This window comes from Streptomyces sp. NPDC028331 (assembly GCF_055565775.1).
In genome coordinates this window covers 159687-215983 of record NZ_JBVHTR010000002.1, presented here as the reverse complement: position 1 = coordinate 215983, position 56297 = coordinate 159687, and the positions used below count along the sequence as shown (strand labels likewise).

At 71.0% G+C, this 56297-nt stretch carries 50 protein-coding genes, 1 tRNA gene and 2 pseudogenes; 27 read left to right on the top strand and 26 right to left on the bottom strand.

What is annotated here, in order from left to right:
* Positions 1-22: 22 nt before the first annotated feature.
* The 5 genes from ACZ4SW_RS03120 (at position 23) to mscL (ending at position 4292) form a co-directional block, all read left to right on the top strand.
* A complete protein-coding gene (locus ACZ4SW_RS03120) occupies positions 23-1294 on the top strand; it encodes an MFS transporter (protein ID WP_468237154.1) in 1272 nt (423 codons plus the stop codon).
* Positions 1295-1362: 68 nt separating this feature from the next.
* Positions 1363-1671, top strand: a complete 309-nt coding sequence (locus ACZ4SW_RS03115; protein ID WP_468237152.1) for an FmdB family zinc ribbon protein — start codon at positions 1363-1365, stop codon at positions 1669-1671.
* 282 nt (positions 1672-1953) lie between these two features.
* On the top strand, positions 1954-2787 hold the full coding sequence (locus tag ACZ4SW_RS03110) for an S-methyl-5'-thioadenosine phosphorylase (protein ID WP_468237149.1): 834 nt from the start codon (positions 1954-1956) through the stop codon (positions 2785-2787).
* A gap of 443 nt (positions 2788-3230) precedes the next feature.
* Complete coding sequence (locus tag ACZ4SW_RS03105) at positions 3231-3698, top strand: hypothetical protein (protein WP_468237146.1); 468 nt, start codon at positions 3231-3233, stop codon at positions 3696-3698.
* Between the two features lie 123 nt (positions 3699-3821).
* Positions 3822-4292 (top strand): large conductance mechanosensitive channel protein MscL, encoded by a 471-nt coding sequence (gene mscL, locus ACZ4SW_RS03100; protein ID WP_468237143.1) that lies wholly within the window; start codon positions 3822-3824, stop codon positions 4290-4292.
* 158 nt (positions 4293-4450) lie between these two features.
* Here the strand turns inward: mscL and ACZ4SW_RS03095 are convergent, their stop codons facing one another.
* Positions 4451-4657, bottom strand: coding sequence for a hypothetical protein (locus ACZ4SW_RS03095; RefSeq protein WP_468237141.1), 207 nt, complete (start codon positions 4655-4657; stop codon positions 4451-4453).
* A 145-nt stretch (positions 4658-4802) separates the two neighbouring features.
* On the opposite strand from ACZ4SW_RS03095, the gene ACZ4SW_RS03090 reads away from it, so the two are divergent.
* From ACZ4SW_RS03090 to ACZ4SW_RS03080, 3 genes are all read left to right on the top strand, one after another.
* A complete protein-coding gene (locus ACZ4SW_RS03090; RefSeq protein ID WP_468237139.1) occupies positions 4803-5840 on the top strand; it encodes a P1 family peptidase in 1038 nt (345 codons plus the stop codon).
* Positions 5841-6039: 199 nt separating this feature from the next.
* Complete coding sequence (locus ACZ4SW_RS03085; protein WP_468237137.1) at positions 6040-7248, top strand: L,D-transpeptidase; 1209 nt, start codon at positions 6040-6042, stop codon at positions 7246-7248.
* Positions 7249-7480: 232 nt separating this feature from the next.
* Positions 7481-8248 carry a DUF6227 family protein gene (locus ACZ4SW_RS03080; RefSeq protein ID WP_468237135.1) on the top strand — a complete coding sequence of 256 codons (768 nt, stop codon included), beginning with the start codon at positions 7481-7483 and terminating at the stop codon, positions 8246-8248.
* A 13-nt stretch (positions 8249-8261) separates the two neighbouring features.
* Here the strand turns inward: ACZ4SW_RS03080 and ACZ4SW_RS03075 are convergent, their stop codons facing one another.
* The 5 genes from ACZ4SW_RS03075 to ACZ4SW_RS03055 all read right to left on the bottom strand — a co-directional run bounded on the left by ACZ4SW_RS03075 (position 8262) and on the right by ACZ4SW_RS03055 (position 14342).
* Entirely contained in the window at positions 8262-8543 is a 282-nt protein-coding gene (locus ACZ4SW_RS03075; RefSeq protein ID WP_468237132.1) for a hypothetical protein, read from the bottom strand.
* Positions 8544-8743: 200 nt separating this feature from the next.
* The gene (locus ACZ4SW_RS03070; protein WP_468237130.1) at positions 8744-10771 is read right to left on the bottom strand and encodes a PTS fructose transporter subunit IIABC; all 2028 of its coding nucleotides are present in this window, start codon (positions 10769-10771) and stop codon (positions 8744-8746) included.
* A gap of 160 nt (positions 10772-10931) precedes the next feature.
* On the bottom strand, positions 10932-11885 hold the full coding sequence (gene pfkB / locus ACZ4SW_RS03065) for a 1-phosphofructokinase (RefSeq protein ID WP_468237128.1): 954 nt from the start codon (positions 11883-11885) through the stop codon (positions 10932-10934).
* The gene (locus ACZ4SW_RS03060; RefSeq protein ID WP_468237125.1) at positions 11882-12643 is read right to left on the bottom strand and encodes a DeoR/GlpR family DNA-binding transcription regulator; all 762 of its coding nucleotides are present in this window, start codon (positions 12641-12643) and stop codon (positions 11882-11884) included. Before ACZ4SW_RS03060 ends, pfkB begins: the two co-directional genes overlap by 4 nt.
* 139 nt (positions 12644-12782) lie before the next feature.
* Positions 12783-14342, bottom strand: coding sequence for an MFS transporter (locus ACZ4SW_RS03055; protein ID WP_468237123.1), 1560 nt, complete (start codon positions 14340-14342; stop codon positions 12783-12785).
* A 61-nt stretch (positions 14343-14403) separates the two neighbouring features.
* Here ACZ4SW_RS03055 and ACZ4SW_RS03050 point away from each other — a divergent pair, with 61 nt between their 5' ends.
* Positions 14404-15369, top strand: coding sequence for a helix-turn-helix transcriptional regulator (locus tag ACZ4SW_RS03050; protein ID WP_468237121.1), 966 nt, complete (start codon positions 14404-14406; stop codon positions 15367-15369).
* A 345-nt stretch (positions 15370-15714) separates the two neighbouring features.
* Here the strand turns inward: ACZ4SW_RS03050 and ACZ4SW_RS03045 are convergent, their stop codons facing one another.
* Positions 15715-16713 (bottom strand): sigma-70 family RNA polymerase sigma factor, encoded by a 999-nt coding sequence (locus ACZ4SW_RS03045; RefSeq protein WP_468237119.1) that lies wholly within the window; start codon positions 16711-16713, stop codon positions 15715-15717.
* 174 nt (positions 16714-16887) lie between these two features.
* On the opposite strand from ACZ4SW_RS03045, the gene ACZ4SW_RS03040 reads away from it, so the two are divergent.
* On the top strand, positions 16888-17463 hold the full coding sequence (locus ACZ4SW_RS03040) for a GNAT family N-acetyltransferase (RefSeq protein WP_468237116.1): 576 nt from the start codon (positions 16888-16890) through the stop codon (positions 17461-17463).
* Between the two features lie 54 nt (positions 17464-17517).
* Here the strand turns inward: ACZ4SW_RS03040 and ACZ4SW_RS03035 are convergent, their stop codons facing one another.
* On the bottom strand, positions 17518-18324 hold the full coding sequence (locus ACZ4SW_RS03035; RefSeq protein ID WP_468237113.1) for a dioxygenase family protein: 807 nt from the start codon (positions 18322-18324) through the stop codon (positions 17518-17520).
* A 128-nt stretch (positions 18325-18452) separates the two neighbouring features.
* Between ACZ4SW_RS03035 and ACZ4SW_RS03030 the strand changes: the two genes are divergently transcribed.
* A complete protein-coding gene (locus ACZ4SW_RS03030) occupies positions 18453-18956 on the top strand; it encodes a MarR family winged helix-turn-helix transcriptional regulator (RefSeq protein WP_468237111.1) in 504 nt (167 codons plus the stop codon).
* 204 nt (positions 18957-19160) lie between these two features.
* Here the strand turns inward: ACZ4SW_RS03030 and ACZ4SW_RS03025 are convergent, their stop codons facing one another.
* Entirely contained in the window at positions 19161-20687 is a 1527-nt protein-coding gene (locus ACZ4SW_RS03025; RefSeq protein WP_468237109.1) for an MFS transporter, read from the bottom strand.
* Between the two features lie 355 nt (positions 20688-21042).
* On the bottom strand, positions 21043-21687 hold the full coding sequence (locus ACZ4SW_RS03020; protein WP_468237107.1) for a TetR/AcrR family transcriptional regulator: 645 nt from the start codon (positions 21685-21687) through the stop codon (positions 21043-21045).
* 428 nt (positions 21688-22115) lie between these two features.
* Here ACZ4SW_RS03020 and ACZ4SW_RS03015 point away from each other — a divergent pair, with 428 nt between their 5' ends.
* Together ACZ4SW_RS03015 and ACZ4SW_RS03010 are read left to right on the top strand one after the other, a co-directional pair.
* A complete protein-coding gene (locus ACZ4SW_RS03015) occupies positions 22116-23390 on the top strand; it encodes a M6 family metalloprotease domain-containing protein (RefSeq protein ID WP_468237104.1) in 1275 nt (424 codons plus the stop codon).
* A gap of 122 nt (positions 23391-23512) precedes the next feature.
* Entirely contained in the window at positions 23513-25180 is a 1668-nt protein-coding gene (locus ACZ4SW_RS03010; RefSeq protein WP_468237102.1) for an IclR family transcriptional regulator domain-containing protein, read from the top strand.
* Between the two features lie 11 nt (positions 25181-25191).
* On the opposite strand, the gene ACZ4SW_RS03005 is transcribed toward ACZ4SW_RS03010, so the two are convergent.
* The 3 genes from ACZ4SW_RS03005 to ACZ4SW_RS02995 form a co-directional block, all read right to left on the bottom strand.
* A complete protein-coding gene (locus tag ACZ4SW_RS03005) occupies positions 25192-25824 on the bottom strand; it encodes a ScbR family autoregulator-binding transcription factor (RefSeq protein ID WP_468237100.1) in 633 nt (210 codons plus the stop codon).
* 77 nt (positions 25825-25901) lie between these two features.
* Positions 25902-27212 carry a cytochrome P450 family protein gene (locus tag ACZ4SW_RS03000; RefSeq protein WP_468237098.1) on the bottom strand — a complete coding sequence of 437 codons (1311 nt, stop codon included), beginning with the start codon at positions 27210-27212 and terminating at the stop codon, positions 25902-25904.
* A gap of 40 nt (positions 27213-27252) precedes the next feature.
* Entirely contained in the window at positions 27253-27963 is a 711-nt protein-coding gene (locus ACZ4SW_RS02995; RefSeq protein WP_468237096.1) for a ScbR family autoregulator-binding transcription factor, read from the bottom strand.
* 225 nt (positions 27964-28188) lie between these two features.
* On the opposite strand from ACZ4SW_RS02995, the gene ACZ4SW_RS02990 reads away from it, so the two are divergent.
* Both ACZ4SW_RS02990 and ACZ4SW_RS02985 read left to right on the top strand, forming a co-directional pair.
* On the top strand, positions 28189-30069 hold the full coding sequence (locus tag ACZ4SW_RS02990; protein WP_468237093.1) for an acyl-CoA dehydrogenase family protein: 1881 nt from the start codon (positions 28189-28191) through the stop codon (positions 30067-30069).
* A 262-nt stretch (positions 30070-30331) separates the two neighbouring features.
* Positions 30332-30407: transfer RNA gene (locus tag ACZ4SW_RS02985), tRNA-Arg, on the top strand.
* Positions 30408-30475: 68 nt separating this feature from the next.
* On the opposite strand, the pseudogene ACZ4SW_RS02980 reads toward ACZ4SW_RS02985, so the two are convergent.
* Positions 30476-31101: pseudogene (locus ACZ4SW_RS02980) on the bottom strand (tyrosine-type recombinase/integrase); the annotation flags it as partial.
* A 148-nt stretch (positions 31102-31249) separates the two neighbouring features.
* Here ACZ4SW_RS02980 and ACZ4SW_RS02975 point away from each other — a divergent pair.
* From ACZ4SW_RS02975 to ACZ4SW_RS02960, 4 genes are all read left to right on the top strand, one after another.
* Entirely contained in the window at positions 31250-31693 is a 444-nt protein-coding gene (locus ACZ4SW_RS02975) for a hypothetical protein (protein ID WP_468237091.1), read from the top strand.
* Between the two features lie 931 nt (positions 31694-32624).
* Entirely contained in the window at positions 32625-32882 is a 258-nt protein-coding gene (locus ACZ4SW_RS02970; protein WP_468237089.1) for a hypothetical protein, read from the top strand.
* A 350-nt stretch (positions 32883-33232) separates the two neighbouring features.
* Positions 33233-33550: a S1 domain-containing protein gene (locus ACZ4SW_RS02965; RefSeq protein ID WP_468237087.1), complete on the top strand. Its 318-nt coding sequence runs from the start codon at positions 33233-33235 to the stop codon at positions 33548-33550.
* 819 nt (positions 33551-34369) lie between these two features.
* On the top strand, positions 34370-34759 hold the full coding sequence (locus ACZ4SW_RS02960; protein ID WP_468237084.1) for a hypothetical protein: 390 nt from the start codon (positions 34370-34372) through the stop codon (positions 34757-34759).
* A gap of 623 nt (positions 34760-35382) precedes the next feature.
* On the opposite strand, the gene ACZ4SW_RS02955 is transcribed toward ACZ4SW_RS02960, so the two are convergent.
* Both ACZ4SW_RS02955 and ACZ4SW_RS02950 read right to left on the bottom strand, forming a co-directional pair.
* A complete protein-coding gene (locus ACZ4SW_RS02955; RefSeq protein ID WP_468237082.1) occupies positions 35383-35736 on the bottom strand; it encodes a hypothetical protein in 354 nt (117 codons plus the stop codon).
* A gap of 215 nt (positions 35737-35951) precedes the next feature.
* Positions 35952-37472 (bottom strand): helix-turn-helix domain-containing protein, encoded by a 1521-nt coding sequence (locus tag ACZ4SW_RS02950; protein WP_468237080.1) that lies wholly within the window; start codon positions 37470-37472, stop codon positions 35952-35954.
* Between the two features lie 497 nt (positions 37473-37969).
* Between ACZ4SW_RS02950 and ACZ4SW_RS02945 the strand changes: the two genes are divergently transcribed.
* The gene (locus ACZ4SW_RS02945) at positions 37970-38494 is read left to right on the top strand and encodes a hypothetical protein (protein ID WP_468237078.1); all 525 of its coding nucleotides are present in this window, start codon (positions 37970-37972) and stop codon (positions 38492-38494) included.
* A gap of 80 nt (positions 38495-38574) precedes the next feature.
* Here ACZ4SW_RS02945 and ACZ4SW_RS02940 read toward each other — a convergent pair whose 3' ends face one another.
* The gene (locus ACZ4SW_RS02940) at positions 38575-38799 is read right to left on the bottom strand and encodes a hypothetical protein (protein WP_468237076.1); all 225 of its coding nucleotides are present in this window, start codon (positions 38797-38799) and stop codon (positions 38575-38577) included.
* An 84-nt stretch (positions 38800-38883) separates the two neighbouring features.
* The gene (locus ACZ4SW_RS02935; protein ID WP_468237073.1) at positions 38884-39690 is read right to left on the bottom strand and encodes an SDR family oxidoreductase; all 807 of its coding nucleotides are present in this window, start codon (positions 39688-39690) and stop codon (positions 38884-38886) included.
* 63 nt (positions 39691-39753) lie between these two features.
* On the opposite strand from ACZ4SW_RS02935, the gene ACZ4SW_RS02930 reads away from it, so the two are divergent.
* Positions 39754-40539 (top strand): helix-turn-helix domain-containing protein, encoded by a 786-nt coding sequence (locus ACZ4SW_RS02930; protein ID WP_468237071.1) that lies wholly within the window; start codon positions 39754-39756, stop codon positions 40537-40539.
* Positions 40540-41160: 621 nt separating this feature from the next.
* A complete protein-coding gene (locus tag ACZ4SW_RS02925; RefSeq protein WP_468237069.1) occupies positions 41161-41721 on the top strand; it encodes a cysteine hydrolase family protein in 561 nt (186 codons plus the stop codon).
* 151 nt (positions 41722-41872) lie between these two features.
* Here ACZ4SW_RS02925 and ACZ4SW_RS02920 read toward each other — a convergent pair whose 3' ends face one another.
* Entirely contained in the window at positions 41873-42748 is an 876-nt protein-coding gene (locus ACZ4SW_RS02920; RefSeq protein WP_468237068.1) for a helix-turn-helix transcriptional regulator, read from the bottom strand.
* Positions 42749-42954: 206 nt separating this feature from the next.
* On the opposite strand from ACZ4SW_RS02920, the gene ACZ4SW_RS02915 reads away from it, so the two are divergent.
* Positions 42955-43806, top strand: coding sequence for an oxidoreductase (locus ACZ4SW_RS02915; RefSeq protein ID WP_468237066.1), 852 nt, complete (start codon positions 42955-42957; stop codon positions 43804-43806).
* Positions 43807-43979: 173 nt separating this feature from the next.
* On the opposite strand, the gene ACZ4SW_RS02910 is transcribed toward ACZ4SW_RS02915, so the two are convergent.
* Positions 43980-44633, bottom strand: coding sequence for a class I SAM-dependent methyltransferase (locus ACZ4SW_RS02910; RefSeq protein WP_468237064.1), 654 nt, complete (start codon positions 44631-44633; stop codon positions 43980-43982).
* A gap of 81 nt (positions 44634-44714) precedes the next feature.
* Between ACZ4SW_RS02910 and ACZ4SW_RS02905 the strand changes: the two are divergent.
* A pseudogene (locus ACZ4SW_RS02905) lies at positions 44715-44933 on the top strand (hypothetical protein); the annotation flags it as partial.
* A 234-nt stretch (positions 44934-45167) separates the two neighbouring features.
* On the opposite strand, the gene ACZ4SW_RS02900 reads toward ACZ4SW_RS02905, so the two are convergent.
* Both ACZ4SW_RS02900 and ACZ4SW_RS02895 read right to left on the bottom strand, forming a co-directional pair.
* Positions 45168-45716, bottom strand: a complete 549-nt coding sequence (locus ACZ4SW_RS02900) for a hypothetical protein (protein WP_468237062.1) — start codon at positions 45714-45716, stop codon at positions 45168-45170.
* Positions 45717-45884: 168 nt separating this feature from the next.
* Complete coding sequence (locus tag ACZ4SW_RS02895; protein ID WP_468237060.1) at positions 45885-46907, bottom strand: COG4705 family protein; 1023 nt, start codon at positions 46905-46907, stop codon at positions 45885-45887.
* 130 nt (positions 46908-47037) lie between these two features.
* Between ACZ4SW_RS02895 and ACZ4SW_RS02890 the strand changes: the two genes are divergently transcribed.
* Positions 47038-47526 carry a DUF6650 family protein gene (locus ACZ4SW_RS02890; protein WP_468237058.1) on the top strand — a complete coding sequence of 163 codons (489 nt, stop codon included), beginning with the start codon at positions 47038-47040 and terminating at the stop codon, positions 47524-47526.
* A 317-nt stretch (positions 47527-47843) separates the two neighbouring features.
* The gene (locus ACZ4SW_RS02885; RefSeq protein WP_468237055.1) at positions 47844-48272 is read left to right on the top strand and encodes an acetyl-CoA synthetase; all 429 of its coding nucleotides are present in this window, start codon (positions 47844-47846) and stop codon (positions 48270-48272) included.
* A 40-nt stretch (positions 48273-48312) separates the two neighbouring features.
* Here ACZ4SW_RS02885 and ACZ4SW_RS02880 read toward each other — a convergent pair whose 3' ends face one another.
* From ACZ4SW_RS02880 to ACZ4SW_RS02865, 4 genes are all read right to left on the bottom strand, one after another.
* The gene (locus ACZ4SW_RS02880) at positions 48313-50955 is read right to left on the bottom strand and encodes a WD40/YVTN/BNR-like repeat-containing protein (protein WP_468237053.1); all 2643 of its coding nucleotides are present in this window, start codon (positions 50953-50955) and stop codon (positions 48313-48315) included.
* Positions 50956-51260: 305 nt separating this feature from the next.
* Entirely contained in the window at positions 51261-52412 is a 1152-nt protein-coding gene (locus ACZ4SW_RS02875; protein ID WP_468237050.1) for an MFS transporter, read from the bottom strand.
* A gap of 361 nt (positions 52413-52773) precedes the next feature.
* Positions 52774-53844, bottom strand: coding sequence for a carbohydrate kinase family protein (locus tag ACZ4SW_RS02870; protein WP_468237047.1), 1071 nt, complete (start codon positions 53842-53844; stop codon positions 52774-52776).
* Positions 53837-54895: a LacI family DNA-binding transcriptional regulator gene (locus tag ACZ4SW_RS02865; RefSeq protein ID WP_468237045.1), complete on the bottom strand. Its 1059-nt coding sequence runs from the start codon at positions 54893-54895 to the stop codon at positions 53837-53839. Before ACZ4SW_RS02865 ends, ACZ4SW_RS02870 begins: the two co-directional genes overlap by 8 nt.
* A gap of 148 nt (positions 54896-55043) precedes the next feature.
* On the opposite strand from ACZ4SW_RS02865, the gene ACZ4SW_RS02860 reads away from it, so the two are divergent.
* Positions 55044-56174 (top strand): substrate-binding domain-containing protein, encoded by a 1131-nt coding sequence (locus tag ACZ4SW_RS02860; protein ID WP_468237043.1) that lies wholly within the window; start codon positions 55044-55046, stop codon positions 56172-56174.
* The last annotated feature ends 123 nt before the right edge of the window (positions 56175-56297 follow it).

The window sequence follows — 56297 nt, the reverse complement described above, 5'->3', positions numbered from 1 at the left end:
AGGCAGCGGAAAGGCACGGGCCGTGGCATCCACGGTCACCTCGAAGGCGTCCCGTCCGGGCTACGGACAGCTCTTGCGCACCCGTGGCGCCTGGACGTTCCTTCTCCCCGGCTTCGCGGCGCGTCAGCCGTTCGCGATGCTCACCCTCTCCATCGTGCTGCTGGTACGGCACACCACCGGCTCCTACGGGGCCGCGGGCGCCGTCGCAGCGGTCACCGGCGTGTCCATGGCCCTGTTCGCCCCGTACAGCGGCCGTCTCGCCGACCGCCACGGCCAGCGGGCGGTGCTTCTGCCCGGCGTCCTGGCGCACGCCCTGGCCGGCGCCTCGCTGACCGCACTGGCGCTGGCCCACGCCCCGCTGTGGGCCCTGTTCGCGGCGGCCGTCCCGACCGGCGCCTCGGTGCCGCAGATCGGCCCCATGGTGCGCGCCCGCTGGGGCGTGAAGCTGAAGGACTCGCCCCTGATGTCCACGGCGGCGGCCTTCGAGTCCGTCACCGACGAGCTGACCTTCGTGCTCGGCCCGCTGCTGGCGACGGCCCTGTGCACGGCCGTCGCCCCGGCCGCGGGCCTGCTCACGGAGGCGGCCCTGACGCTGGTGGGCGGTGTGCTGTTCGCGGCGCAGAAGCGTACGCAGCCCGCCGTCGCCGCCGTGACGCACGCGCGCGTGGAGCACGTGTCCGCCCTGCACGTCCCCGGGGTGCGGGTCCTGATCGTGACCTTCCTGGGCATCGGTTCCGTCTTCGGCGGCATGCAGGTCTCGCTCTCCGCGTTCAGCCAGTCGATCGGCGAGCCCGGTCTGAACGGCGTCCTGTACGGCGTCTTCGCCGCCGGCAACATGCTCTCCGGCATCGTGTGCGGCGCGATCGCCTGGAAGGCCGCCCCGCGGCGCCGCCTGGTCATCGGCTACACGGCCCTCGCCCTGGCGGCCTCCGCCCTGTGGACCGCGCACTCCGTGGGCCTGCTGGCCGCGCTCGGCCTCCTGGTGGGCATGTGCATCGCGCCCTCCCTGATCACCGGCTACACCCTGGTCGAGTCCCTGGTCCCGGACGGCGCCCGCACCGAGGCGTTCACCTGGCTGACCGGCGCGGTCGCGCTCGGCCAGGCGGCGGCGGTCACGGTCGCCGGGCAGCTCGAGGACCGGCTGTGGACCGGCGCCGGCTTCCTCGTCCCGATGGCCGGTACGGTGCTGGCGCTGCTGACCCTGCTGTCCTTGCGGTCGCGGCTGGTCACGCGGCCCCACGGCCGTACCGTGGCACGTGGCGTCGGTCACCGCGCACCGGTGACGGTGGACTGATCCCGCGGAATAGGTCACTATGGATCGTCGTTAGCACTCATTGAGTGAGAGTGCCAGGAGGAAGACAAGTGCCGACCTACCAGTACCAGTGCACCGAGTGCGGCGAGGGCCTCGAGGCGGTGCAGAAGTTCACCGACGACGCCCTGACCGAGTGCCCCAACTGCGGCGGGCGCCTGAAGAAGGTGTTCTCCGCGGTCGGCATCGTCTTCAAGGGCTCCGGCTTCTACCGCAACGACAGCCGCGGCTCGTCCTCGAGCAGCAGCCCCGCGTCGTCGAAGTCGTCGAGTTCCGGCTCGTCGTCCGACTCCGGCTCGGCGTCGTCCTCGTCCTCCTCGGCGTCGTCCTCGTCGTCGAGCACCTCCTCCTCCGCCGCATAGGTCCGTGCCGCGGGACCCCGCCGTCGCAGGACGGCGGGGTCTTCGGGGTTTCCGGCGCCTGGGGAGCGGGGCCTTCGAGTCTCCGGAGGGCGACGGCGGGGGCTTCGGGCTTCCCGGCGCTTCGAGGACGGGGTCTTCGGGCTTCCCGGCGTTTCTAGGACGGGGGCTTCGAGTCTCCGGAGGGTGACGGCGGGGTCTTCGGGTTCCGGGGAGTCGAGTGCGGGGCCGCGGAGTTTCCTTCAGGCTGCTCGCACGCCCGTCCGGGCGACTACTGTGCTGGTCATGACCAACGCGGAGATCGGTGTCATCGGCGGCTCTGGCTTCTACTCCTTCCTCGACCAGGTGACCGAGGTCCGGGTCGACACCCCTTACGGAGCCCCCAGCGACTCCCTCTTCTTCGGCGAGATCGCCGGCCGGCGGGTGGCGTTCCTCCCCCGCCACGGACGTGGCCACCATCTGCCACCGCATCGGATCAACTACCGCGCCAACCTGTGGGCGCTGCGCTCCGTCGGGGTCCGACAGGTCCTCGGCCCGTGCGCGGTGGGCGGGCTGCGCCCGGAGTACGGGCCGGGCACGCTGCTGGTCCCCGACCAGTTCGTGGACCGCACGAAGAGCAGGGCGCAGACGTACTTCGACGGGCTGCCGCTGCCCGACGGCACCGTGCCGAACGTGGTGCACGTGTCCCTCGCCGACCCCTACTGCCCGGCCGGACGGGCGGTCGCGCTGAAGGCCGCGCGGGGGCGGGACTGGGAGCCCGTGGACGGCGGCACGCTGGTCGTGGTGGAGGGGCCGCGGTTCTCCACCCGGGCGGAATCGTTGTGGCACCGGGCGCAGGGCTGGTCCGTGGTGGGCATGACCGGCCATCCCGAGGCCGCGCTCGCCCGTGAACTGGAACTCTGCTACACCTCGTTGACCCTGGTCACGGATCTGGACGCCGGGGCGGAGACGGGGGAGGGCGTCTCGCACGACGAGGTGCTGAAGGTGTTCGCGGCGAACGTGGACCGCTTGCGCGGCGTGCTGTTCGACGCGGTCGCCGCGCTGCCCGCCACCGAGGAGCGGGACTGCCTGTGCGCGAACGCGCTCGGCGGGATGAACCCGGGGTTCGAACTGCCGTGACGGGGCGGGGCAGGCCATAGCGGCGGCACATGGCGGGGCGGGTCCGGCCTGCGGGGCGGGTCCGGCCTGCGGGGCCGGCCCGACATGGCAGGGGCAGGGCCCGACATGGCAGGGGCAGGGCCCAGCATGGCGGGGGCAGGGCCCGACATGGCGGGGGCGGGGCCCAGCATGGCGGGGGCGGGGCCGGACCGGTGTTGGGGTCGGCCGTGCGGAACGTCCCGTTCGGGTGATGGAGTTTTCCACAACCGCGAGGTGACCCACAGGCGTCCGCAGCCTCCGCCGTGAAGCGTCATCGTGGATCGCGACCCGATCCCACGACGCAGGTGGTGACCAGCATGCCCCGCTTCTCCCCTTCCGCTCCTCGGCCCTGCGCGGCGGCTCCGGCGCGGACGCTTCCGCCCGCCGGCCTCTCCCCGCGTTCCGACACGCCTCCCACCTGTGCCGTGCCCCACTTCGCTCCCGTACGGGTGCGGGGAGGACGGCAGCGGTTACGGCGGATGCTGCGGTGCCGCAGGCGGGCCGTGGCCGCGGGACTGGCCGTCACCGCCGCCGCGCTCGTGGCGGCCGGGCCCGGTGACTCCGAGGGCGCCCGCGGGCATCCGGACGCCGACACCCGCCCGACCGCCGCGGCCGTACGGGAGCCGCACCCGGTGGAGACGGTGACGGCCCCCGTGCGGATCGCGGACGCGGCGACCGTGCGACTGCTGAAGCCCGGCGACCGCGTCGACGTGATCGCGGCCGACGGCGGCGGCCAGGCCAGGGTCGTCGCGGCCGGGGCCCGGGTGACGCGGGTGCCCGACGTCGAGCCGACGGAGAACGGCGCGCTGCTGGTGCTCTCCGTGCCGCGCCCCACGGCCGCGCGCCTCGCCGGCGCAGGAACCACCTCGCGGCTGGCGGTGACGCTGTGCTGAGCCCGGCCGCGGCCGCCACGGCCCCCTTCCTCACGGCATGCGGCTGGACAGCCGTGGTACGCCCTGCCGTAGGTTGCGGAGCTGTTCGTTCCGCAGTGTGTGCAGTCGAGAAGGGTTCCAGCGGTGAGCGAGATCAAGATGCCGGGCGTCCTGCAGGGCTTCAAGGCCTTCCTGATGCGTGGAAACGTCGTCGACCTGGCGGTCGCGGTAGTCATCGGCGCCGCCTTCACCAACATCGTGAACGCCGTGGTGAAGGGGGTCATCAGCCCGGTCGTGGGGGCGCTCGGCACCAAGAGCCTGGACGGCTACAGCTCCTGCATCAAGGAACCCTGCACGGGCACCGGCGCCAACGCGACGGGCATCCGCATACTCTGGGGCTCGGTCCTCGGCGCCACGCTCAACTTCGTGATCACCGCAGCCGTCGTCTACTTCCTGATGGTCCTGCCCATGTCCAGGTTCCTGGCCCGGCAGGAGGCCCGCCGCAGGGCGAAGCACGGCAGCGAGGACGTGCCCCAGGTCACCGAACTGGAGGTGCTGGAGGAGATCCGCGACGCCCTCGTCGCGCAGCGCAGCCCGAACCGGACCGAGGCCTGACCCACGCGGAGACGCACCGCGGAACGCAGGACCGGACCTGCAACAGGCTCTGTGACGACTCTCACAGGTACCCGGTCACAAGTGCTGTGTCACAAGTGCTGTGTCGCAAGTCCTGCTCACACGTCCTGCGTCACAAGTGCTGCGTCACAGGCGGTGTGTCACAGATGGTGCGGCGGCTTCTCGTCCAGGAACCGCGCCAGATCGGCGGCGCTGTCGCCGGTCGGGCGGGGCCGCTCGCCCCACCCCAGGTCCGTGTCGTCCGACGACTGCGCGCTCAGCGGGTCGTCGAAGACCAGGGCGTCCTTGGGCTCGGGCTTCGAGTCCCGCGGTTCGCGGCCGGGGGTGGACGTCGGGGTGGTGCTCATGACCCCAGCGTACGTCCGCGGCGCCGGGCGCGGCGTCGCGGTCTCGGGAGGGGCCGCTCTCCGCGGGAGCGACGAGGGTGAAACCGACCGCGTGGATTCTCCGGCACGGGCTCACGACCGGGGTACCGCGAAGGATCATGGGTCCATGACACGTGACGCTCTGACAGATGTCGCCGGTCTGCGCGTGGGCCACGCCACACGGGTCGGGGGCGGTTGGCTGACCGGTACCACGGTCGTCCTCGCCCCGGAGGGCGGCGCGGTGGCGGCGGTGGACGTGCGCGGGGGCGGGCCCGGCACGAAGGAGACCGACGCGCTCGATCCGCGCAACCTGGTGCAGAAGGTCGAGGCGGTCGTCCTGACCGGGGGCAGCGCCTACGGGCTCGACGCGGCGTCCGGTGTCATGGCCTGGCTGGAGGAGCACGGCCGCGGGGTCCGGGTGGGCCCCGATCCGTCACACGTGGTGCCGGTCGTGCCCGCCGCCTGCGTCTTCGACCTGGGCCGCGGCGGCGACTTCCGGGCCCGTCCGGACGCGGCCATGGGCCGGGCCGCGGTCGAGGCGGCCGCCGCGAGCGAGCCGGGAGCGCCGGTGGCACAGGGGTGCGTGGGCGCCGGCACCGGCGCGACGGTCGGACCGCTCAAGGGCGGCGTCGGCACCGCCGGCACCGTGCTGGAGTCGGGGATCACGGTGGGCGCCCTGGTGGTGTGCAACGCGGTGGGCTCGCCGGTGGACCCGGAGACGGGCGCGCTGTACGGGGAGTTGGCCCGGGGCCGGGTGGACCGTCCGGCGCGGGAGGTGCACGAGGCGGCGCGGAGACGGCTCGCCGAGACCGCCGCGCAGGTCCCGCGCCCGCCGTTGAACACGACCCTCGCCGTGGTGGCGACCGACGCCGACCTGACCAAGGCGCAGGCGCAGAAGCTCGCGGGCGTCGCGCACGACGGTCTGGCGCGTGCCGTGCGGCCGGCGCACCTGCTGCACGACGGGGACACCGTGTTCGCGCTGGCGACGGGCGCCCGTCCGCTCGCCTCCGGGGACCCGCTGGCGCTCAACGAGGTGCTGGCGGCGGGCGCGGACCTCGTGACCCGCGCGATCGTACGGGCGGTGCGCGCCGCCGAGCCGGTGGACGGGCCGGGCGGGGCGTGGCCGTCGTACGAGGAGTTGTACGGCCCGCCAGGGACGCCGTAGGGGCGCTGCGACAGCAGGGGGCGAGGGGCGAACGGCCCCTGGACGGCAGGCGATTGTCCCGGTTCTGTCACGCAAGGGCGTGCGGCGTGGCGGACGGGAACCTTTCCGCGCGGCGTTCGCTCTCTCTCCACGTATTCGAGCGGATCACGCAACCGAACGCCCACCCGACGACCTGGAGAAACTTGTGACAACGCCGGACATGCGAGCGCGGCGCGCACTGGGGGCCTGTGCCGCCCTGGTGGTCGGCGCCCTGACCCTCACCGCCTGCGGCGGCAGCGCCAAGGCCGACAACGACAAGGGCGGCAAGGACTCCCAGCAGTCCGCCAAGGTGTCCACCGCCAGGATCACCATTTCCGCGAAGGACGGTTCGACCGGCGCGTCGATCAACACCACCGGGGTGAAGGTCGGCGGCGGGAAGCTGACCGAGGTGAAGATGACGGTGGCGGGGACCGGGACGGTCGTGCCGGGTGAGATCTCCGCGGACGGGACGGCCTGGAAGCCGAAGGAGCAGTTGGACCGCGGGACGAAGTACCAGATCTCGGCCACCGCGAAGGACGCCGCGGGCCGGGTCGCCGCCGCCAACTCCATCTTCACCACGGTCACTCCGGCGGGCAGCTTCATCGGCACGTACACCCCCGACAACGGCACGACGGTCGGTGTCGGCATGCCGGTGTCCTTCACGTTCGACAAGGCGATCACCGACAGGAACGCCGTGCAGTCGCACATCACGGTGACGTCCAGCAGCGGCCAGAAGGTGGTGGGGCACTGGTTCGGCGCACAGCGTCTGGACTTCCGGCCCGAGGACTACTGGAAGGCCGGATCCAAGGTCACGATGAAGATCGACCTGGACGGTGTGGAGGGCGCGAACGGCGTCCGCGGCGTGCAGGAGAAGACCGTCACGTTCACCATCGGCCGCTCCCAGGTCTCCACGGTCGACGCGAAGACCCAGATGATGACGGTCGTGCGGGACGGCAGGACCGTCAGGACGATTCCGGTCTCGACCGGCAGCCCGCAGCACACCACGTACAACGGGCAGATGGTGATCTCGGAGAAGTTCACGCAGACGCGCATGAACAGCCAGACCGTCGGCCTCGGCGGCGAGTACGACATCCCGGACGTGCCGCACGCGATGCGGCTGACGACCTCGGGGACCTTCATCCACGGCAACTACTGGTACAACCGGGGCAATCCGCCCTTCGGCCGTGAGGGCACCAGCCACGGCTGCGTCGGCATGGAGGATGTGCAGGGCGCCCAGGGCGACACGATCGCCAAGTGGTTCTTCGACAACTCGCTGATCGGCGACGTCGTGATCGTCAAGAACTCCCCCGACACCACGGTCGCGCCGGACAACGGCCTCAACGGCTGGAACATGCCGTGGACCGAGTGGACCGCCACAAGCTCCGGCTGACCGCCGCAAGCTCCGGCTGACCGCCACGGGTGCCGGGCGACCGGCCGGGCGACAACCCCTGCCACCTGCCGTCTCGTCAGGGGCATATGACAATGGCTCAGGCCGCGCGGGAATCTTCCGCGCGGCCCGTCCGTTTTCCCGTTGTGCGTTTCCCGGTTCGCAGAGACGATGTCCGAGTGAGGGGCTACGGTATGCACCCACAAGGTGACATGCAGCAACGCCGGGAGAAACCTTGAGCGTTCCGTACGAGACGACGGCGTACGAGCCAGCCGAGTCGCCCGAGTCTCCCGAGGAGCACCTCGCGCGGCTCCTCGGCCGTGCCCTGAACTCCTTCGAGCTGCCCGACGAGACGATCGGGGGCCTCGACAGCGCGCTGGCGCACGACAGTTCGCTGCACTCGGCGCACCACAGCGCGGGTCTGCACCGGGAGACGTACCGGCACACATGGCTGCTCGCGGACGGCTCGGCGGTCACCCTGTGGGAGCTCGTGCACAACACGGCGCCCGGCGGCCACGTCGAGCACGAGGTGTACGTGGACCAGGAGGAGCTGCGCACCGCCACGGCCCGGCTTCCGCTGCCGCCGGACACGCCCGACTTCGAGCTGCCGGTGCTGGTGCAGCTCTCCCCCGTCCCCGAGCCCGGTCACGCGTACGCGTCCGACGACTCGGCGGACCATGCCCGCCGGCTGCTGCGCCGGGCGGAGAACCCGGACCGGCCGGGCGCGGACCTGGCCGCGTTACTGCTGGGCTCCGCGTTCGCGCACGAGATCAGGCAGGTGTTCGGACGGCCGTCCCGGGCGGGTCAGGCGGGGCTGTGCTTCTCGCTGTACGAGCACGCGTTCCTGCTGCGGGACGGCAGGGAGCTGTCCCTGTGGGAGGTCGAGCACACGGCGACCCCGGACGGCCGCCACATGTGCGAGGTCTACGCGACCGAGGAGGCGGCCCGGGAGGCCATGGAGCGCCGCGCGGCGACGCTGGGCCAGCCGGCCGACACCGTCTAGTGCCGCTGCGGGGCTAGTTCCCGGAAAGTCCCCGGTCGTGGGGGTAGCCGTCGCGGAGGCGCCGCACGAGGTGTGCGAAGGCGTCGCGTTCGGCCGCGGTGAGTTCGACGGAGTCCCAGTGGGGAGCCGTCCGCCGCTGCCGGGGCAGGGCCCGCAGCGTTCCGCGACGCCGCCGGACCGCGTTCTCCCCGCGGTGGCGGCGCACCAACTGGACCAGGCCGACCACCCAGAGGCCGGTCGCCAGGGCTGCGACGGCCACGGTGACCAGCAGAAGGATCGACTCGTGCGCGGGCATGCCTCCAGTAGACACCACCAACCGGGCTTCCAGCCCCTGACCGTGACCAATCTCGCAGGTGCGACGAGCGTGATGAGCGCGACGAGTTCGGCGAGTCGCGGCGAAGACGGGCAAAGGACCAGGTAACGGCGCCGCGAACGCGGTGGGGCCGCACCCCTGTTGAGAGGTGCGGCCCCAACTGTGCTGTCGGTACGGCCGGATCAGGCGGCGACGGGCTGCTTGGAGTCCCGGGTCTGTATGGACGCTCCCCCGGCCTCCTTCGCGGAGCCCTCGGGGCTCTGCTTGCGCATGCCCTTCAGGACCACCACCAGGGCCGTGGTCACGCACACGCCGGCGACGAGGGCGACCAGGTAGAGGAACGGGTTGCCGATCAGCGGGACCACGAAGATGCCGCCGTGCGGGGCGCGCAGCGTGGCGCCGAAGGCCATCGACAGGGCGCCGGTGATCGCGCCGCCGACCATCGACGAGGGGATGACGCGCAGCGGGTCGGCCGCGGCGAACGGGATCGCGCCCTCGGAGATGAAGGAGGCGCCGAGCACCCAGGCGGCCTTGCCGTTCTCACGCTCGGCCGGCGTGAAGAGCTTGCCGCGCACGGTGGTGGCCAGGGCCATCGCCAGCGGCGGGACCATACCGGCGGCCATCACCGCCGCCATGATCTTCATCGCCGAGTCGCTCGGGTTGGACACCGCGATACCGGCGGTGGCGAAGGTGTACGCGACCTTGTTGACCGGGCCGCCGAGGTCGAAGCACATCATCAGGCCGAGCAGCGCGCCGAGCAGGAGGGCGTTGGTGCCGGACAGGCTGTTCAGCCAGTCGGTCATGCCCTTCTGCGCGGAGGCGATGGGCTTGCCGATCACGACGAACATCAGGAACCCGACGATCGCCGAGGAGATCAGCGGGATCACCACCACCGGCATGATGCCGCGCAGCGCCGGCGGGATCCTGACCTTCTGGATGGCCATCACCACCCCGCCGGCGATCAGACCGGCCGCGAGGCCGCCCAGGAAGCCCGCGTTGATCGTGGACGCGATCATGCCGCCCACGAAACCGGGGACCAGACCGGGCCTGTCCGCCATGCCGTAGGCGATGTAGCCCGCCAGGACCGGGACGAGGAAGCCGAAGGCCACGGCGCCGATCTGGAACAGCAGCGCCGCCCAGCTGTCCGTCTGCGTCCACACGAAGTGGTCCATGACAGACGGCGCCGACTTGATCTTGTAGCCGCCGATCGCGAAGCCGAGGGCGATGAGCAGGCCGCCCGCGGCGACGAACGGGACCATGTAGCTCACGCCGGACATCAGCCACTTGCGCAGCTTGGTGCCGTAGCCCTCGGTGGAGTCACCGGCCCGCTCCACCGGCGTGGGCGCGGAACCGGACGTCACCTCGCCGCGTTCGGCCTTCCCGCGCACCTCGGCGATCAGCTCGGCGGGCCGGTTTATGCCCGCCTTCACACCGACGTCCACGGTCGGCTTGCCGGCGAAGCGGTCCTTGTCCCGTACGGGGACGTCATGGGCGAAGATCACGGCGTCCGCCGCCGCGATGACGGCCGGGTCGAGCCGGGTGAAGCCGGCCGATCCCTGCGGCTCGACGACGAGTTCGACACCCGCATCGCGGCCCGCGTTCTCCAGGGCCTCGGCGGCCATGTAGGTGTGGGCGATACCGGTCGGGCAGGAGGTGACGGCGACGATGCGGAACGGGCGCTCGGTGGCGTCCGTGGCGTCCGCGGTGGCGCCGGAGGAGGCCGCCTCGGAGGGCGCCACCGCGGAGTCTGCGGAGTCCGCCGCCGGGGCCTCGTCCCCGCGGATGAGCGCCGCTGCCGCCGCCGCGTTGTCCACGGACCGCAGCGCGGAGGTGAACTCGGTGTTCATGAGCTGGCGGGCCAGCGAGGACAGGATCGTCAGGTGCGCGTCGTCGGCGCCCGCCGGGGCGGCGATCAGGAAGATCAGGTCGGCCGGGCCGTCCGCGGCGCCGAAGTCGATGCCCCGGGCGCTGCGCCCGAAGGCGAGGGTCGGCTCGGTGACGTGCTCGCTGCGGCAGTGCGGAATGCCGATGCCGCCGTCGAGGCCGGTCGGCATCTGGGCCTCGCGGGCGGCCACGTCGGCCAGGAAGCCCTCCAGGTCGGTCACGCGGCCCTGGGCCACCATCCGCTCCGCGAGGGCACGGGCCGCCGCTTCCTTGGTGTCGGCGGACAGGTCGAGGTCGACCAGGTCCGCGGTGATCATCTCGCTCATCGCGGGCTCCTTCGCACGCGTATCGCCCGGGGGTTGGGGTGGGCGGTGGTGGGGACGGGGGTGAGGTGGGGGGCTACGGAGAGGGAGAGGGTGGCGGGGCCGGGGAAACCCCGCCTGTCGGTGGATGCGGCGGGCCTCGTCCGCCGCACCGGGGGCCCGCTCATGAGACGGGCTCCGTCAGCACACGGTCCACGGGCACCTCCGACGTGACGGTCACGGCGGAGAGGTCGAGGTCGGCGGGGGTCGGCATCACGCTGCCGGGCAGTTGGACCGCCGCGGCGCCGTGGGCGACGGCCGAGGCCAGGGCCTGAGGACCGCTGCCGCCCGCGATGAGGAAACCGGCGAGGGAGGAGTCGCCGGCGCCGACGTTCGAGCGTATGACACCGACGCGGGCGCAGCCGAACCATGTACCGGCGGCGTCGACGAGCAACTGCCCGTCCGCGCCGAGGCTCGCCAGCACCGCTCGCGCGCCCATGCCGCGCAGTTCCTCGGCGGCCTTGGCCGCATCGCCCACTGTGGCGAGGGGCCGCCCGACGGCCTCCGCGAGCTCCGCGGCGTTCGGCTTCACCACGTCGGGGCGCTCGCGCAGCGCCTCCAGGAGCGCGGGGCCGGAGGTGTCGAGGGCGATCCGGGCGCCCGCGGAGTGCGCCCGGGCCACCAGGTCGGCGTACCAGGACGGGGCGAGGCCGCGCGGGAGGCTGCCGCAGCAGGTGATCCAGGTGGTGTCCGCCGCGCGGCACTGCTCGCGGACCGCTTCCAGCAGGAGTTCGGCCTCGTCGGGGGAGAGTTCGGGACCGGGTGCGTTGATCTTGGTGAGGGTGCCGTCGGGTTCGGCGACCGCGATGTTGGAGCGCGTGGCTCCGGTGATCGGGACCGGAGCGACGTCGATGCCCTGGGAGTGCAGCAGGTTGGCGACGAGCGCGCCCGGCGCACCGCCGAGGGGGAGGACGGCGACCGTGCGCTGCCCGGCCGCGGCGACCGCGCGTGAGACGTTCACACCCTTGCCGCCCGGGTCCACTCGTTCGCCGGTGGCCCGGATGACCTCGCCGCGGTCGAGGGAGGGGACCTCGTAGGTGCGGTCGAGGGAGGGGTTGGGGGTGACGGTGAGAATCATGCGCGTACTACTTCCGTGCCGCCGCGCTCGATCGCGGTGGCGTCCTCGGGGCTCAACCCGCTGTCGGTGATCAGCAGGTCCACATCGTCGAGGCCGCCGAAACGGGCGAAGTGCTCCTGGCCGTGCTTGGAGGAGTCGGCGAGCAGCACCACCCGGCGCGCGGCGCGCATCGCGGCCCGCTTGACGGCGGCCTCGGCGAGGTCGGGCGTGGTCAGTCCGTGGCCGGCGGAGAAGCCGTTGGCGGCGACGAAAAGGACGTCGGCGCGGATCTCGCCGTACGCGCGCAGCGCCCAGGCGTCCACGGCGGCGCGCGTACGGTGCCGGACGCGCCCGCCGACCAGGTGGAGCTGGATGCCGGGGTGGTCCGCGAGGCGGGCCGCGGTGGGCAGGCTGTGCGTGACCACGGTGAGCCGCGCGTCCAGCGGGATCGCCCCCGCGAGCCGGGCGACCGTCGAACCGGCGTCGAGGATCATCGTGCCTTCGCCCGGCACCTCCGCGAGGGCCGCCTTGGCGATCCGGTCCTTCTCGTCGGCCGCCGTGGACTCCCGTTCGGCGAGGTCCGGCTCGAAGTCCAGGCGCCCGGCGGGGATGGCGCCGCCGTGCACCCGGCGCAGCAGCCCGGCGCGGTCGAGGGCCTTCAGGTCGCGACGGATCGTCTCGGCCGTGACCTGGAACTCCTCGGCCAGTGAGACGACATCGACCCGGCCGCCGTCACGGGCGAGCCGCAGGATCTCCTGCTGTCGCTCCGCTGCGTACATGCCCGTTCACCTCCGACTGATGCCCGAACGTGTGGTTTCAGTCGGAGGCTACGTCCGAATTTCCGGAAAGTAAACAGCTTGGAGCTACGGGACGGACACGAACGGGCATCGACGGGGCCGAGTGATTCCTCCGGTTCGGCTACCGGGTTGCCCCGACCGGTCGTGCGTCGTGCGCGGGAAGCACCTGGTCGCGGGCGCCGTTCCCCGTGCCCCTCTCGGGCTGTTCCGCGCCCTCCACGTGCTGCGCCGGCCGCTTCGGCAGGGCGAACATCAGCAGGAAGATCACGACCATCACCGCCACCACCCAGCCGAGGGCGTGCTGGAAGGCGTGCACGAAGGCCGGACCCACCTGGGCGGGGGTCAGCCGGTCGTCGATCTCGCCGAAGAAGACCACCGACACGAGCCCGAGTCCCAGCGCGTTGCCCATCTGCTGCACCGTGTTGATCAGGCCGGACGCCGAGCCGGAGTGCTCACGGGGCACCTCGGAGAGGATCGCGTCCGTCAGCGGGGCGACGATCAGGCCCATGCCCGCCCCCATGACCACCAGCGGCAGCGCCATCTGCCAGGAGGCGATCGACTGGCCGTACCGGTGGGCCTCCGCCATGTAGAGGAGGACGCCGGCCGCCATCACCAGCGCGCCCGCCTGCAGCACCTTGCGGCCGAAGCGCGGGACCAGCTTCTGCACCGACATCCCGGCCGCCGTGGAGACCGCGATCGAGAACGGCACGCCCGTCAGCCCCGCCCGCAGCGCGCTCCAGCCGAGGCCGACCTGCATGTACAGGGTCCAGACCAGGAAGAAGATGCCGAGGCCGACCCCGAACACCGTCTGCACCGCGATGCCCGCCGCGAAGCTCTTCACCCGGAACAGGGACAGCTCGACCAGCGGGGAACCGTCGCGGGCGGACTTCCGCCTCTCGTACGCCACCAGCGCCCCGAAGACGACGAGCGCGCCCGCCATCGACGCGTACCCCCACAGCGGCCAGCCCAGCTCCCGGCCGCGGGTGAGCGGGTAGAGCAGCATCAGCAGGCCCAGCGTGACGAGGGCGACGCCGACGAGGTCGAGGCGCAGGGCCTTCGGAGCCCTCGACTCGGTGATGAAGCGCCGTCCCAGGAGGTACGCGGCGACACCGACCGGCAGGTTGATCAGGAAGATGGGCCGCCACTGCAGCCCGAACAGGTTCCACTCGGTCAGCAGCGCGCCGAGGAGCGGCCCGGAGACGGCACCCAGCCCGACGATCGCGCCGAACAGGCCGAAGACCTTGCCCCGCTCGTGCGCCGGGAAGGTGGCGTGCACGATCGACAGCACCTGCGGCACCATCATGGCGGCCATCGCGCCCTGGAGGATCCGCGAGGCGACCAGCATCTCCGGGTTCGCGGCGAAGCCGCACAGCGCCGAGGCGAGCGTGAAGCCGCCGATGCCGATCAGGAAGAGGCGTTTGCGGCCGTGGATGTCGCCGAGCCGGCCGCCGGTGACGAGTCCCGCGGCGAAGGCGAGCGCGTAACCGGCGGTGATCCACTGGATCTGGCTGAACGACGCGCCCGCGTCCCGCTGGATCGACGGGATGGCGATGTTGACGATCGTGACGTCGACGAGGTCCATGAAGGCCGCGGTCATCACGATGGCGAGCGCGAACCAGCGACGCCGGTCGCCGCCCGCGCCCGGCGCGGCACTGCTGAGGGTGTTGTCCGTGGAGGTCATGCCCCGACGCTAGGGACGCATTAGGCCAGATCCCGTCCTACTTCTCCGGCATCCTCGTTCCATGACGACAGACACCCCGGCCCGGCTCCTGCAGCTCCTCTCCCTGCTCCAGACGCCGCGCGAGTGGCCCGGCGGTGAACTGGCCGAGCGGCTCGGGGTGTCGCGGCGCACCGTCCGGCGGGACATCGACCGCCTGCGCGAGCTGGGCTACCCGGTGCAGGCGACCAAGGGTGCCGACGGCGGCTACCGGCTGGTCGCGGGGAAGGCCATGCCGCCGCTGGTGCTCGACGACGAGGAGGCCGTGGCCATCGCGGTGGGGCTGCGGGCGGGTGCCGGGCACGCGGTCGAGGGCGTGGAGGAGGCGTCCGTGCGGGCGCTGGCCAAGCTCGAACAGGTGCTGCCGAGTCGGCTGCGCCACCGTGTCACCACTCTCCAGGCCGCCACCACGTCGCTGACCAGCGGGGACGGGGCGAGCATCGCGCCGGAGACGCTGACCGTGATGGCCTCGGCGATCGCGGGCCGGGAGCGGCTGCGGTTCGCGTACCGCTCCGGGGACGGCACGTCGTCGCGGCGCCTGGCGGAGCCGTACCGGCTGGTGTCGACGGGGCGCCGCTGGTACCTGGTCGCCTACGACCTGCAGCGCGAGGACTGGCGGACGTTCCGGGTCGACCGGGTCGCCGAGCCGTTCGCGACGGGCGCCCGGTTCGCACCGCGGGAGCTGCCCACCGGCAGCGCGGCGGAGTATCTGCGGCAGTCGGTGTACCGGCGGCAGGAGACCTACGAGTTCGAGGCGACCTTCGCCGCCCCCGCCGACTTCGTCGCGGCGCGCATGCCCCGGTGGGTGGGCACTCCCGAGCCGCTCGACGAGCACCGCTGCCGGCTGCGGGGTGTGTCGAGCGACTCGGTGGAGTGGCTGGCGGTACGGCTCGCGCTGGTCGACTGCGAGTTCACGGTGCACCGCCCGGCCGACCTCGTCGCCTCGGTACGGGACCTGGGGGCGCGGCTGAGCCGGGCGGCGGCGGGGTGAGGCGGGCGGGGCGGCACGGACCGACTCGGTCCACCGGCGGGCGCCCGCCGCGAGGAGCGTCCGCCTCGTGCCGCTGTGGCACAATCTGCCACCGGGCCGCCCCGGGGTTCAGGTCCGGGGCGACCTATTGACATGCCCCTGCCGCAGTCGCGTAACCCGGCACGAGAAGAGCCGGGCCCCGGCGCCAGGGGGGAATGGCGCCGGGGCCCGGCCCGGGGTGAGTCCCGGCGCCGGGGGGAGTGCGTCGGGACTCGGCTCTGTGGACGGCGGGACCGTGCGGTTGCGGGGACCCGGAGGTCTTGTGCCCCGGACCCGCCGGTTCGATGCGGTGCGACCCCACGGCCGTTACGCCGCCGCGTCGAAGCCGGTCTGGCGGGCCAGCTTCTTCAGCTCCAGCAGGGCGTGCTTCTCGATCTGACGGATGCGCTCACGCGTCAGGCCGTGCTCCTTGCCGACCTCCGTCAGCGTGCGCTCCCGGCCGTCCTCGATGCCGTACCGCATCTTGATGATCGAGGCCGTGCGGTCGTCGAGCCGGCCGATCAGGTCGTCCAGCTCCTCGCTGCGCAGCAGCGTGAGCACCGACTGCTCCGGCGACACCGCGGAGGTGTCCTCGAGCAGGTCGCCGAACTGGGTCTCGCCCTCGTCGTCCACCGACATGTTCAGCGACACGGGGTCGCGGGCCCAGTCGAGGACGTCGCTGATGCGCTCCGCCGACGAGTCCAGCTCCGCCGCGATCTCGGCGGGCTCGGGGTCCCGGCCGTTCTCACGGTTGAACTCGCGCTGGACGCGGCGGATGCGGCCCAGCTCCTCGACCAGGTGGACGGGCAGCCGGATGGTGCGCGACTGGTCGGCTATCGACCGCGTGATCGCCTGACGGATCCACCAGGTGGCGTAGGTGGAGAACTTGAAGCCCTTGCGGTAGTCGAACTTCTCGACGGCGCGCACCAGGCCCGCGTTCCCCTCCTGGATCAGGTCGAGCAGCGGGAGACCGCTGCGCGGGTAGCGGCGCGCCACGGCGACGACCAGCCGGAGGTTGGAGCGGATGAAGATGTCCTTGGCCCGCTCCCCCTCGGCGACCAGGGCCTCCAGTTCCTCACGGGTGGCATCCGCCTTGGCCTCCTCCTCGCCGTCGAGGATCTGCCGTGCGAACACGCCCGCCTCGATGATCTGAGAGAGCTCGACCTCCTTGGCGGCGTCGAGCAGAGGCGTACGGGCGATCTCGTCGAGGTACATGCCGACCAGGTCGCGGTCGGCTATGTCGCCCTGGGCGCGAACACTGCTTGCCGCGGCGTCGATGGTTTCGCCCTCGGCGGCCTGGCGACGGGCGACGGCACGGGTTGCCATGCGTGCTCCCTTGCGATGGTGGGCTAGCGGATGGTCCTGTAACGATTCGGCCACCCTTCCGGGTGCCCGGCATCCGAAGGAAACAACGACTGGAATCCGGACAGAATTCCCAACCCGCCCCTCATTTTTTCTGATCATGCAGTACCCTGTTCCGCCACACTGGGAGGCGGGTCGATGGCGGAACGTAGCGACGTGCAGGTGAGGCCGGGAGCCGAGGGCGACCTCGAGGCTCTCACGGACATCTACAACCACTACGTGCGTGAGACCCCCATCACATTCGACACCAGAGCCTTCACGGCGGAGGAGCGCCGCCCCTGGCTGTTCTCCCACCCTGAAGACGGCCCGCACCGGCTGATGGTTGCCGCGGACGCCGGGTCACAGGAGATCCTGGGGTACGCCACGTCCAGCGCCTTCCGCCCGAAGCCGGCGTACGCGACCTCGGTCGAGACGACGATCTACCTCGCCCCGCACGCGACCGGCCGCGGCATCGGCGGGCACCTCTACACGGCCCTCTTCGAGGCCCTGGCGGACGAGGACCTGCACCGTGCCTACGCGGGCATCGCCCAGCCGAACGAAGCGTCCGTGCGCCTGCACGAACGCCTCGGATTCCGCCACGTCGGCACCTACCGGGAGGTGGGCCGCAAGTTCGGGCGCTACTGGGACGTGGCCTGGTACGAGAAGGACCTCCACCAGGACCTCCACCAGGACCTGCGGCGGGACCTCCAGCAGGGCTCCCGGCGGGACGCCTAGCCCCCTTCCTCGCCGCCGCCCGGACCGAGGTCCGGATCGAGTTCCCGGCCACCGTCACCCGAACTGCACGGACCGCTTCGCCATTCCCATCCAGAAGCCGTCGATCACGGACCTCTGGGCGTCGAGCTCACCGCCGGCCTCCGCCGCGCCCATGGTCACGAACAGCGGGGCGAAGTGCTCGGTGCGCGGGTGGGCGTAGCGGCCGGCCGGGGCCTTGTTCAGGAAGTCCAGCAGGGCGTCCCAGTCGCGCGCCTCCAGGGCTCGGCGGCCCCAGTCGTCGAACTCCGAGGACCAGGTCGGCACTCCCCCGCCCGCGTGGCGCAGGGCCGCGAGGTTGTGGGTGAAGAAGCCGGAGCCGACGATCAGGACGCCCTCGTCGCGCAGCGGGGCCAGCTTGCGGCCGATCTCCATCAGCTTCACCGGGTCCAGGGTCGGCATGGAGATCTGCAGGACCGGGATGTCGGCCTCGGGGAACATCTCGACGAGCGGGACGTACGCGCCGTGGTCCAGGCCCCGGTCCGGGATGTCCTGGACGGGGATGCCGGGGGCACGCAGCAGCTTGCGGACGGCGTCGGCGAGCTGCGGGGCGCCCGGGGCCTCGTACCGCACCGTGTAGTAGTGCTCGGGGAAGCCCCAGAAGTCGTAGACCAGCGGGACGGTGCTCGTCGCGCCGAGGGCGAGCGGGGCCTCCTCCCAGTGGGCGGAGACCATCAGGATCGCCTTGGGGCGCGGCAGGCCGGCCGACCAGGCGGCGAGCTGGCCGGGCCAGACCGGGTCGTCGGCCAGCGGGGGCGCACCATGGCTCAGGTAGAGGGCGGGCATGCGCTGGGGCGCGGTGCGCTCCTCGGTCGCGGCGGACATGGCGGCGGCTCCCTTCGGGCGGCCGCGGCACGGCGGCCGACAGTTACTTGAAGACTAAAGGTTCTTCACGGGTGAGCATAGCGCCCATTTGTTTAAGTTTCAAGAAGACGCCTCGTACAGTGGTGTACATGAAGACGGCACCCGCTGATGACACCCGCTGGCTCACCGACGAGGAGCAGCGCACCTGGCGTGCGTACATGCACGCCGTCACCCTTCTCGAGGACCACCTCGACCGCCAGTTGCAGCGCGACGCGGGCATGCCGCACGTCTACTACGGGCTGCTCGTCCAGCTCGCAGAGGCCCCGCGGCGGCGGCTGCGGATGACCGAGCTGGCCATGCAGGCGAAGATCACCCGGTCCCGGCTCTCGCACGCCATCGCCCGCCTGGAGAAGAACGGCTGGGTACGGCGCGAGGAGTGTCCCTCCGACAAGCGGGGACAGCTCGCGGTCCTCACGGACGAGGGGTACGAGGTGCTGGCGCGGACCGCTCCCGGGCACGTGGCCGCCGTGCGCCAGGCCCTGTTCGACCGGCTCACCCCCGAGCAGCAGAAGTCCCTGGGCGACATCATGTCGATCATCGCGGAGGGACTGCAGCCCAAGGAGGCGGGGGCGGACCTGCCCTGGCTGCGCTGAGCCGCCGGACGGACGCTCGCAGACGGGTCCAGCCCGCCCGCACCGGACACCGGTCCGCCCCGGCTCACACCGGACACGGGTCCGCCCCGGCCCCACCGGATCGGTGGGGCCGGGGCGGACCCCTTCAGACGTACGGACGAGACGTCCCCTTCCTCGTCCGTACCTACGGACTCGGTTCTCTACGGGTACCCCTGCGCAGGCGCCTCAGTGGGCGACCACCGGGACGGCCACCTCGTCCTCGACGCCCTCACCGGAGGCGACCGGACCGGAGCCCGGGCGGCCGGCGTTGACGAAGGTGACGACGATGACGGCGGCGAGCACCAGCATGCCGACGGCGAACCAGATCGCGTTGGTGTAGCCGTGCACCATGCCCTCCATCTGGACCAGCTGCTGCTGCGGCTTGGAAGTGGCCGTGGCGATGTGGTCCTTGATGTACGAGGTCGTCGCAGAGGCGGCGATCGTGTTCAGCAGGGCGGTGCCGATCGCGCCGCCCACCTGCTGCGAGGTGTTGACCATCGCGGAGGCGACACCGGCGTCCCGGGGCTCGACGCCCAGGGTGGCCAGGGACATGGCCGGCATGAACGCCGTGCCCATGCCGAGGCCGAGCAGCAGCATCGACGGCAGGACGGTCGAGGCGTACGACGAGCCGATCTCGAGCTGCGTCAGCAGCAGCATGCCGGACGCGGCGACCAGGAACCCGGGCCCCATCAGCAGCCGGGCCGGGACACGGGTCATCAGGCGCGTGCCGATCTGGGTCGAGCCGACCATCATGCCCGCGATCATCGGCAGGAAGGCGAAGCCCGTCTTGATCGGCGAGTAGCCCTTGATGACCTGCAGGTAGTAGGTCAGGAAGAGGAACGTGCCGAACATCGCGATGATCGCGATGCCGAGGGAGAGGTAGATGCCGCCGCGGTTGCGGTCGGTGACCACGCGCAGAGGCAGCAGCGGGGCCTTGACCTTGGCCTCGGTGAAGACGAAAGCCAGCAGGAAGACGGCCGACGCGACGAACAGGGAGACGGTCGTCGAGTCGCCCCAGCCGTCGGACTCGGCGCGGGTGAAGCCGTAGACCAGCGAAACCAGACCCAGGGTGGACAGGACGACGCCGGGGATGTCGAGCGGGGAGCGGTTGCGGCCGCCCTCGGGCTCACGGATGACGAAGTACGCGCCCAGCGCGGCGACCACGGCGAACGGAATGTTGACGAAGAACGTCCAGCGCCAGTCCAGGTACTCGGTCAGCACGCCGCCGAGGATGAAGCCGACGGCGCCGCCGCCGCCGGCGATCGCGCCGTAGATGCCGAACGCCTTGGCGCGCTCCTTGGCGTCCGTGAACATCACGGCGAGCAGGGAGAGCGCGGCCGGGGCGAGCATGGCGCCGAAGGCGCCCTGGAGGGCGCGGGCGCCGAACATCATCGCGCCCGTGGTCGCCGCGCCGCCGAGCGCGGAGGCGGCGGCGAAGCCGGTCAGGCCTATGACGAAGGCCCGCTTGCGGCCCCACAGGTCGGCGATCCGGCCGCCGAAGAGGAGGAGGCCGCCGAAGGCGAGGGCGTAGGCGGTGACCACCCACTGCCGGTTGCCGTCGGATATGCCCAGGTCCTGCTGGGCGGACGGAAGCGCGATGTTCACGATGGTGGCGTCGAGGACGACCATCAGCTGGGCGAGCGCGATGAAGACGAGCGCCCTCCAGCGGTTGGCGTCGGGGACGCCGGGGGCCGTTGAGGCGGTTTGAGACATGGAGGTACCCACTCCGGGACGTCGTAGAAGAAAAAGGTGACGGAAGGTGACGTGAGTGACGGGCGAACGGCTCGTCGTCGTTGACGGCCGGAAGCCCTGCTGTGAGAGATGACTTGCGCGGGACTCGGAACTAATCGGAACGCGGAACTGATCGCTGCTGTTCGTCGCTACTGATCGTCGCTACTGATCGGCCGATCGCCCGATACGGACCGCTATCGGGAACGTCGAGGCTCCCGCATCGGACCCCTCGCATCGGAACAACCCGTTCAGAACGACTTGCATCGGAACGACTCGTGTCGGAACTACTTGAGCCGGAACTACTCGTGTCGAACTACTCGTACAGAGGGCTACTCGCTCAGGACCGGCGCAGCTCCTCCATGGTCACGGCCGTGCCCGGCAGCGTCGAACGGGCGGGAGCCCGCAGACCGTCCAGGAGCAGCTGAAGATGGCGGTGGACGAAACGGTCGGCACTGAGGCACGCGGTACCGGCCGGGGGCCGGCTGAGCTGGGCCACGGTGAGCATCAGGTCGCCGACGCCCACGTCGGGGCGGAGCGTGCCGACCGCCTTGGCGCGGTCCATGAGCTCTTCGACGAGCCGCTCGACGCGCCGCCGGGCCGCTTCCAGGTCCGGGTGGTGCTTGTCGAACGTGCCGGAGAGCATCGGACACAGCGCGCTGATCCGCTCGTCGGCGGCGGCGTGCGCGAAGCGTTCCAGCGCCTCGAAGGGGTCGACGTCCTCGGCCAGCGCCTGTTCCGCGACCTCGGAGGTGCGGTCCATGACCGAGCAGACGACCTCGCGGACGAGGGCGTCGCGGTCGGGGAAGTTGCGGTACACCGTGGCGTTGCCGACGCCGGCCCGACGGGCGATCTCGTCGAACGGCACGTCGGGGCCGAACTCGACGAACATCTCCCGGGCGGCGGTGACGATCCGCTCCCGGTTGCGCAGGGCATCGGCCCGCGGCCGGGACGCCCGACGCTGCACAGGGGTGGCGGTCTGCACGGCGTACTCCTCGAGAAGGGGTGGATGATCGCAATCCGGGGATTCAGTCCCCGTTTCGCTCGGACACATGGCTAAACGGGGATTGCGTCCCCGGTTATTTCCCCGACGTGAGGCAATTTGATGTGACGTAGGTCACATTCTTTGGGTGCGTGGCCGGGCGGGGCCCTATGCCGGGCCTCGCCTCCGAACATCCTCGGCAGAGCGCAGGTCCTGAGGGCCTGGAGCGCGGGTCGGCCGGGGCCTGTAGCGCGGGTCGGCCGGGGTCCGGAGCCGCAGCTCACACCTCACCGCTCGCACCGTCACCCCTCCCCCGCCCCCGGACCCCTCGTTCGGCCTCCTTCAGCGCGCGACCCCGCACCGCCCGTCACAGGGTGATCGCAAGGGTGCAGCCGGTGAGGCGCGGCTGCCGTGGAGCGAAGGGCCACCGCATGCAGCCGTCCCGCCGCCGGATACGCCCCCGCCGCGCCGCCTCCCTCGCCTCGGTCACCGTTCTGACGCTGGCGGTCTCCACCTCCGCCGGCACGGCGCACCTGACGACGGGCTCCCTGACGCCGGGCCCCATAGCCCCGCTCCGCTCCTCGACGCTGCACCCCTGCATGCTCCAGGGCCACAACCGGGTCCTGATGCCGGAGAGCATCCCCACCGCCACCGGCTACGCCCGCTCCACCGGCACCGTCCACGCCCTGAACCTGATGATCGACTTCTCCGACGCCCCCGGCCAGGGCAGCGCCCTCGACCGGCTCGCGGAGTTCTTCCCGCAGACCCAGGAGTGGTTCACCACCAGCTCCTACGGCCGCCTCGACTACCGCGCCGAGGCCCCGATACGCCACTGGCTGCGCATGCCCAAGCCGTTCGCGGCCTACGGCATACAGCGCGGCGCCCCCTTCGACCCCGGCTACCGCGAGCTGGTGCAGGACATCGTGACCGCCGCCGACCCCGAGGTCGACTTCCGCCACTACGACCTGGTGAACGTGCTCGTCACCCCGAACGCCGGCCCCTCCGCCCTGGACACCGTCCTGTCGGTGACCTTCGCGGGCAACGCCGAGGCCCCGGTCGCCGACGGCGTGCCCGTCTCCAACGCGTCCTTCATCTACAGCCGCCAGGACGACGGCTCCGGCTCCTACCCGCAGACCGGCTTCCGGGTCCTGCCCCACGAGAACGGCCACGTCTTCGGCCTGCCCGACCTCTACAACCAGGAGGGCGGCGCCGCCGTCGGGCACTGGGACATCATGAGCGAGGACTGGGGCGCCGACAACGACATGCTCGCCTGGCACAAGTGGAAGCTCGGCTGGCTCGACGACTCCCAGGTCGCCTGCGTGACCGCGCACGGCACCGGCGAGTACACGCTGACCCCGCTGGCCCGCACCGGCGGCCGCAAACTGGTCTTCCTGCCCCTCAGCGCCAAGGCGGGCTACGCCTTGGAGCTGCGCACCCACGAGGGCAACGACGCGGCGGTGTGCCGGCCCGGCATCCTCGTCTACCGCGTCGACGCGGACGTCGACACCGGCAACGGCCCCATCCAGGTCTACGACTCCACGCGCGACAGCGGCGGCTGCACGCGCAGCCCGAACGTGCAGGCCGAGCTGTCCGACGCGCCGTTCGTCCCCGGGCAGAGCTTCACCGACCCGAAGCAGGGGATCGTCGTCACCGTCGAGGCGAAGGACCCCTCCGGCGACTACCGGGTCCGGGTGACACGGCGCTGACCCGCCCGGAGGCGTCCCACCGAAAGGCGGCCGAAGGCGACCGATGGCATACGGGGGTTCGGGGCGCCCCGTGCCGTGGGGGAACACGGCGTGCGCGACCGGCCCCGCATTACGGTGACCCCATGCTCCCGAACGTCACCCCGGCCCCGGACACCGCCGCCCCCGCCGAAGCCGTCGCCCCGCTCATGCGCGGCCTCAGGGTGCTGCGGCGGCTCACCGACGCCGGCGGTAGCTGCAGCCTCAGCGCCCTGGAGCGGGCCAGCGGGCTCGCCCGGTCCACGGTCGACCGGATCACGGCGACCCTCGCCCGCATGGAGTACGTACGGCTGGACGGCCGGGACGTCGTGCTCGCGCCGCGGCTGATGGAGCTGGGCAACGCCTACCTCGCGGCGCTGGGGCTGCCGAAGCTGCTGGACGCGCACGCGGACGCGCTCGCCGACGAGCTGGACGAGTCGGTGTCGCTCGCGGTCGCCGACCTGGACGGTATCCGTTTCATCCACCAGGCGACCCGGCGCCGCGCGATGTCGCTGAGCTTCCGCATCGGCGATCTGCTGCCTGCGGAACGCACCGCTCCGGGGCCGCTGTTCGCGACCGAGTGGGACGCGGAGGACTGGGCGCGGTGGCGTGCGCGGCGGGCTGCGGACCCCGAGGACCGCCGCTTCCCGGCGGTACCGGCGCGCAGCCGCCCGCTCGACGGTTCCGACGGCCACTGCCTGGGCGACGACTTCGAGGAGCGCACCGAGCAGGCGCGGGCCGAGGGATGGGCGCTGGACGACCAGTTGATCGAGCCGGGCCTGGTGGCGCTGTCCATGCCCGTGCGGGGGGAGGGCGGCCGGATCGCCTGTGTGGTGAGCGTGGTGAGCCACACCAGCCGGCACACGGCGGACGGTCTGCGCCGGGCGCTGCTGCCTCGGCTGCGCACGGCGGTCGCGGCGATGGAGCGGGAGCTGCGCGAGGCGCCGCCCGCCGTGCCCACGGCGCCGTCCGGGCTCGCGGCCTGGACGGGGGCGTCCAAGCAGGAGCTGGGGCGGGAGTTCGTGGAGTCGCTGGCCCGCGGGCTGACGGTGATCACATCGTTCGGGGAGGGCCGTTCCGAGCTGACGCTGACGGAGGTGGCCGAGGCCACGGGACTGGCACGGGCCACGGCACGGCGGGCGCTCATCACGTTGGAGCACCTGGGCTATGTCACCGTGCACGGCCGTTTCTTCCGGCTCACCCCGCGCGTGCTGGGCCTCGGCTTCCCGCCGCTGTCCCGGACGACCCTGTCGGACATCGCGACCCCGCATCTGGCCGCGTTGTCCGATCGGGTGCACGAGTCGACGTCGCTGGCGGTGCTGACGGGCGACGACGTCCAGTACACGGCTCGGGCGGCCTCGAACCGCATCATGAGCGTCAACGTCACGGTCGGCACCCGGCTGCCGGCCGCCGTGACCTCGCTGGGCCGCGTGATGCTGGCGGACCTGCCGGAACGGCCGCTGCCCGAGCCGGCCCCGCTGACGCGGCGGACCGTCACGGACCCGGCCGAGCTGAGGGCCGTGCTGGACCGCGTGCGGCGCGACGGGTACGCGCTGGTCGACGGGGAACTGGAGGAGGGGCTGCGGTCGATCGCGGTGCCGGTGCGGGAGCACGGGGGCCGGGTGGTGGCGGCGGTCAACGTGGCGATGCACAGCAGCCGCCGTACGCCCGAGCAGTGCGTGACGGACGTCCTGCCGCAGCTACGCGCGACGGCGGCGCGGATCGAGGCGGACCTGCGGGTGGCGGGGCGGTTCCGCCGGGTGGCGAACACCTGACGAGACGTCGGTCAGACGACCTCCGCCTGCCTGCCCGTGGCCACCACCCTGCGCAGCGTCGGCGCCGTGGCGATGCGCGGCAGGAGCAGCGACCAGAAGCGGGTGAGCGTGAGGCGGGACAACCAGCGCACGTCGTGCCCGCCCAGCTCGGCGAAACCGACCGTCGCACCCACCACCGTGGCCACCAGGTCCCGGGGTGGGACGTCCGAGAGCAGCCCCTCCCGCGCACACCGGGCGACGATGTCCTCCACCCACGCGTGCCACCGGTCGTGGAGGCCCACCCCGCGACCGGCGGCCTCGGCGACGCCGTCGAGGCAGAACCCCGCGCGCATCACGATGTCCTGACGCAGGCTCAGCAGCAGGGCGTGACTCGTGTCGACGAGCGCCTGCAGCGAACCGCCGAGCTGGGGCGGCGGCCGCTCCGCGGAGACGAGCCGGTCGAACCGCTCGGCCGCCGCGGCCCGCACCGCCGCGGCGAGGTCGGCCTTGCTGGGGAAGTGGAAGTGCAGCGCGCCGTTGCTGACCCCGGCCCTGGTGCTGATCGCCGCGAGCGACACCACCTCGTAGCCGTCGCGGCTGAACAGTTCGGCGGCGGACTCGATCAGGGCGTTGCGCGTGCGGACAGCACGTTCCTGCTTGGCCATCAGACGCTCCGTTGCTGCGCGGGTACCCACAGCATAACAAACCGTCCGTGCGGTTTCATTACTGACGGTCAGTCCGGTCAGTCCTCCCGCGGTCGGTCCGCTCCGTCCGCTCCGTCCGCTCCGCCGGGCCCGCTCGATCCGCTGGACCCGCTCGATCCGCTGGGGCGGAGCACGACGGGCAGGGACCCGTACCCATGGACGATGAAGGACCGCACCGCCTCGACCTCATCGAGCGGAATCGCTGATTCCAGGTCCGGGAAGCGGGTGAAGAGCGCCGCGAGGGCGGACGCCGCCTCCAGCCGGGCCAGCGGCGCCCCCAGGCAGCGGTGCACACCGTGCCCGAAGGCCAGATCGTCCCGCCGGCCGGGCCGCAGCACGTCGAAGACGCCCACGTCGTCCCCGTACGCCTCGGGGTCCGAGGCCGCACCCGCGAAGGAGACCAGGATCGGATCGCCCTTCCTGATGAGCACCCCGTCCAGTTCGATGTCCTCGACGGCGAACCGCATCGGCGAGTACGCGGCGGGCGCGTGGGTGCGCAGCGTCTCGGCCACCACGTCGGCCCAGTCCGCGCGCCCCTGCAGGACGAGCGCGCGCTGCTCCGGGTGCCTGCACAGGGCGCCGACGGCGTTGGTGATGAGGGTGCACGTGGTCTCCTGGCCCGCGGCGATCATCAGGTACAGCGTGCCGAGGAGTTCCTGCTCGGTCAGCCGGCCGTCGTCGCTATCGCGGACCTCGATCAGCGCGCTCGTCAGATCGTCGCCGGGCCTGGCCCGTTTCCCGGCGACCAGTTCACCGAGCATCCCGAAGACCCGCACCTGCGCGGCGGCCATCTCCTCCCCGGGCACCGCCGTGCCGAACACCAACTCCAGGTCGGCGCAGAGCGGTTCGCGCGCCTCCTCGGCGACACCGAACAGCTCGCAGATCACCCGCATCGGCAGCACCTTGGCGAACCGGTCCCGCAGATCGACCACTTCGCCGTCCGGCAGCGCGTCCAGCTCGTCGAGCAGTTCCCCGGTGAGCTGCTCGACGCGGGGGCGCAGCGCTTCGGTACGGCGGACGGTGAAGGCGGCGGCGACCAGCCGGCGCAGCCGCGCGTGGCTCTCCCCGTAGGCGAAGAGCATGTTCTCGTTCGCCACCCACGGGTACAGCGGCCAGTCCTCACCGATACGGCCCGCGACGAAGTCGGGCCAGTGCTGCCGGGCGTCCTTCGAGACCCGGGGGTCCGTCAGCAGTCGCTTGACGTACGTCTGCCGCACGACGGCCCAGGCGCGCACCCCGCCCGGCAGCTCCACCTCGACGGCGGGCCCCCTCGACCGTAACCGCGCGGTCTCGCCCGCCAGGTCACGTCCGGTCACGTCAAGGGCGTACGGGCAGGCGGTCATGTCCATCGGAGCACTCCGTTCGATCGGTCGGTCGGCCCTTCGGCTGTCAACTCGGTGCGCCGGCGGACGCGTCGCCCTCGCCTTCGCCCGCTACGCCGTCACGCCGCCGCATGGCGGCTTCGAACACCTTCGGTCCCCGCTCCGGAGAGAAGTCCAGGCGGACCAGGATCCCCGGCACGGCCACCGACGGCATCAGGAACCGGTAGAGGTCGGCCACCCGCTCGGCCAGGTCCACCCGCCCGGTCATGATCCGCGACAGGACCTGCACCCCGGTGAACGCGCCGACGAACAGCTTGGCGAGCGCGGCGACGTCCACGTGCGGGAGGAGTTCGCCCCGCTGTTTGGCCTCCTCGAAGAGGGCCTGCGTGTGCTCGGTCCACTCCTGCATCGGCACCCGGCGGTTGAGGTGGTCCTTGGGCGAGCCCTGGTCCACGGTAAGGCGCACGCTGCCCTGGACGATCGGGTCGCCGGTGTCACCGCACAGCAGGTGGGACAGCAGCAGCGCCTCGTCCAGCGACTCCTGCAGCTTCAGCTCCTGCTCGGGAACGCGCGGCAGGGAGGAGACCTGCTCGGCCAGCACCGCCTGGGCCAGCTCCTCCTTGGAGGCGAAGTGGAAGTACAGGGCACCCTTGGTGACCCCCGACCGGTTCAGTACGTCGGAGATCGTCGCCGCCTCGTACCCGACCTCGTCGAACACCTGCGCAGCGGCGACCAGGATGGCCCGCCGCGTGCGAATGGCCCGCTCCTGCCGTGCCACAACCAGTCCCCTCTCCCGTCGCCACCGGACAATAAAACCAGGCAAACGGTTTTACAAGCCTTCGGTAGGACGCTGACAAACGGTCACTTGAGGCCGAAAATGAGCAGAACAGTGCGACGCAAGGCTCCAGAGGGACCGGTGGGGGGTTGAAAAGAAAACCGGTTGGTCCGTATCTTCGATCCGGTGCCGCGCGCCTGACTCGAGACCCACACCAGGGGAAACTCAATGACTGTCATGACGTCCGAGACGTTACGGGCGGAAACAACGGTAGGGACGGAAGCCGAGGACCGGGAGAACCAGGAGAACCGGGACGACCGGGACCGGGCACACCCGGTGGCCGACGACCTGGCGCACCTTCTCTTCGAGGGCGCTCACCGCGGCCGTACCCACGGCGTCTGGCGCACGGCGATCTCCGGCCGGGCGTTCGCCTACCGGCCCGGCCTGTCCCCGGCCGAGCGGACCGCCCTCTCCTACGACCGCCTGCGTCTGCTCAACAACACGCTCGACGATCCCCTGCGGTTCGCCGCCGACCCGCACCGGCTGGCCGCCCTGCACGAGTGGATCGGGCCGGTGGACGGCGGGCTGACCACCGTAGCGAGCATCCACTACAACCTCTTCCTCGGCAGCCTCGTCGACCACGACCACACGGACCGGGACCTGTCCCCCTTCAGCTCGCTCCGCAGCACAGGAACGTTTCTCTGTACCGAGCTGGAGCACGGGAACGACGTGGCCTCCATGGAGACCGTCGCCGTGTTCGACCGCACGAGCGGCGGCTTCCGCCTGCACACGCCGACGCCGGGCGCACAGAAGTTCATGCCCAACACCACGCTGACGGGCGGCCCCAAGACGGCGGTCGTCGCCGCCAGGCTCGTCGTGGACGGCCAGGACCAGGGCGTGTTCCTCTTCCTCACCCCGCTCAGCGACGAGACCGGACACCTGCCGGGGGTGACGGTCCGTCGGCTGCCGCAGCGTACCGGCACCCCGGTCGACCACGCCCTCACCTCCTTCGACCACGTGTGGCTGCCCCGCGAGGCGCTCCTCGAGGCCGCCCACGGCCGCCTCTCCCCCGACGGCACGCTGACCAGCAACCTCGGCAACAAGCGCAAGCGGTTCCTGCGCGCCATCCACCGCGTCACCATGGGCAAGCTCTGCATGAGCGCCGGCACCCTGGGCATGGCCCGCGCCGCCCTCACCATCGCGGTCCGCTACGCGCACAGCCGCCTGATAGCCGGCCCGAAGGCCGGCGAGCGCATACCGATCGCCGCCCACCGCAGCCACCACGGCCGGCTGCTGGACGCCCTGGCGACGGCATACGCGATGACGTTCCTGCACCGCACCGTGGTCGACCGGTTCGCCGCGCACACCGAGGAGGACCGCGAGGAGGTCGAACGGCTCGTGGCGATCGCCAAGGGCTGGATCACCTGGCAAGCGCGCGCGATCACCACCGAGTGCCGCGAACGGTGCGGCGCACAGGGCCTGTTTCCCGCCAACGGCATCTCGGAGCTGCCCGGCAACATCGAGGGCGGCATCACCGCGGAGGGCGACAACCTGGTGATCTGGGCCAAGGCGGCGGCGGAGATGGTCTTCGGCCACGATGCGCGGCCCCCGGGCGCGCCACCCGCGGACGCCGACCTGACGGACCTCGCCTTCCTGCGGGGCCTGCTCGCCGGCGTCGAGGCCATCTGGCAGCAGCGTGCTCGCGCGGCCCTGCGCGAGGGCCCGTCCGGCGACCCGGTCGGCCGCTGGAACGCCACTTCGGAAGCCGCCCTGGAGATGGTCTCGGCCCACGCCCGGCTGCAGGCGGCGGACGCGTTCGCCACGGCGTCCGAACAGGCGACGGACCCGAGGGCACGGCGACTGCTGCGCAACCTGTGCCGCCTGTTCCTCCTGGGGCACCTGCGCGCCCACACCGGCGACCTCCTCGCGGAGGGCTACCTGACCCCGGACCACGTACGGGCACTGCCCAAGGCACGCGACACACTCGTCACCGAACTGGCACCCCAGATGATGACCCTGGTCGACGCGTTCGACTTCCCCCCGGAGATGCTGTCGCGGATACCGATCGCCGGCGGGGGCTCGATCGGGCCGACGGATCCGGCGGTGTGAGGTCCAGCCGGTCGACCATGCCCAGCCGAGCGACCAGCGCCGCCCACCAGCCGTCGAGCAGGCGATACCGGCCGCTGACGTCGAGCGGTTCGAGCGTAAGCGCCCGTCACGACGGAGATGTAACCGTTCGCACCCGACTCACTACAGTCGGCACGCCCACCCAACCGAGGACGAGGACACGGCCGCGACAGGAACGGGGGCGACCCCGAGGGACCACATCCGCTAGGCTGTGACCGGTCGACACGCGTCACGCTTCGACCTCGCCTTCGTAGCTCAGGGGATAGAGCACCGCTCTCCTAAAGCGGGTGTCGCAGGTTCGAATCCTGCCGGGGGCACCAGCCAAAAGGCCCCGGACCGATCATGGTCCGGGGCCTTTGACATCCACTTTTGACATCAACCCCGGTGATTACTGGCGACCGGGGCGCCTCCTGAGCAGGCGGTCCATGTGGCTCATGGCTTCGCGCTGCGTGTCCTGGACGACGTGGGTGTGGACGTCCATGGTGAAGCTGATCTGAGAGTGCCCGAGGATCTCCATCACGACGCGGGGAGCGACTCCCGCCGCCGTGAGGAGCGTCGCCGTGCCGTGACGGGCGTCGTGCAGCCGGATGACGCGGAGGCCGGCGGAGTGGGCGATGCGGGTGAAGGAGCGGTACAGGTTGCGCGGCTCGACCGGGCGGCCGGTCCGGGTCGTGAAGACGTAGGCGGACTTCTGCCACTTCTCCCCCGCCTTGGTCCGAGCCGCTGCCTGCCTCATGCGGTGCCAACGCAGGGGAGCGATGCAGAGGGCGGGCAGCGGGACGGCACGGCGACGACGGCTCGTCGAGCGTCTCGTCCAGGGTCCACGGCTTCAGCTCGCGGTTGTCGGTGCGAGGAGGCTCGACGAGCTTGGCGACGTTGCGCGTGATCAGCTCCTCACGGCATGCCGAGGAGAGAGCCGATCGCAGAACTCGGGGCGACTCCTTGGCGGTTGCCGCCGTGGTCTCCTGCCTCGTACTTGTCGTACGTGCTGAGCTTCCACCGAGGCTTGATCACCACCCTGCCGCCAACCCCAGCCCCAACTCCCGCCGCAGTACCAGCCTCTGAGCAGCCGGTATGGCAGCTATGAACGTCGTTGACAAGATCACGACAGGGCCGCAGACTGTGCCTCTTACGCAGGGCATCTCGGAGGGGAACACTCGAAATGGCGCGCACAACAGCAAGGCTCGGCGCACTCGCCGGAACACTCGCTCTCGCAGCCGGAATGACGCTGACGAACGCCGGACCCGCTTCCGCCGCTCCCTCTTTCACCTTCAGTTACTATCCTTACTCCAACGGCGACTACACGATCACCGTCTACAACGACGGGGTGTACGCAGGGTCGGTGGATTGGTACGCGGACCCCCACGGTGTCTACGGTCCCGGAACCGGAGACACCGTTTGTGCGTCGGACGATCTGGCCGACGGTTACGGGATCGAGGCCCATCTGAACGGCACCTTCCGACAAGCCACGACCGCCGGGCACAACTCTCCGTACACCGACTGCACATCGGGTGACATCGCCGAAAACACCCCGCTGACCCTGCGCGCGTACGTCGTGAAGGGCGGCGAGGTCGCGTATTCGCTGGGAAAGACCGTGTACTCCTGACCGGAGGCCCTGGGGAGTAGAAGCCCCACGCGTGCATCCGATCGTCGCGGTGCTCGGGGCGGTGCGAACGGTGACGACGGACAGGGTCCGGGGCGCCGAGCCGGGCCAGGGTGTCCTGCGGAGCGTTTCACGCCCGCTGTCCGATCGCCGAGAAGGACCGGGCCCCGCACATTCGCCAGTCCCGATGGCTGGTCGCCGACCGCGCGATGCCGACGCGAGGCCGACTTGACCAGACACACCGTGGCGGACTGACGACACATCGAAGCTCCGGTCGATGCAGGCGACTTGGTAGGTCACCGGCATCAACCGGAGCTTCCTTGTGTGCGTGACGGCCCGCCATCCCCTCGTCACGATGCCACGGGCCGATGAGGTCGACGATGACCACTCGCCCATGCGTGAGGCTCTTGCCCTCATTCACTCGGCCGCATGTCTTGCCCACGGGCACGTGCATTCCGATTCCGCAGGGGTCGTTGCGGCCGTACTGGCAACAGATGCCGAATGGGCCCGGTGAGTGTCCAACTGCGTGACAACCGGCGCGCTGGCCCAAGGTCGAGGGGCACGCAAGCTGCTTCCGGGACGAAGCCGTCGTAGTTGAAGCCGCCCTCTCCACCCTGAGGCCGAGCTCACCTCTCCACCTCAGGGCCGGTCCGCTGTCCTGCATCCATCTGGTGCAATGAACTTGTGATTGCCACCTTGCCTCGCGAATGGCCCAGCCCCGAGAGCAAACCAATCCCGCCAGCGGAAACAGCTGAGGTCTTTCGCGCCTTTGCCCGCGACCTGGCCGCCGGCCGCCGCCTCTGGGACGCCGACACGGCCCGCTTCATCGCCGCCCAGTTCGACCAGATGGCGGCTGAGTGGGACAGTGCCCGTGCGACCGGACGAGACGAACCGCTGCGGGACGCATTACAACGAGGGGGGCCAGCCTTGGCGGGTGCGAGCCGATGCCAGTGCGCTTCCGCTCGCCGACGGGCAGATCGCAGCTGTTGCCGCCATCGACATGCTGTTGTTCCCTACCGAGACGGCACGAGTGCTGGCTCCGGACGGAGTACTTCTGTGGATCAACCAGCTCGGCAAAGACGGTCCGCTGTATTTGCCCGCAGCCGATGTGGCGGCAGCCTTGCCCGGAAAGTGGCAGGCCGTTGAGGCCGATGCCGGATGGGGCAGCTGGGCCGTTCTCCACCGATCGTGACGCCGCGCGACTGTGCCCCTCCGGTTGAGCGCAGCGGGGGTGCGACAGGCCTTCGGGGCCGTCTCTGGGCCGTCCAAGGTCAGCCGACGCCGACCACCAATGACAGAAGCCCACGGCATTCGAGCAGTTCGGAGCCGTGGGCTTCGTCAGTCCCGCTGGTCGGCGAGACCCTTGATCAGTAGACCGGCAAGTCAGGCCCACATACGGCGTGTCCGACGGCGATGACGGCAACGGCGGCGTACGGCAGCAGCACTCGGCAACCCGGCACGATGGTCGCGAGGGACGATCAGACCAGCCGACCAAGGCTTGCCCGCATCTTCACGCCGGTCCTGGGACGTCATGATCTACCGATGGATGAGTACGCCTGGCCCACGGGCCCTGAAGTGCCGGCCGCGGACTTGGTGCGGGAGAGTTGGGAGGCAACCGTCGCGGCTCTGCCCGTCGAGGCCCGGATCACCGGTGAGGTCATCGGGCGCCAGCGCTTCGGGGTCTTCATACGTATAGACGGCGTGCCGAACGCCATAGCGCTGGCGGAGATCACGGCCATGCCGCCCGGGATGGACCTCCCGGCCCTCGGGGCCTTCGTCAGTGGGGAGGTCATCTGGCACGCCGCCCACAACCACCAGGTCAAGGTCCGGCTCGATGAGTGGCTGACGGTCGACGAGTGATCTTCGCTGGGCCGTCCCTGGGCCGTCCGAGGCCGCTCAGCGGCGACCGGTGACGACTACCAACGACAGTCGTAGCGAGCGACAGCCGCAGGTCACCCGATTGGATCTGCGACACTGGTTGAGCCATGCCTAAGCCCGGAGAACCGGTATGAAGGGCTGCTCTGCTGTACAGCAGCGAAGTACGGCAACCACCGCGACCGCAGCCGGCCGTCACTCTCTTCAGGCACCCGGGCGACCAGCGCGACAGACCTCAGCGACCTCCCCGCTCATAGTTCGCATCGAGATGGTCACCGGTTCGGGAAGCCACCGGCGGTGGTCAAGAACCGTCCTGGCGATGCCATGTGGGTCGTCGGCGGTCGAGCCTGGCCACCACGTGCTCCGAAGGCCAGATCAGGCACCGCACGACCACGTTGTGGACCACGTACCAACCGGGGTTCACCCAGCCACGTTCCTTGTCCACAAGCCCTGGACCTCCGTCGCTGTAGACGTGCCGCAAATAGCAGCGGAGGAGAGGGCCGCCAGCCACGAGAAGGATCGGGGCGAGCGCAATGCCGCCGACCGTAGCGCAGAGACGAGCCGCCCAGGAGGTCACAACGCCGATCCGCATGGCCGCATCCTGGCATCACGCCATCCCCGGCGGAAGCGTGATTGACGTGGCCGCTGCGTGCCCGTCTGGTGATGCCCAGTCGGCGTCAGCCCAACGCCACTGAGGCCCCGAGGCCTAGAGTGACCAATATGCGGTGGGGGAGTCGCCCGGTCTGGGCTCGGTGGTCAGCGGCGCTGTACGTCATCGGATTCCTCGAAGGCACGGGAGCGCACGTGTACTTCCTGGCAACGGGCGGACTGGCCGCGTTCAACTACGCGCCGACACCGGTGCAACTGGTGTTCCACCTTCTCCTCTTACTTGATCCGCTGGCTGCCCTGCTGATCATCTACGCCCGCTCAGTCGGGCCGCTCCTCTGTGCCGGCATCATGCTCGTTGACCTCGCTGCGAACTGGTGGATTCAGTGGAACGCCGTCCTGACACACCCGGCCGCCTACCTCCGTCCGGTCGGCCTGTTGCCAATGACCCTCTTCGGCGCCTTGGTGCTGGGTACGGCCTTCCCGTTGAAGCGCGCACTGACATCCAGCGCTGATATCAACGCCGCCGGACGACCGCGGACCGAGCCAACCGCCGATGGAACCGCGGCCGAGGTCGAGGACGCATGAGGCCCGGTCGCCGACCGCAGTGATCGAACTCCTAAAGCGGTGCTCTCCAGCCGAGGTCGGGCTCAGCCTTCCTCTTCCTCGACCAGGCCGCAGGCGAAGGGGAAACCGCAAGAACTCCCGTCGTGCGGGATCCGGCTCTGCTTCGGCCAGGTTGGTTAGCACCTGCAAGAGGCGGTGGCGCTGGTCCAGAGGTAACGAGTCGTACGAGTGTGCTCCGCCGAGCGGTGGCACACCTCGCCGCGATGCATCTGAGCGGAAGCGCTGCTGCTGCTCACCTTCGACTCATCGCGAGCCAGCAGCACAGTACGCCGTGCCGCTCCCCACCAACCGTCTCGGTTTCCGTCTCATTCAGCGCCGTTCACGGCCGTTCGGAGGGGACCACACGCCGGTGTCGCCCCACCGTCCGGCCGCCCATGAACGCAGGTGAACGGCCCCGTCCGAAGCCCGGAGGCCACCAACACAGTTGGAAAGCGTGCACCTGTCCAGCATGCAGTGAAGATGCGCGCGGGCAACGGTCACTCACCGTGTCCACTGGCCACGACCCCAGTCATATCTGCGTCTCGCCTGTCGATCCATCATGTGTCATATGGCTGTGGGTGGTTGGCGGCTTCTTTGAACCTTAGCTAGGCGCGGGTGACGCTGACGCCGCCAACCAGGCCCCAGGCGTCGATCCGGACCGTCGGGCCACCCGGCTCACTCGGGCCATCGTCCTTCACTCCGCCCAGGCGCAGCCCGTGGACCTCCACCCGGACATCGCGGCGGACCTTGAGCCTGACGCCGCCGATCAGGCTCAACTTGGTGATGCGCAGCTCGGTGCCGTCCGGGATGTCGATGTCCGTCAGATCGACGTCGGCACCACCGATGAGGGAAGTGGTGACGGTCCTCTCGTGGAGGGTGGCTCCTGCCAGGCGATGACCGCCGATCAGGCTCACCTTGATGTCGGTCTTCCGTGGGTTCTCCCCGTTGCTCTTCGTCATGGGAAGTACCGTACGGACGTCGGCCCGCGAGCCCCAGTGCTCTGCATCCGGTATTACATATGACAGGTGTCATGCCGGAGCCGACAGCGAACCTGAGTGGAATGCAGCGGGCGTTTCCGGCCGAAGCGGCAGCAACGGGCCCCTCCAGCGGCATGGGCCTGGGTGACGGGGAACGGTCACATCTCGAAAATGGCCCGAACAGCTCCCACGTTCCCTCAAGAGTCGGTGGTTACCCACTGGCGCACACCGTGGTCGTTCGTGCCGTACCAGTAGTGGGGCAGGCCCTTGATGCCACTGGTGCGGAACGGGTGGCCGTGGTCGTCGATGCGGACCGTGCCGGTGCGGCCCTGGGAGGACCAGTCGAGTTCCAGGTACCAGTTGCAGTCGTAGGTCTCGGTCGTCGCGGTGACCAGCAGCACCTCCGGATCCTCGGCGGAGACGCGGTAGGGGAACTGCACCGCGGGGACGGGCTTTCCGCTGTCGTTGCCGGGACGCGCGTGGGCGATCGGGCGGTTGACGTCCAGGTTCACGGAGAAGTTGCGGGGCGGCAGATCACTGCCGCAGCCCTGGCCCATGGCGTACGCGTTGCCGGTGACCGGGGTGCCGCGGCTGACGATACGGACCCGGAGGGCCGCGAGGACCACGGCCGTGGACGACTTCCCCTGCACCGAGATCTGCACCATCGTCTGCCGCCCAGGTACCGCCTGCTGCGTCGCTGCCCACACTCCGGCGTCCTGCTCTACCGGCGGCGGGGGCACCTGGGCAGGCTCCTTCCCGATGACGTAGTCGTGCCCGCAACCGCCGTCCCAGATCTGCGAGTCGGCGGTCCAAGCGAGCGGCATACCGGTTGCCACGGGGGCGTCGCTCTTCGTCTCAGCCGACGATCCGCCCTTCGACCCGAGGCTCCCTGAAGCCCGTACTCCTGTGGAGGGCGAGGCCGACGAACGGCCGGGCGAGGGGCGGGTCGCAGTGCCCGAAGGGTGGTGCGACGTACCGGTTCCTGTCGTACGGGACCGACCGGGGGCCTTGGCGGAGTTGTCGTGAGACCGGTCGGCCGACAGCGTCGACATACTGCCCAGCGTCACCAGCAGTACGGTCGCCGTGGCTGTGCCGACGACGGTACGGCGACGGCGGTACCAGGGCCGTCCAGTTGAGCGGACCGCATCGCACTGGGCCGCCGACTCGCGACTGCGCGGTCCCGGAACGTCGGGAGCAGCCAGTGCGGCGTCGGGGGCGCCCGCATCGAGTCGCGGTGGTGAACCGCTCGTGCCGTCCCCGTCACCACCGATGCCGTCGGCGCCACCACCCACACTGCGCGTGCAGCCACCCGCACGCCCCGTTGTCCGGCTGTCCGGACCCGAAGCCCGCTGGTCCCCTGTCGGCTTCAGCGCCCCTTCGGTCTTTGTCGGCTCCGCTGCCTCCTCACTCGCCCTCGGCCGCTGTCGTGCCGTCACCGCGAGCAGCCATAGGCGGTGCAGTTCGAGGCGTTCCTCCGGTGTCGCCCCGCAGAAGGCGGCCATGCGCTCCACCGGGGCGTAGTCCTGCGGGACCGCGTCGCCCGCGCAGTAGCGGTGCAGCGTGGAGGTGTTCATGCTGAGACGGCGGGCCAGGGAGCCGTAGCTCCGGTCCGTGCGGTCCTTCAGCCGGCGCAGCAGTGCTGCGAACTGCTCGACGTCGTCCCCGGTCGACACCGTTCCCCCGTCCTCCCCCGTGTCCCCGTATCCCAGGCGGTCCATGTACCTGCACGTCAGACGGGCTGGGATGGTTCCACCGTCGCCGAAGGGGCGTCCGGCGTTGCGCGGAGCCGTCGTGACGGCTGATGCTCTTGGTGTCGCACCGACCAGGGCCGGACCGATCAGTCGGCGGCGGGCGACAAATGACACTCATGCACTCATCCACGGGGGACACCCATGCCCCAGCGCACCCGAGCAGGCCCGCCCCTCGCACTCGCCGTCACGGGCTCGCCCTCGGCACGACGCTCGCCACCCTGGCAAACGTCGCGGCCAAGGAGTCGGCTTCCTCACGACGGCCCATCGCCCGTCGTAAGCAGGACTTGGTGTCGTCGATCGCGCCCCGAGCCGCGGCAGGGGGGAATGGGTCCGCGCAGCAGCAGATGTTCAGGACTCCGGGGCAGCACTCGCTGACCCGAAAAGGCGATAGCCACACGACGGCCCCGGCACGAAGACACCGGGCCGTGAGCAACCACATATCGACCAGAAGACGGAAGATGCACATGAACAGGAAGTCCCCCGCACACCGCCGTCCGGGCCGCCGCGCGGCCGTCGCCGCCGGCCTCGTCCTGGCTGTCGGACTCGGTGTGTCGACACAAGTGTCGGCACAGGCATCCGTCCATGCCCCCGCAAAGTCGTCCGCCGCCGCACCGCAGTCGGTCAGCGGCACGAGCGGCCAAGTGGTGACCCGGGTCGCCGACTTCTACGGCGCGTACATCGACGCGATCGGCGACTACACGGACCCGGACGCCACGCTGGAAACGGTGCTCCGCAAGCACTACCTGACGCCCGACTTCGCCAAGCGACTGGCGGCCTGGGAGAAGAAGCACGGGGCGGACGGTGTCCTGCGTGCCCAAAACGTCCCGCGGAAGTGGACGGTGACCGACAACGGCGCCGTGGGCAACGGCCATGAGGTCGTCGTCACCCTGACCTTCGGCAGCGGGGAGACGACGCAGAAGATCAAGCTTTTCGTGCTGGTGGAGCGGTACAACCACATCGTCGACATCGGCACCACGAGCAACCGCTGACAGCGGTGCCGCTCCGCCCGGTCTGTCATGGTCAACCTCACGACGGATGAGACCACCCGTTCCCTTACTCCGGCGGACGGTCAGGGGGCAGCGGGGCCGCGCCGTGCCTGCCGATACTGCTGGTAGAGCCGGTCCCCGGTCGTGCATACGCCGGTGACCTCGCCGTTGTCGTCCACAGTCCGGCACGCTGAGCATGCCGGGTAGTGCTGCAGCATGCGCAGGTACGCGGCGCGCTCGGGACCGAACGTGAATGGCGGAACCTTGGACGCGACTTCCATGACCGCGTGATACCGCCGCTCACCCACGCTCAACTCCTCAGCAGGACCTCGAACCTCCCTGCCCGTCCAGGCGCCTGGCCGCCCCGGGCGCCGCGGGGTGGTCCGTGCCGGTCACGCACGGGACGCGAGGTGTCGCCAGTCGTTCCACGTGTCGAGCCGCTTCCGATAGGCCGCCTCGACGACCGGATAGGGGTAGGTGCCGAGGAAGAGCCGCAGGGGTGGTGCGTCGGTGTCGACGAGTTCGAGGACAACGGCGGCGGTGGCTCGTGCGTCCTGCGGCGTGCGGGCGGAGGCGCCGGCCCGGCGCGCGGCGCGGACGGGTTCGTACGCGGGGAGCGGCTCGGTGTGCACTGCGGAGGCTCCGGACCAGTCGGTGCCGTAGGGGCCGGGTTCGACCAGAGTCACGTGGATCCCGAAGGGGGCGATCTCCTGGGCCAGGGCCTCGCTCATCCCCTCCAGGGCCCACTTGGAGGCGTTGTACAGCCCGAGCGTGGGAAAGGCGGCGAGGCCACCGAGGCTGGAGACCTGCAGGATGTGACCGCTGCCCTGGGCCCGCAGGTACGGAAGGGCCGCCTGCGTCACCCACAACGGGCCGAACAGGTTGGTGTCGAGCTGGGCGCGAGCCTGTTCCTCGGTGGTTTCCTCGACCATGCCGAACAGGCCGTAGCCCGCGTTGTTGACGACCACGTCCAGGCGGCCGAAGGTCTCGGCGGCCTGCCCCACCGCAGCGGTAACGGCGGTGCGGTCGGTCACGTCGAGTCTCATGGGGAGGACATCGTCCCCGTGGGCGTCCAGGAGAGGCCGCAGCGTCCTGGGGTCACGCGCGGTGGCGGCGACGCGGTCGCCGCGGTCGAGAGCGGCTTCGGCCCAGATACGGCCGAAGCCGCGGGACGCGCCGGTGATGAACCAGGTCTTCATGACATCGAGCCTGCGCCGTTCGCATCTCGGCAGCCAGCATCCCCGCAGGGTTACCCTCGCGGCATGGCGGCCGACAATTTTCTGGGAGATTTCCTCAAGGCCCGGCGCGGACGGGTCGCTCCGGCGGACGTGGCGGTGCCCGCCGGCGGACGCCGCCGGGTGGCGGGACTGCGCCGGGAGGAACTGGCCCGGCTCGCCGGAATCAGCGAGCCGTACCTGGTCCGGCTCGAACAGGGCGTCGACCGGCATCCCTCGCCACAGGTGCTGCGCTCCCTCGCGCGGGCGCTCAAGCTGGACGCCGACGCCTCCGCCCACCTGCACGCCCTCGCCGGTCCCGCCCCCGTGCCGCCGTCACGGACCGAGGTCTCCGCGGACGTACACCGGCTGCTCGACGTGTGGACGGACCGCCCTGCGTACGTGCGAAACCGATACTTCGACGTGCTGGCGGCGAACAAGCAGGCCCGCGCGCTCGCCCCGATGTACGAGCCCGGTAGCAACCTGGTCCGAGCGGTGTTCCTCGACCCGGCGTCCCGGCGGCTCTTCCCCGACTGGCCGGAGGTGGCGGCGCAGACCGCAGCGGCCCTGCGCGCCGAAGCCGACCCACGCGACCCCAGGATCGTCCGCCTGGTCGCCGAGCTGGAGACGGACGAGGAGTTCCGTCGTCTGTGGATGCGGCACGAGACGCGGCCCGCCCGGGACGAACTGAAGCGCTTCACGCACCCGGTCGTCGGCAGCCTCGCCCTGAGAAGGCAGGCGCTCACCGTCGGCGGCGCCGAGCAACAGGTGATCATCGTGTATCAGGCGACGGCCGGGAGCCCGTCCGAGACGGCCCTGGCGCGTCTTCTGTGACGCGCCAGACGTCTGCCGTCGGCCAGTGAGTCTCGTGTTTCCGAACCCGGGAGTGGTGCCGCGATACCCCCGGAGCAGGCAGGTTCTGAGTCGTCCTCCTGGCCGCCGGGCCGAGCGCCTGGGCCGAAGTGCCCGTGGAGAACTCGGTTCCTGCCCCCAGCGCATCGCCTGCCCCGTCGCCAATGACCCTCTTCGGCGCCTTGGTGCGGGGTACGGCCTTCCCGTTGAAGCGCGCACTGACATCCAGCGCTGACATCAACGCCGCCGGACGACCGCGGACCGAGCCAACCGTCGATGGAACCGCGGCCGAGGTCGAGGACGCATGAGGCCCGGTCGCCGACCGCAGTGATCGAACTCCCGTATCCGTGGTGGCGTGCGCGGGGTGCTGCCGTCCCGTATGCCATCGACCCGGGCGAAGCCGAGCAGACGCGGCCCATGGCGTTCAGGTCGTCGACGGCGTACGGGTTGGAAGCCGGGTTGGTGGTGGGTTGAGGAAGCGGTCAGCTCGCAGTAATGCGCCGGATCACCACAAGATGACGTGACCGCTCTGCACAATCGCCCCATGGATCAAGCGACGGCTGCATCACCCGACGCCGAACTGACTTCGTCCCTGGAGACGACATGAGCAGCGCCCTTCTCGTGATGGACGTCCAACAGAGCATCGTGGACATCGCCGACGACGGCTCCGGATACGTGCCACGTCTGCGCAGGGCAATCGACGGGGCCCGGGCGGCCGACATCCCCATGATCTACGTGGTCATCGCGTTGCGTCCCGGCTTCCCGGAAGTCGGGACGCGCAACAAGGCTCTCACCGCCATCGCCCGGGCGGGCCTCTTCGTCGAGGGCGCACCAGGCACCGAGATCCACCCCGACGTCGCGCCCCGGGCGGGCGAAGTAGTGATCACCAAGAAGCGGGCGAGCGCGTTCTCGGGCAGCGATCTCGACGTGGTGCTGAGGGCACGCGGTATCGACAGCCTCGTGCTCACCGGCATCGCCACCAGCGCTGTGGTGCTGTCCACTCTGTGCCAGGCGAACGACCTGGACTTCGGCCTCACTGTCCTCTCCGATGCCTGTCTGGACACCGACCCAGAGGTGCACCGGGTCCTCATCGAGCGACTGTTCCCGCAGTGGGCGGACGTCGTCACCGTCGACGACTGGCTCGAGACGATCGCACCTCGATAGTTCAGACCAGACCAGACCAGACCAGGTGAACAACGACATGGAGGGATCGTCGTACCTGTGGGCGCAAGGTCCGCCGGTCCTCCATGACGTCCAACCCGGCTCGTGGGACGCAGCCACTGTGGCCGACCGCTCCCTGCGGACGGGCGGGCGTCTAATGATCTGCGTGGTGCCCGTGCGAGGTTGTGTCGGGCTGCCGTATCCACGTGGCCAGTAGCCCAAGCGCCTCTTCAGAGCTGGAGCCGGCCTCGGCGGTGTAGACACTCAGCCGCTGGTCCGGGTCGGCGGGCAGGGTGAGGGACTCGTAGTTGAGGGTGAGCGGGCCGACGATCGGGTGGTGGAAGTGTTTGCTGCCGTGCGTGTGCCGATACACGTTCTGGTCGGCCCACCAGCGGCGGAAGTCCTCATCCCTGATCGAGAGTTCGCCGACGAGTTCGGCCAGCAGTGGATCGTGGGGATGGCGTCCGGCGTCGCGCCGGAGCGAGGCGACGATGTCCTGGGCGTGGGTGTCCCAGTGGGTGTACAGCGAGCGGGCGGTCTCGTCGCAGAACATGAACCGCACCAGGTTCCGCTCGCGGTGCGGCAGCGCGTCGAAGTCGGTGAGCAGCGCGCGTGCCATCTGGTTGGACGCGAGTACGTCCAGTCGCCGTCCCAGCACGAGGGCGGGGGTGTGCTCGAGGATCCGGAGCAGGTCGCGCAGCCCCGGGCGGACCGCCTGCGGACGCGTCGCAGCGCGGCGGGGCCTGCCTGCGGCGGGCTTGGCGAGCTGGAACAGATGGCTGCGCTCGACGGGATCGAGGCGTAACGCGCGGGAGATGGCGTCCAGCACGGTCTCGGAGACGTTCAGTCGGCGTCCGCGTTCCAGGCGTACGTAGTAGTCGACGCTCACGCCCGCCAGTTGCGCGACCTCTTCGCGGCGCAGTCCCGGCACTCGCCGAGAGCCGCCGTCGTCGGACAGGCCCGCCTGGCGCGGGGTGATCCGTGCCCGCCGAGAGCGGAGGAACTCACCGAGTGCTGTGTTGCGGTCCATGCCGTTCACGATAGGGCCCGGGAGCGCCCCGACAGCCCGCGAAAGGGGGACTGGCAGGCCCCCGGTCCGGCTGTCCCCGGGGCGAAGCGGACCCCCCGGAAGCCGATCGGCAGCCGATTCCGGTGCTGAAGTGGAACGTGTCGAGGCCGACCGGGGCCGGGCCGCCCCGGTCGGCCTCTGTTCGCATCGCACGAAGGGGAACTCCTGTGTCGGACACCAAGACATTCCTGATCACCGGCGTCAGCACCGGCCTGGGCCGCGCCCTCGCACGCGCGGCGTCGGCCGCGGGCCACCGGGTGGTGGGCACGGTGCGCACGCCCGCGGACGCACGCGCCTTTGAGGCGCTCGCCGGCGACGCGCACGCCCGCATCCTGGACGTGACCGACCATGACGCGGTGGACACGGTCGTGGACGAGACCGAGCGCGACCTGGGTCCGGTCGACGTACTCGTCGCCAACGCCGGGTACGGCCATGACGGCCTCTTCGAGGAGTCGTCGATGGACGACCTTCGCCGTCAGTTCGAGGTGAACGTCTTCGGAACCGTGGCGGTGATCAAGGCCGTGCTGCCGCACATGCGGGAGCGCCGTTCGGGCCACATCATCGCCGTCACCTCGATGGGCGGGCTGATCACCATGCCGGGCCTCGGCTTCTACCACGGCAGCAAGTTCGCGATGGAGGGCATCCTCGAAACGCTCGGCAAGGAGGTCGCCGATTTCGGGATCCATGTCACCGCCGTCGAGCCGGGCAGTTTCCGGACCGACTGGGCCGGCCGCTCGATGATCCGCGCACCCCGTGTGATCGCCGACTACGACGAGCTGTTCGAGCCGCTGCGCGCCCGGCGCATCCACGGCAGCGGGCGTCAGCCGGGCGACCCGGACAAAGCCGCGGCCGCGGTGCTGCGCATCGTGGCGGCCGACCGGCCGCCGGCGCATCTGCTGCTCGGCAACGACGCGCTTCGGCTCGTCCGGGCCGGACGCGACGCCTTCGAGCGCGACATGCTGGCGTGGGCCGAGTTGTCGGCCTCCACCGACTTCGACGACGTCAGCCGGTCCGCCTGACGTCACTCGCTGCCGGACCCCCAGCGCGGGGTCTCGACGACGGCGAGGGCCGTGCCTCATCGGGTTCTCGCGGTGCCCGTCCAGCGGGCGGCCTCTCAACCCAGCGGTCCGACCGCCCGCCCCGTGATCGTCGGCGGTCCAGCCGAGCGGCCTCACCCCGGGAACGAGCTCGGTCAGGGCGTTTCGGGCTTGCGGGCCAGGAGGCAGGCGTGCGGTCTGTTCACGCGTCCGCCGGGCTCCTGTTCCAGTCTCGCGGTGACGACGAGTCCGGCCTGGCCCAGCAGGCCGACCATGCGGTCCAGGGGCAGGAGGTACGACTCGTAGGACACCGGACGGCCATAGCCGTGGGTCGGCCGCAGCCGCTCATTGCCGACATGGTCTCCCCACAGCAGGTACCCGCCGGGCGCGAGCGTGCGGTGGAACTCGGCGAACACGTCCGGCAGCCACTGCGGGGGCGTGTGATGGGTGGAGTACCAGGCGAGGATGCCGCCGAGCTCGTCGTCCCTCATCTCCAGAGCGGTCATCGAGCCCTCGGTGAACCGCAGGTTCGGATAGGCGTGCCGGGCCAGCCCGACCATCTTCGGCGACAGATCGACGCCGAAGGCGGACACCCCCAGCCCGGCCAGGTGCGCCGTCACACGTCCGGGACCGCACCCCAGGTCCGCGACCGGCCCGAGACCGGCCGTCCGCACCAGTTCGGCAAACCCCGCCAGCATCGCGCGTGACAGCGGGTCCATCTCGGCTGGAGGCGGGACGCGTTCGACGTAATCGGCGGCGACCGTGTCGTACGACTCGCGGACGGCGGTCAGAAAGGAGGGCTCAGCCATGCGGGCGACCCTAGACCAGACGACTGACAGACCACGGCACGACCTTCAGCGGACCGGTGCGACATCCACCGCTCCCGACCCGCGGGCGCCTTCGGCCCCGTCGGGATCCTGCCTTCCGTGGCCTGCATCGGCGCCTTCCGCTCGACAGCGATCGCTCCTGAGCTCGACCCGGTGCCGCACCGTTCTGCCCTTACCGTGGTCTGGTTTCAGACGGTCTTGGATGTCCCGTCGGGTGAGAACGCCGACCCTGGACTTCGCAGCATCCGCTGGGAGGAGCTGGCCCGGGACTACGAGCTCTAGTGCTGTGACCGGAAAGGTTCACCGGCTCGCGACGCCCGGCACGGCACCTCGCCGCGTTGTCGCACCACCCGAGTACATCCAGTACGCGGGCGATGCTCCGCCTTGCGATGTACCGCACCGGACGCCGCGAGCTTCCCGGCAAACCTTTCCGGTCACAGCACTAGCGACGGTTGCCGGTCACAGCCACTCGTTGATGACGGACCGGCCCGGCGGCCGGCTGCGTCTTTGCGGCTGTCAGCGTGCGGATCGGCTGCGACGAGCTTCCGGTGACTTCGTATCGGCCGTGTGAGGCCGGGGTCCCAGTGCGGCGGCCCGTCCGCGCACCAACAGGTTCTGTGTCCCCAGACCGATCGCCAGGTACGCGTACAGCGACGCCGTCCCCAGCATCCCGGCTCCGGCCGCATGGTCGATCCACAGGCTCAGCCCGACGTGCATGGCCACCGAGGTCAGCCACAGAGCAGTAGTGGCGGCCGTCCCCTTGCGCAGTACCTCGCCTTGAGGGCCACTCCAGACCCGTACGGTCCGCGCCCTGGCCACCCCGAATGCGGCCGCGACTGCAAGGCTCACGGCCAACAGCACGATGGGCAGCGCGGTCAGCGGGTGGTACTTGATCACGGAGGCGACGCCGAACACGATCCCAAAGGCGCCCAGGACCCCGAGAACCACCGGGGTGATCAGCGAGCCGATGCGCCGCACCGGACGCGTGCGCAGCTGTTGTCTCACCACGAGAGCAACAACCACGACGGCGATGATTAAGGCGGTCTCGTCGTTCGTGTTCTGCATGTCAACTCCCCGTTGAGGCACCGCTCTTGGGCGGCAGCACCGTGCCGTCCATTGTGCAGTGGGCGAGCACGGAGCCGTGAACGGAGGCCCGAGTTGGCAGCAGCGACCCGGTCCGCACCGTCGGTGGTGAGGTGTCCTAAGACCCCGGACACACGCTCGGCGCCAGATTCACGGTCGGCCCGCCTGCCGGGTGGCCGGGGCCGTCGGCTCTTCCCGGGTCGGTCGGGCAGCGGTCCGGCGTTCCCTTACCTGGGCGTGGGCCATCAGTCCGAAGAGGACGGCGAGCAGGACGGCGGACGAGCCGGCCGTGCCCAGGTTCAGGCCGCCCTTGGCGGCCGGCTTGGTGAGGAAGTCGCCCGCGGTGGCTCCCAGCGGGCGCGTGAGGACGAAGGCGACCCAGAACAGCAGCACGTTCGGCACCGCGGGCACCTTCATCAGCGCCGCGAGCACGGTCAGCGCTCCGGTCACGAGCAGTGCGCCACCGGCGTAGCCGAGGCCGGAGCTGTCGGACAGGAAGTCGCCCATCGAGGTGCCGAGGGTGTTCGACACGAGGATCGCCGACCAGAACAGGGCCTCGCCCCTGAAGGTGACGATGTCGCGGATCTGGAAGGTCGTCCCGCTCAGCTTCCAGACGAGGAAGATCGCCAGGAGGATGGAGATCAGGATCGCCGCTCCGGCCGGGTAGCCCAAGCCGAGGCCCTGCGGGCCCCAGCCCAGTCGGGTGGTGCCTTTCGACAGGTACCTGGCGCTGGCGTCGCGGTTCATGAAGTCGGACATCGTGGTGCCGGCCATGCTGGTCGTAAGGATCACGGTCCAGTAGAAGAACGGGTTGTAGCGGCTGGACCGTAGCTGGACCACCAACGTCACCACGAAGATCAGGAAGAGCACGATCGTGGTGAGGAAGTAGCCCAGCTTCAGGGTCTGCGCGAAGAGGTCGCCCGCCGTCTCGCCCAGGGTCGTCGCGGCGATCTTCATGATCCAGAAGGCCGGCGTCACGTCGGGCAGCTTCTTCATCACCGACGTGGTCGTACTAGACATGCCCGCCGCATCGAGGTCGGTGCGGGCCTCCGGTTTCTCCACCGCGACGTCTCCTGCCCGGTCGGACGACAGGGCGCTCGTCCCGGAACCGGGACGAGCGCCCTGCGAGATGAGCCGGCCGTCGGCGACGGCCGAGATCTCCGACCGTGACACAAAGGGGCCGAAAACGGCCTGAGCGCGTAACATTCGGCAGGTCAGGCCGCGTGTCGTGCGGCCCGCTCCTACCGGGTGCGTCCTTGCGCGCGCCCCCACGCCGTTCGCCGGCCTGCCTAGGATGCCGGGCGTGAGGTTGTTGGAGATCATGCGACGGATCAAGGGCTTCAGCACGCCGCTGGGAGGTGTGGACTGGGAACTGCCGCCGCCCCAGCGGGACGTCGCCGAAAAGCTCGTCGTCTACCTCGAGGACCGCAGGGTCCTGACGAGGAACCGTGCGGTCATGCACGCGCTCGAGGAGCCCGGTCACTGCGTCGCATCGGTACTGCAGATCCGGGAGACGTTGACCCGGATCCTGATGGACCCCGACACCGGAGACGAACTCGCTGGGAATCTCAAGGCGATGCGGGCCGCCTGCCGGCGGTTCCTGAACACCGTCGGCGACGTGCGGACCATGCCCTTGCACGACCCGCTCGGCAGTGCGCACTTCGGTGCCGCGCTCGGCGAACTGCGCACGGTCTTCGGGATCCAGCTCGGCATCATCGCCGCGCGCTACAAGCTCGAGTTGCCCGAAGAGCTGGCCGGCATCCTTCCCGCATCGGACGGCGACGACGAGTAGTTCTCCCGGGCAGCCGGGACAGCCGGACAGCCGGGCGGTCGGGCAGTCGGGCGGCCGGGAGAAGCGGAGGCTGCGGCTCACGGTCCGGGGCGGCATGCTGGAATCCGTACGGACGGGACGGGAACGGGACGGGAAGTGCCGGCATGCGGTGGTGGGCCCGGGCGTGGATGGTCGCCGGAATCGCGGTGCTGGCCGCGTGCAGCGCTTCGACCGGTGGTGGACCGGCGGCCGGGCCGTCCGGGGGCGGGTCGGCGGGGTCTTCGACGGGTCCTTCGACGGGTGCGCCGACGCACACACCCACGGCACCCTCCGCCACCGTGCCCGCGAACCCGACCGGTCGGCGCCCGTCCGCGCCGGCCACCTCGCCCTCCGCGCACCCGACCGCCGCGCCCTCCGCTTCCGCGGGGAGCTGTGCCGCCGGCCGCACGGAGGTCACCGTCTCCCCCGGCGACGCGGCCGAACAGCGGCTGTGCGTGCGGCCCGGGACCGTGGTGTCTCTGGTCCTGCGGCCCCGTGGGGACGACAAGCGGTGGACGGAGGTGGAGAGTTCGGCGCCGGTCTTCGTCCTGCCGTCCGGATGGCGGGTGGACGCGGACGGCACCGCCCGGGCCGTGCTGCGGTGCGCCGGCACCCGTGCGGGCGCGGCCAGGGTCACGGCGCTGGCGAAGGCGCCGGACGTGGCGGGTGCGGCGCGTGTCGCCTTCACGCTGCACGTGAGTGTGGTCCCGTACCCGAAGGAGGGGTGACCCCGGAAGCCGGGATCACCCCTCGCTGATCGGTGGTGCGTCAGTCGCAGTCGCGCACCTTGATCGTGTAGATGCCGCGGCCGTGCGTGGCCGCGTACAGGGTGCCGCCGTCGGGGCTCAGCTTGAGCTGGAGCACGGCGACGGCCGGCAGGGAGCCGACGCGCTGCCAGTTCGTCCGGCCCGGCGCACGGTAGACGACGCCGAGGTCGGTGGCGACGGCGAGGCCGCCGTTCGCCGTGACGACCGCGGAGTTGGTCGGCACGTCGGGAAGGTCGGCGGAGATGTCCTTCCAGGTGGTGCCGCCGTCGGTGGACTCGAAGACGTGGCCGACGCCGGCCCCGGGACCCTCGGTCCAGTGCCGGGAGAAGCCGTTGACCGCGAGGAAGACGTGGTCGGCGTTCTTCGGGTCGATGGCGAAGCCGCTGAGGTAGCGGTTGGGGACGGTCCCGTCCACGGGCAGGGCGATGTCGTGCCAGCCGGTGCCGTCCGCGTTGCCGACGGAGATGCCGCGGGCGAAGCCCTGGTTGTTGCAGGGGCCGCACCAGGCCGCGTAGACCTTGCCGCCCGAGGCCGCGACGGCGGTCGCGGTGCGGCCGGCGCCGAGGTCGTAGACGCTCTTCCACTCCGCGCCGCTGCGGATGGCGTAGCCGTGGGTCTGCACCCAGATGTGGCGGCCGCCCGCGATCCAGGTCGAGCTGTCCTTCGCGTCCGCGGCGAGCGGGGCGATGAAGCGGGCCTCGCTGGTGGCGTTGTCGGGCGGGGCGACGTTGTACGACGTGGCCTTGCTCGCGTCGGTGGTCCAACTGCCGTCGTTGACCGCACAGTTCTGGGTGACCTGGACGGAGAGGTAGACGTACTCCTCGGCGATGTTGCAGCCGTTGGCCGGGTCGGTGAGGGTGTCGCCGCCGTCACCGCCGAAGTTGGAGCCCATCACCTTGTCGTTGCTGCGCAGGACGGACTGGCCGTTGTCCTGCAGGCCGCCGGTGACGGAGACGCCGCCGTGGTCCGGGTCCTTGCCGATGCCCACCGAGTAGTACTGGAGGGTGTCGATGGTGCCGTCGTTGAGCGAGGTCCAGTCGGTGGCGTGGCCGGAGGCGTCCTGGGAGCCGTTGACCGGGCGCTTGTAGGCGCCGCCGTCGTTGCCGACGTACACGTAGCTCTTGCCGTGGTAGCTGCCGATCGCGACGCCGTGCTGGTCGGAGTGCGTGGTCGGGTTGCAGCTTCCGGTCTGCTTGGTGGGGTCGATGCTCCAGCAGGGGAAGGTGAAGTTCCAGTACGGGCCGACGGTGGACCAGGTGCTGCCGCCGTCCTTGGTCTCGTAGACCTCCTCCAGGCCCGCGTACACGTGCTTGGGGTCGGACGGGTCGACGGTCAGGAACTGGTTGTACCAGGCCTGCACGCCCGGCATGTAGCCGCTGGTGGTGAGCGCCGAGCCGTCGGCGGCGAGCTGCTTGTAATCGGCGATCTTGGTCCAGGGCCCGAACGGGGAGGCGGCGCTGTAGATGCCCTCGAGGCCGCTGTCCGGGTTGGACGCCATCTGCTCGGGCGACTGGTCGATGGCGTAGTAGCGGGAGCCGTCGGCGGAGTGGGCGAAGGTGACCGTGCCCACGTTGTCCGCGTCGGTCGGCAGGTCGCCGAAGCCGCTGGTGATCCGCTGCCAGCCTTCGCCGGTCCGGGTGTAGAAGCCGTTGTAGTCGTCACCGCTGCGCCAGCCGACCGCGAGGATCACCTTCGAGGGGTCCTTGGGGTCGATGGCGATGTCGTTGGTGATGTTCTTGTACGCGGCGGCGTCGTCGTGCGCCTTCGGACCGCCGGGCAGGTAGTCGGGGTTGGGTGCGAACTCCAGCTTCCAGGGGCCGCCGAGGTTCCTGGTGGAGTGGCTCCACACGCCTTCGCTGGTCGCCGCCCACACCTTGCCGCCGCCGAACCGCAACTGGCGGACGGTGGTGCTCTCGAGTTCGTCGCCGCCGACCCGGCTGCGCGTGGAGAAGGTGCCGTGGTGCGGGTCGGACAGCACGTACACGCCGCTGCCGAGGTAGGCGTCCGCGTTGGTGTTCGCCTCTCCGGTGCCCAGCCACAGCCGTCCGGCACCGTCGAGGGCGAGCGCGCCGGTGGACTGCGAGGGCAGCCGGTCGCTGATGGGCTGCCAGTGCCCGCCGCCGGTCCGCGAGCGCCACACCCCGCCGCCGGCGCTGCCCGCGTACACGTACCCGTCGTCGTCCGCGGCCATCGCGGCCATCCGGCCCGTGACGTTGCCGGAGCCGCCGCTGGAGTTGGAGTCGATGTCGCGGTAGCGCGGGTCGTCGGAGTTGTACGGCAGACCGGTGATGTGCCGCCAACTGCCTCCGCTGCTGGGCAGGCTGGTCAGGCTCTGCCAGGCGGCGCCGTACGCGCCCGGCGCGACGATGCCGGGTGAGGTGCGGGCCTCGGCGTACTGGTCCGCGCCCTCGGCGATCTCGTCGGCCTCGTTGCCGTCGTCCCCGCCGTCCTCCGACGTGACCTTGGGGCTCATGGCACCCGTCGAATGCGCGCGCTCGGCGGCGAGTCGCGCGAGTTCGCGGGAGCCGAAGGGGCTGCTGCTGTGCTTGCCGGGCGTGGCGCTCGCGGGTATCGCCACGAGGCCGGCCGATGCCGTGATGGCGCAGATCGTGAGCCATCGTCTCTTGCGGGTTGGTGCTGACACCAAGTCCTCCCAAACGGGCGGTGATACAGCCGTCGCAGGAGACCCGATCACGAGTGAGCGGAAGCGTCCCCCATTTGGACAACTTTTTTGACTGAAACCTGACATCCCCCTGCCCGGAAGCCGGTGTGAGGTCGCCGTCGAGGCTTCGTCGGGGAGTCAGGAGCGGTCGGGTGCGGTCGGGTGCGGGCGGGTCGGGGGGCCGTGGGCGGGGCGGGGAGCCGCAGGCAGGTCAGGGAGCCACAGCCAGGTCGGGGAGCCACAGCCAGGTCAGGGAGCCACAGGCGAGTCAGGGGAGCGCAGGTGAATCAGGGGCCCGTCGGCGGCTCAGGGGCCGCATGCGGGTCAGGGGGCCGCAGGCGGGTCAGGGCCGGCAGCGCGACGGCCAGGGCGAGCGCGATGCTGCCGGAGATCAGCAGCGGGAGGTGGCCGTCGGTGCCCCAGGCGAGTCCGGCCCACAGGCCGGCGAGCAGGACGGCGGCGCCGGTGGCGCCTTGGTAGAGGCCCTGGGCGGTGCCTTGCCTGCGGTCGGGGACGAGGGTGGAGATCCACGCTTTGCCGACCCCGTCGGTGCAGGCGTTGAAGCCGCCGTACAGCGTGAGCACCACGAAGACCAGCCAGGCGCTGTGGATGAGGCCGAGTCCGAGGTAACCGACGGCGAAGAAGAGCAGGCCCGCGGAGAACACCAGGGGCCGGGGCAGCCGGTCGGAGAGCGCACCGGCCGGGTAGGACAGGGCGGCGTAGGCGAGGTTGTAGACGGCGTAGGCGCCGACCACCCCGGCGGTGGACAGGCCGAGGTCGTGCGCGCGCAGCAGGAGCAGCGCGTCGGGGAAGTTGACCAGGTTGAAGGCGAGCAGCAGGACGAGGACGCGCCAGTACGGGCGGGGCAGGGACCGCCATCGCGTACGCGGGGCTTTCGTCGCGGTGGCGCCGGCCTGGTGCGGGTCGCGTACGGCGGCGACCAGGGCGACCGAGGCCACGGCCGGGATCACCGCGACCCAGAACAGCGGGCGCAGCCGGTGGTCGAGCGCCTCGTACAGGGCCAGGCCCACCAGCGGGCCGACCACGGCGCCTGCGGTGTCGGCGGCCCGGTGCAGCCCGAACACCCTGCCGCGCTGCCCGTTCGGGACGCCCTCGACGAGGAGGGCGTCGCGGGGTGCGCCGCGCATGCCCTTGCCGAGCCGGTCGACCACGCGCGCCACCAGCACCAGCGGCCACACGGTGGCGAGCGCGACGAGCAGTTTGCCGAGGGCGGCGAGCCCGTACCCGGCGCCGATGAGGGGGCGGCGGGCGAACCGGTCGGCGAGGCGCCCGGCGGCGACCTTGGTGACCGATGCGGCGCCCTCGGCCAGGCCCTCGACGGCGCCGACCACGGCGGGCGGAGCGCCGAGGACCACGGTCAGGAAGATCGGCAGGATCGGGTAGAGGAGCTCGCTGGCGGCGTCCTGAAGGAAGGACACCCCGCACAGCACCTTGACGTTGCGGGTCAGCCACGCCGGGCGGCTCCCGGTTCCAGGTGCTCCTGCGGCCGGGCCGGTCACGGGCGGGGGGTCCCCGGGAAGCGGCCGAGCGCCGCGGCCGCGCCGGGCGCCGGGCGCCGGGCACTCGGGGCCCCTGCGGCGGTGCCGCGCTGTGGATCGGTCATGTCCGGCGTGTCCTTCCTCCGGTGCAGTCCCCGGCGTCACGGAGCTGTCGCCCACCTTGCCGCGTACCGTGTGGGGGCCAGTCTGGTCCCACAGCCTGTGGAAGTCTGTCAGCCCGGTCGCACATGCCGTGGGGCTCCGGGCCACCGCACGCCTCCGCGCGGCCGGCTTCCCCGTGTCACAGCCCGCCCAGCACCGGTTCCCGCGTCCGGTCGTGTTCGTCGGCGTCGTCGGCAACGTCGGGGAAGGTGAGGTCCGCCTCGGTCAGGGGTGCGTCGGCGGGCCGGCCGGGGCGCGGCAGGGCGGTGGGCGGGTCGGCGCCCATGCGCTCGCAGGTGAGGGCGGAGACGAGGACCGCGTCGTCCACGGCGCTCGCCAGCAGTGCCGGGGCTGCCGCGGCGAGGGCCTCCGGGGTGTGCAGCCCGCGGCGGACCAGGGCGCCGAGCAGCCCGGCGGTGAAGGCGTCGCCCGCGCCGACGGTGTCCACCACCGCGGCCTTGCGGCCGGGACGGCTGAAGGCGTCCCCACCGGTGGGGAAGGCGTGGGCGCCGGCGGCGCCGTCGGTGATCACGACGAGGAGCGCGCCGAGTTCGATCCAGCGGGCGGCGATCCGCTCGATCGGGGTGTCCGGGTAGAGCCACTCGGCGTCCTCGCGGCTCGCCTTGACGATGTGGGACACGCCGACGCTGCGTTCGACGGCCTGCCCGGCGCGTGCCGCGTCGCCCAGCAGGGCGGGGCGGATGTTGGGGTCGTAGCTGATCAGCGTCGTGCCCTGGGCGTACAGGCGCTGGACGGCGGTGTGGACGTGGTCGCTGCCCGGCGGTGTCCAGGAGGCGACGGAGCCGAAGTGGAGGACGGCGGTGCCGGCCGGGACGCGGGCGGTTTCGTCGTCGGTCCACTGCCAGTCGGCGGTGCCGTCGAGGTAGAAGTCGTAGCTTGCGCGGCCCTGCGCGTCCATCGAGACGACGGCCAGTGTGGTCGGTTCGGCGGCGTGCGGACAGGCCGTCAGGTCGACCCCGTCGGCGGTGGCGTGGCCGCGCAGCATCCGGCCGAAGGTGTTGTCGGCCAGTCGCGCCATGAGCGCGGTGCGGTGTCCCAGCCGGGCGAGACCGACGGCGACGTTGAACGGGCTGCCGCCGGGGCGGGCGCGGTAGTCGCCGGGCGCGTCGAGCTGGACCATGTCGATGAGGGCTTCGCCGATCACGGTCAGGGTGGGGGCCTGCCCCGTTGCCTGGGTCGGTTCAGTCATGGCGGGGGCCTCCGGCCGGGATCTCGCCGGAGCCCCGCTCGATCAGCCGGGTCGGCACGGTGACGGTACGGGTGGGCGACTGGTCGCCGTCCAGCCGGGCGAAGAGGATCTCGGCGGCGGTGCTGCCGACCTGCTCGATGTCCTGCGCGATGACGGAGATCCCCGGACTGAGGATGTCGGCGAGGGGGAAGTCGTCGAAGCCGACGTGGGCCACGCTGTCCTGCAGGCCGAGGGCGCGCAGCGCGCGCACGGCCCCGATGGTGACCAGGTTCTGACTGGTGAACAGGGCCGTGGGCGGGTCCGGCAGCGACAGGACCTGCTCGGTCGCGGCGACGGCGGCCTCCTCGCTGGCCCCGACGTGGCGGACGATCCCGTCGTCGTACGGGATGTGCGCGAGTTCCAGGGCGTGCCGGTAGCCGTCGAACCGCTGGGCGGCGGTGGAGATCGACTCCCGGTCGCCGAGGTAGGCGATGCGGCGGTGACCGGCCTTCAGCAAGTGGTTGACGGCGGTCAGGGCGCCCTGCCGGTTGTCGGAGACGACGGCGTCGGCGTCGAGCAGGCTGGGCTCGCGGTCCACGAAGACCATGCAGGTGCCCGAGCGCTGCTCGCTGATCAGGTAGCTGTGGTCGCGTCCCGCGGGGACGATCACCAGGCCGTCGACGCGCCGGTCGATGAGTGCGCGGGCCAGTTCGCGTTCCCGGTCCGCGTTCTCGTCCAGGCTGCCGACGAGCACCAGGACTCCGCGTTCGCGGGCCACGTTCTCGACGGTGCGGGTCAGGGCGGCCGAGAAGGGGTTCGCGGCGTCCTCGACGAGCATGCCGATCATCGAGGTGCGGCCGTCCCCGCGGCGCAGGCTGCTGGCGGTCAGGTTGGGCCGGTAGCCCAGCTTGTCGGCGGCCTCGCGGACCCGGGCGGCGATCAGCGGATCGACGGTGGGGACGCCGTTGACCACGCGCGAGACCGTCTTGATGGCCACGCCGGCCAGCGCGGCCACCTCACGCATCGTGGGCCGGCTGCGCGGGGACCGCGGCGGCGGCACACCCTGAGTCATCGTTGTCTCCCACCGGTTGCGCGTTACCGACTCGTTGCGGGCCCATGTCTACCAGCGTCTTGACGGGCTCGTCCATACGGGCCCAGTATCCCGGTCAGTCAACGTTGTCTCAGCGTCGGCCAATGACGGCTCCGAAAGGGATCAAGCGATGAACATCTCCACCAGCCAGGCGTCGGGCCGCCGCAGTCGGCGCACCCGGGCGGCAGCGATCGGCATCACCGTGTGCCTCGGCGCCACGCTCGTGGCCTGCGGTTCCTCGAACGGAAGCTCCTCTTCGTCCGGTTCGTCCGGTTCATCCGGGAAGGTGGGTGTGTCCCTGATCCTGAAGACGCTCACCAACCCGTACTTCGTGAGCATGGAGAAGGACGCCAAGGCCCAGGCCGCCAAGGACAACGTGAGCCTCACGGTGGCGGCGGGCAACTCCGACGGCGACACCCAGACCCAGATCACCGCCATCGACAACGCCATATCGCGCGGCGACAAGGGCATCCTCATCACCACCAACGGCGACGCGGTCAACGCCGCGCTGAACCGCGCCAAGCAGGCCGGCCTGTTCGTGATCGCCCTCGACACCGCGCCCAACCCGGCCGGCACCGCGGACATCACCTACGCCACCGACAACGAGCAGGCGGGCAAGCTCATCGGTCAGTACGCCGCGGCCGCCCTGAACGGCAAGCCCGCCGTCATCGCCATGCTCGACCTGTTCAACAACCAGGTCGTCTCCGTGGACATCAACCGCGACCACGGCTTCCTGGAGGGCATGGGCATCGACCCGGGCAGCAAGACGGAGAACGGCAAGGAAGCCAAGTCCGGCAAGTACACCGGCGGCAAGGGCGGCTCGTACACCGTCGTCTGTCACCAGCCCACCCAGGGAGCCATCGACGGCGGACGCACCGCGATGGAGAACTGCCTGTCGGCCAACCCGAACATCAACGTGGTCTACGCGATCAACGAGCCGGCGGGCGAGGGCGCGTACAACGCGCTGAAGGCGGCGGGCAAGGAGAAGAACGTCGCCGTCTACGCGATCGACGGTAGCTGCTCCGGCCTGAAGAACGTCACCAGCGGTGAGTTCGCCGCCGACGCCGTGCAGTACCCGGGCAAGATGGCCGCGCTCGGCGTCACCTCGATCGCGAAGCTGGCCCGCGGCGGCAGCAAGCCCAGCGTGACCAACGGCAAGTCGTTCTACGACACCGGCACCGCGCTCGTCGCCGCCAAGTCCCTCGACGGCCTCACCGTCCAGTCCCCGTCGCAGGCCGCCTCCGCCTGCTGGGGCAGCTGACACCCCACCCGGGTGGGGGGGGGGGGGGGGGGGGGGGGGGGGGGGGGGGGGGGGGGGGGGGGGGGGGGGGGGAGGAGGGGGGGGGGGGGGGGGGGGGGGGGGAGGGGGAGGGGGGGGGGAGAC

Bases quoted from the DNA above. Each gene is read 5' to 3' on its own strand.
- ACZ4SW_RS03110 (WP_468237149.1), top strand. From the start codon at position 1,954: ATGACCAACGCGGAGATCGGTGTCATCGGCGGCTCTGGCTTCTACTCC.
- ACZ4SW_RS03095 (WP_468237141.1), bottom strand. From the start codon at position 4,657: ATGAGCACCACCCCGACGTCCACCCCCGGCCGCGAACCGCGGGACTCG.
- ACZ4SW_RS03090 (WP_468237139.1), top strand. From the start codon at position 4,803: ATGACACGTGACGCTCTGACAGATGTCGCCGGTCTGCGCGTGGGCCAC.
- ACZ4SW_RS03085 (WP_468237137.1), top strand. From the start codon at position 6,040: ATGCGAGCGCGGCGCGCACTGGGGGCCTGTGCCGCCCTGGTGGTCGGC.
- ACZ4SW_RS03075 (WP_468237132.1), bottom strand. From the start codon at position 8,543: ATGCCCGCGCACGAGTCGATCCTTCTGCTGGTCACCGTGGCCGTCGCA.
- ACZ4SW_RS03070 (WP_468237130.1), bottom strand. From the start codon at position 10,771: ATGAGCGAGATGATCACCGCGGACCTGGTCGACCTCGACCTGTCCGCC.
- pfkB (WP_468237128.1), bottom strand. From the start codon at position 11,885: ATGATTCTCACCGTCACCCCCAACCCCTCCCTCGACCGCACCTACGAG.
- ACZ4SW_RS03060 (WP_468237125.1), bottom strand. From the start codon at position 12,643: ATGTACGCAGCGGAGCGACAGCAGGAGATCCTGCGGCTCGCCCGTGAC.
- ACZ4SW_RS03055 (WP_468237123.1), bottom strand. From the start codon at position 14,342: ATGACCTCCACGGACAACACCCTCAGCAGTGCCGCGCCGGGCGCGGGC.
- ACZ4SW_RS03050 (WP_468237121.1), top strand. From the start codon at position 14,404: ATGACGACAGACACCCCGGCCCGGCTCCTGCAGCTCCTCTCCCTGCTC.
- ACZ4SW_RS03045 (WP_468237119.1), bottom strand. From the start codon at position 16,713: ATGGCAACCCGTGCCGTCGCCCGTCGCCAGGCCGCCGAGGGCGAAACC.
- ACZ4SW_RS03040 (WP_468237116.1), top strand. From the start codon at position 16,888: ATGGCGGAACGTAGCGACGTGCAGGTGAGGCCGGGAGCCGAGGGCGAC.
- ACZ4SW_RS03035 (WP_468237113.1), bottom strand. From the start codon at position 18,324: ATGTCCGCCGCGACCGAGGAGCGCACCGCGCCCCAGCGCATGCCCGCC.
- ACZ4SW_RS03030 (WP_468237111.1), top strand. From the start codon at position 18,453: ATGAAGACGGCACCCGCTGATGACACCCGCTGGCTCACCGACGAGGAG.
- ACZ4SW_RS03025 (WP_468237109.1), bottom strand. From the start codon at position 20,687: ATGTCTCAAACCGCCTCAACGGCCCCCGGCGTCCCCGACGCCAACCGC.
- ACZ4SW_RS03015 (WP_468237104.1), top strand. From the start codon at position 22,116: ATGCAGCCGTCCCGCCGCCGGATACGCCCCCGCCGCGCCGCCTCCCTC.
- ACZ4SW_RS03010 (WP_468237102.1), top strand. From the start codon at position 23,513: ATGCTCCCGAACGTCACCCCGGCCCCGGACACCGCCGCCCCCGCCGAA.
- ACZ4SW_RS03005 (WP_468237100.1), bottom strand. From the start codon at position 25,824: ATGGCCAAGCAGGAACGTGCTGTCCGCACGCGCAACGCCCTGATCGAG.
- ACZ4SW_RS03000 (WP_468237098.1), bottom strand. From the start codon at position 27,212: ATGGACATGACCGCCTGCCCGTACGCCCTTGACGTGACCGGACGTGAC.
- ACZ4SW_RS02990 (WP_468237093.1), top strand. From the start codon at position 28,189: ATGACTGTCATGACGTCCGAGACGTTACGGGCGGAAACAACGGTAGGG.
- ACZ4SW_RS02975 (WP_468237091.1), top strand. From the start codon at position 31,250: ATGGCGCGCACAACAGCAAGGCTCGGCGCACTCGCCGGAACACTCGCT.
- ACZ4SW_RS02965 (WP_468237087.1), top strand. From the start codon at position 33,233: ATGGATGAGTACGCCTGGCCCACGGGCCCTGAAGTGCCGGCCGCGGAC.
- ACZ4SW_RS02955 (WP_468237082.1), bottom strand. From the start codon at position 35,736: ATGACGAAGAGCAACGGGGAGAACCCACGGAAGACCGACATCAAGGTG.
- ACZ4SW_RS02950 (WP_468237080.1), bottom strand. From the start codon at position 37,472: ATGGACCGCCTGGGATACGGGGACACGGGGGAGGACGGGGGAACGGTG.
- ACZ4SW_RS02945 (WP_468237078.1), top strand. From the start codon at position 37,970: ATGAACAGGAAGTCCCCCGCACACCGCCGTCCGGGCCGCCGCGCGGCC.
- ACZ4SW_RS02935 (WP_468237073.1), bottom strand. From the start codon at position 39,690: ATGAAGACCTGGTTCATCACCGGCGCGTCCCGCGGCTTCGGCCGTATC.
- ACZ4SW_RS02930 (WP_468237071.1), top strand. From the start codon at position 39,754: ATGGCGGCCGACAATTTTCTGGGAGATTTCCTCAAGGCCCGGCGCGGA.
- ACZ4SW_RS02925 (WP_468237069.1), top strand. From the start codon at position 41,161: ATGAGCAGCGCCCTTCTCGTGATGGACGTCCAACAGAGCATCGTGGAC.
- ACZ4SW_RS02920 (WP_468237068.1), bottom strand. From the start codon at position 42,748: ATGGACCGCAACACAGCACTCGGTGAGTTCCTCCGCTCTCGGCGGGCA.
- ACZ4SW_RS02910 (WP_468237064.1), bottom strand. From the start codon at position 44,633: ATGGCTGAGCCCTCCTTTCTGACCGCCGTCCGCGAGTCGTACGACACG.
- ACZ4SW_RS02900 (WP_468237062.1), bottom strand. From the start codon at position 45,716: ATGCAGAACACGAACGACGAGACCGCCTTAATCATCGCCGTCGTGGTT.
- ACZ4SW_RS02870 (WP_468237047.1), bottom strand. From the start codon at position 53,844: ATGACTGAACCGACCCAGGCAACGGGGCAGGCCCCCACCCTGACCGTG.
- ACZ4SW_RS02865 (WP_468237045.1), bottom strand. From the start codon at position 54,895: ATGACTCAGGGTGTGCCGCCGCCGCGGTCCCCGCGCAGCCGGCCCACG.
- ACZ4SW_RS02860 (WP_468237043.1), top strand. From the start codon at position 55,044: ATGAACATCTCCACCAGCCAGGCGTCGGGCCGCCGCAGTCGGCGCACC.